Raw genomic sequence first — 44453 nt, 5'->3', positions numbered from 1 at the left:
CGTTGCGATCCCGTCCGTCTCCGTCCGTACCGCCCGTCTGGCGCCCCGTCAGCGCCTCAGCGCCGCCGGTGAAGGGGTATTTACGGATGACCCCGGATATCCGCAAGGGCTTTTTTGAGAAAGACATCATCTTTTTTTCAAAAAAGCATAATATTGCATGTTATCAAATACTTGACTCCGGAAATTTTTGAGAAAAGCTGTAAGGTGTCACTCGCCGGGTTCGTTCGAAATCCGAATCCGGGTTCGATTTCGACTTATCCACCCGCTTATCCCCAAGGGATGCGGGAATCCGCGTGAATCTGACCCAGCGTCACCCGATTCACCCAACGAGTCATCCGATTCACCTGCCCAAAACGAATGCCGCTCGCACCAGAGATGCGAGCGGCAGGTAAACAGGAAGGGGTGCCGTCTCACGCAGCGGATCTGCGACTTCCAGCCCGAACAGTCCATGCACACCGAGCATGAACGACAGGCCCGCGGGCAAAGGCAAAACTTCACCATCGGTCCCCGTGAACTCGAAACCAAAGATAAAGCTCGAGGCCGTAGCGCCGCGTTTGGCGGCGAAGAAGGTTTAGCTCTGGCCGGCGCACAAGTTGAGCGGCCCACCGACAAAAGACCCCGACACCGGCGTATTGTTCGACAGGCTTTCCACGGTAGAGATGCCACTGCCGAATGAATTCACGCCGGACGCCGTGACATCGAATGAGCATTTACTAGGTAACGTGCGTCAAAGCCTGTACAGGCGTCCAGCCTCTCATAGTGATCGACTGACATGGAACAGGACGGCGTGACTAGCGCCCATCGATTGCCTGCACAGGGTTGGCCGGATGAATATAACCGTGCTTCAGGTTCCGATGCGGGGGAACTGCCCAGAGGTAGCAAATGCGAAAGCTACGCCTTCTGGCAGTTCGGCAAAACCGTTGAAGGGAATGACAATGCTATAGGCTACAAATCCGGCAACGACATTTCCATCAGTCAAGTCGAGGGTTGAAGCCGGCGCAGAAGAGGTGGCGATAATGGCAACGGCGGCCACGCTGATCGACTTCGATGTGTCTTACACCGCCCGACTCTTTCTCTGCCGCAGGACACCGGCCCCCGAACGCATGGATATCTTCAGCTATATGAAAGAAGATGCCCGTAGAAATGATCCGATTGGTTCAAGTCTCAGGAAAGCTTTCGCTGTACATACTGTGCCGCCGCGCGCGGCATCAATCGAAGAGCCAGCAGAACCATGATAATAGCTAGATAGATCAGCGGTTCGATCTGGAATCCCTTGGCCAGCATCACGAAATGCACGGCCCCGAGGATGGCCGCAGGATAAACGAGCTTATGCAACTTCCGCCATTTGGCACCCAGTTTCCGGACGGACAGATTGTTCGACGTTACCGCCAGAGGAAGGAGCAAGACGAACGCGGCCATTCCCACAGTAATATATGGACGCTTTACGATATCCGCCCAAATCCGCGCCGGATCCTGCACATCGAGCATCAGCCAGACCAGCAGGTGACAGGCAACGTAATAGAAAGTCATCACGCCGATGGCGCGGCGAAACTTCATCAGGTTCAGGCCGAGGAAACGTCGAAGCGGCGTGACCGACAACCCTATGATCAGGAAGATCAAGGCCAGTTCACCCAGTTCATGCTCGAGCGCCTTGATCGGCTCGACCCCAAGCCCCCCGGTCAGGCCGAGATAAAGATACCAGAACGGGGGCAGTGCAAGCACGAGGTAAACGACCCAGACGGGCAGTTTGCGCAACAGGGTGTTGAGGTGGTTCATCTTCGGATCAGAAATTCTTGGCCAAATCCATACCTTCGTAAAGGCTGGCAACTTCGTCATAGCCATTGAACATCAAGGTGTCCTGCCGGCTGGCGAATAAACCTCCACCGATCCGCCGCTCGGTCGCCTGGCTCCAGCGCGGGTGATCGACGTTCGGGTTCACATTACTATAGAACCCGTATTCCCCGGCGTTCGCCTTGTTCCAGCTTGTCGGGGGTTCCTGATCGGTCGCGGTGATCCGGACGATCGACTTGATCGACTTGAAACCATATTTCCATGGCACGACCAGACGCAGGGGCGCGCCGTTCTGGTTCGGGATCCGCTGGTCATAGATTCCAGTGGCCATGATCGTCAGCGGATGCCGCGCCTCGTCAAGCCGCAAGCCTTCAACGTAAGGCCAGTCCAAAACCGCATACCTGACGCCCGGCATCTCTTCAGGACGGAAGGCCGTCTGGAAAGCCAAGTATTTTGCGCCTTGCTGGACGCCGACCATATCCAAGAGGTCGGCGAGTTCGAAACCCTGCCAAGGGATGACCATCGACCAAGCCTCGACACAGCGAAAACGATATATCCGCTCTTCGATTGTCATGTTCGACATGATTTCTTGAAAATCGTACGATCCGGGCTTATCGACAAGCCCGTCGATTTCAACGCTCCAAGGCGAGGTCGTCAGCATATGCGCGTTTTCTGCCGGATCGCCCTTGCCGGTGCCGAATTCGTAGAAATTGTTATAGCTGGTGATCTCTTCGTAGCTGTTCGGCTCAAGCTCCTCGGCCGCCGCCTTGCCACCGATCGACGCAAGACCAAGCCCGGACAATCCGGCCATGATCTGGCGACGGTTCATATACAGGCTCTTTGGCGTGACATCTTTTGCAGTCAGGTCGTTCTTCCAGCGAAAAGCCATACGGCTTCCTCCTCAGCAGCTTTCAAACATATGTAGGACAGAGCCTTTCACAGGCCAAACCAATTCATCTCACGATGGAGAGACCAGATTGTAACCTTATGGCTTTTGTAAACGCTGCCAATTTCCCCGCTTGTCTGTTAATAAGACGACAAGTTGAACTATGGGGTTTCTGTCGTGCTACGCCTTATGCTTGCTGCCCTGATCGGAACGATCCCGATCGCAATAACCGCTCAGGAAATCGTGTCGTATGAAACAGACCAGAGTTTCGACGATGTCGTGTTCGGACTTGAAAGCGCCATTCTTGATCGTGGGCTTGTTATCGACGGTCAGAATCATGTCGGCGAGATGTTGGCGCGGACACGCGAAGATGTCGGTTCCGAGAAGATCATCTTTGAACACGCCGAAGTCTACAGCTTCTGCTCTGCGGTGCTTTCCCGCAAGATGATGGAGGCGGACCCGCTCAACATCGGCTTCTGCCCCTACGATATTTTTGTCGCGCAACCTGTAGGGGAAAACGTTACCATAGGTTTTCGAAACTTTCCCGAGGGTCCGATGAAGGAAGTTCAATCTCTGCTTGATTCGATTGCACGGTCTGCCATCGGCGATGGCAACTGAAAAAGACCGGTGTCGCGAACGCGAAAACTGCGTTTCGGTAAACAATTCTGTATCTGGTTGCGCAATCACGTCATAAAAATGCCTCATTTTCGACCGCACGGGACGCGTTTCGTAAACAATCACTTGGATTAACTTTGATTAGATCCTTGCTTTGTGTAGATTGAGCTTGGGGACCGACAGTCCAATAACAAGTGAGTCGGATTTCCTAGTTCAGGAGAAAAGTCATGTTCCGAAAGCCTATAGTACTCGCCCTAGCGGCGATCTTCTCTCTCTACGCCACGATATCGTCGGCGGCGGTCACCACCAGCGGAATCTTCAATACACCCGTATCGCTCTCTGCCGGTGACACTGCCAAGGGGTTTGCTGATGCCGAAGCATTCGACCTCTATGCCGGTACGTCGGCTACCATCACGGCAATGGACGATCTGGAACTGCTACTGACAGCGACGGTCAACCCGTTTCTGATCGGCGGCAACTCCATTGAGCTCACCTACTCGTTCAATGGGCTTCCTTCCGTTGTACTTCCTATCACCCCGACGAACGGCACAGGTGCGGCAAGCCTCAACCTGTCCATGAGCGCACTCGATACGCTTGAACTCTTCGTCGATGGTGAAGCAGGAAGAGCAGGTAATCTCGTCACTGTCGTCCTGTTGACCGAGGCTCCGGCAGCGGTACCGCTTCCGGCGGCAGGCGGAATGCTTTTGACTGCGCTTGGCGGCATCTACATTGCACGTCGGCGCGCCCAAAAAGCATCGTAGAGTTAAGATACGGATCCACGCCAAGAAAATTGGCGTGGGTCACCCAAATTTTGCGAAGCCGAAACCGTTCAGTAGAGGATGTGTTCCTCGGTAAGGTCCGCCGCAGTAATCCCCGAAAATAGAACGGTCGTCGCGCCATCGACATGACAGCGCCATCCTCGGTGTCATCGAGCGTGAACGCTACCTCTTTCCGGCTCAGATAGACCAGATCGACCTCGAGCTCGAAATCGCGGACCTTGTCCGAACCGTGTTTCGGACCAAAGATGAATCGATCTGCGCCTTTGCCGCCGACGAGCCGGTCTTTTCCGCCGCCGCCCTCAAGCCCATCATCATCTGCACCACCCTTGAGTAAATCTCGGTGCGCACCCCCTTTTAATGTGTCGTTTCTTTTCTGACCGACAAGCTTGTCGTTACCCTTCTGACCAAAGAGCAGATCGGCCCCATTCCCGCCATACAAGACATCACGCGCAACGCCGCCAAAGAACTCGTCCCGGCCGGCGCCGAGGAAGACCTTCGTACCCACGTGGAAATAGTCGCCCGCACGGGAGAAAAAGCCGCCCCCAATGTCCTTTATCTTGCCCGCGTAAACTTCCCAGTGCATCGAGCTGAAGTAATCCAACAGGTTTCCCGGACCATCCACGACCGCAACAATGTCAGCCCAGTCCAGATCGAGCTCTTCCATCGAAAAGACTTCGCTGTACTGGCTGTGTCGCTCAACGTCGATCTCGAGGATGGTGCCGCCGCAGACGTCGAACCCGTTATCCGTTTCTTCGAAAACGAAACCCTCGCCGGACAGGGTCATCTCGCCAGTGTCAGTTTAAACAGTGACCGCCGTTCGGTCGCCGAAATAATCGATCCAAACCGCGTATCTAGCGTTTCGATGAAATCCTGTATCACGCTGGGTGCGCCTAGGATATCCAGCCTGTCATCCGGCCCGTCACGCAAAATTGGCAAACTTTCTTCCCGCCGACTTCCAAAATAGGCTCTATGAATACCATAGCACTCTAAATACTTGATTTTAAATGACCAATAAAAAAAAGGGGGCCGAAGCCCCCCTTTCCGTCAGTGGACGACCGCGTCATCCGGTTTGGGTCGGTTCGACGCACCGACCCGGTCGCCAATAAGCAACCCGTCCGCGCCTGCGCTGACCGGCACGACCGATCCGTCAAGCACATCCCCGGCCAACAGCATTTCCGCCAGCGGGTTCTGCAGCGCATTCTGGATCACCCGCTTGAGCGGGCGCGCCCCGAACACTGGGTCATAGCCTTCATCCGCAAGCCATGTCTTCGCCGCATCGTCGAGTTCGAGCGTGATCTTGCGGCTTGCCAGACGCTTACTGAGGCGCCGCAGCTGAATATCGACAATCGCATCCATATCCTTGCGCGCCAGACGGTCAAAGATGATCGTCTCATCCAGACGGTTCAGGAATTCCGGCCGGAAGTGGGCCCGTACGGCGTCCATCACATCGCGCCGCGCCTGGGAGGCATCCGCGCCGTCGGGAAGCTGGCTCAATGCCTGCGCGCCGAGGTTCGAAGTCAGCACGATCAGCGTCTGCTTGAAGTCGACGTGGTGACCCTGACCGTCGGTCAGCATCCCGTCGTCCAGAACCTGCAGCAGGACGTTGAACACGTCCGGATGCGCCTTTTCGACCTCGTCGAACAGCACGACCTGATAGGGACGCCGGCGTACGGCTTCGGTCAGAACACCACCCTCATCATATCCGACATAACCCGGAGGTGCACCGATCAGGCGAGCAACGGAATGCTTCTCCATGAATTCACTCATGTCGATACGCACCATCGCCTGATCGTCGTCGAACAGGAATTCGGCAACGGCCTTGGTCAACTCGGTCTTACCGACACCGGTCGGCCCGAGGAACAGGAACGAACCCAGCGGACGGTTTTCGTCGTTCAGCCCGGCACGGGCACGACGTACCGCGTTAGCCACCGCACGAACGGCCGCGTTTTGCCCGACGACACGACGGTGCAGGTCGTCTTCCATGCGCAACAACTTCTCACGCTCGCCTTCGAGCATTTTGGACATCGGTATCCCGGTCCAGCGCTCGACCACGCTCGCGATCTGTTCGGGGCGCACGGCCTCTTCGACCATCAGCCCGCTGTCTTCGCGCTGCTCCGCGTCGGCAAGCTGCTTTTCGAGTTGCGGGATCACGCCATAGGAAAGCTCACCGGCCTTGGCCAGATTGCCTTCACGCTTGGCGATCTCCAACTCAGCTCGTGCCTTGTCGAGCTGCTCTTTAAGATCACGCGCACCGGCCAGCTTGTCGCGTTCGGCCTGCCATGCGGCGGTCAGCTCGGCACTCTTCTCCTGCAATTCAGACAAGTCCTTTTGCAGGGTTTCGAGGCGATCCCGGGACGCCGCATCCTCTTCCAGTTTGAGAGCCTCTTCCTCGATCTGCAACTGCAGGATCTGGCGATCAAGCTGGTCGAGTTCCTCAGGCTTGGAGTCAACCTCCATCCGCAACCGGCTTGCGGCCTCGTCCACAAGGTCAATAGCCTTGTCGGGCAGGAAGCGGTCAGTAATGTAGCGGTTCGACAGAGTTGCCGCCGCCACCAGCGCCGCGTCCGCAATGCGGACCCCGTGGTGCAGCTCGTACTTTTCCTTGATACCCCGCAGGATCGAGATCGTATCCTCAACCGTGGGCTCGCTGACCATCACCGGCTGGAAACGCCGCGCCAGAGCCGCGTCCTTTTCCACGTACTTGCGGTATTCGTCGAGAGTCGTCGCACCGATGCAATGCAGCTCACCCCGCGCCAGCGCAGGTTTGATCAGGTTCGCAGCGTCCATGGCGCCGTCAGCCTTGCCCGCACCAACCAGCGTATGCATTTCGTCGATGAATAGGATGATCTCGCCAGCGGCATCGGTAACCTCGGTCAGAATGGACTTGAGGCGTTCCTCAAATTCACCGCGATATTTCGCACCGGCAATCAGCGCACCCATGTCCAGAGCGAGCAGCTTTTTGTTGCGCAAGGACTCAGGCACATCGCCATTGATGATGCGCAGCGCGAGCCCTTCGGCAATTGCCGTCTTACCCACACCGGGTTCACCGATCAGCACCGGGTTATTCTTGGTCCGGCGGCTCAGAACCTGCATCGCACGACGAATTTCCTCGTCCCGTCCGATGATCGGGTCGATCTTGCCTTGCTCGGCGGCTTCGGTCAGATCGCGCGCATACTTTTTCAGCGCATCATAGCCTTCTTCGGCTGTTGCCGAATCCGCCGTACGCCCTTTGCGAATATCGTTGATCGCTTCGTTCAGCGCCTGTGCGGAAACCTTGCCTGCGTCCAGCGCATCCTTGGCTTTCGATTTGACCATGCACAGCGCCATGAGCACGCGCTCGACAGTTACAAAACTGTCCCCGGCCTTTGACGCAAGCTTTTCAGCCTCGGCCAGAACCCGGCCCGTCGCACTGTCCATATAGACCTGACCAGCGGCGCCGCTAACCTTGGGCAGCTTTGCCATCGAAAGATCAAGCGCTTCGACAACGCGAGCAGGCTGTCCGCCCGCGCGGGAAATCAGGTTGCTCGCCAGCCCCTGATCATCATCCATCAAAGCTTTCAGAAGATGTTCTGGCACCAGACCCTGGTGACCTTCGCGCATCGCGATTGTTTGAGCGGCCTGCACGAAACCACGTGCCCGCTCCGTGAACTTGTTCAAGTCCATCGTTCTCTCCTTTATAAAGCGCCCGCCTTGTCGGCGCCCGCTATGCGGCACGCCTTTTTATGGGCCTCGATAGAAAGATGGGCAATTCATTCGCCCGTTCAAGATATCCTAGGCAACTTTTCGCGAGGATTCGGAGGGGCTTGGGCAATTTCGAAAGAAAAAAGGCGGAACGGGTTAAAACCATTCCGCCTTTTCCTGAAAACCATTCCGGCAGTATCGTTATTCGCCGGATTGCATCGCTTCATTCGCCTTTTGCAAAGCTTCAACAGCCGCTGCAGCCGCATTCGCCGCCTCTTGCGCCGCGCTGGCCGCCGCCTTGGACGCTTCGAGCGCCGAGGTCGCTGCCTGTTCAAGCGCTTCCATCTGGGCGGCCGTCATGGACGACGATTGATCCTGAGACTCCGTATTGGGTTGAGATTGCTCCGCATCACCGCTCGCGGCCTCTTCCTCCATCGCCATATCTTCTTCGTTCCCGGATGTTTCCTGAGCAGCACTCTGATCCGATGCCGAAGTCTCTTCCTCGGTGGCTGTCGTCACATTCGCCGCTTCATCGTTATCCGTACCGTCCGTATTGGCCGTTTCTTCGGAAGATGTGCCCTCGCTGGCTTCTACAGGTTGGACGTCGGTGCTGCTCTCTTCATCAGCAGCGGTTTCGGTAGCTTCGCCGGTCTCGGTGGTCATGGCGTCGTCAGAATTGCTAGTTGCCGCCATCGTCCCGTTAGCCGCTTCGTCGTTATCAGTACTGTCGCTACCGGGCGTTTCCGCAGACACAGTAGACTCGCTTGCATCAGGCGATTCCTCTTCGGAACCGGTGTCATCATTTGCAGCCGTTTCGGTGGCTTCACCCGTCTCATCTGCCGAATTGGCGTCGGACGCATCGGCTGCGGCCGGTTCCGTGTTACCTTCATTATCTGGGCTTTCTACCGATGCGGATGCTGTCTCCGCTTCCTCAGCTACGGCAGTATCATCAGACGACGAAGCAGCTTCCTGCTCGGTCGTATCTCCCGAAGCAGCCGCTTCACTGGTTTCACCATTTACAGTCGCATTCTCGGTGGTCTCGTCGGAATCACTTTCAGCAGAGGCAGTCTCCGACTCGGTTTCTTCCGCCGCAACTGGAGTCGGCTCTTCGGTGGTGGAGCGTGTGTCCTCATCGCCCGCAGACTCCTCTGCCGCTAATGCAGCGCTTGCATCGCCAGCTTCGGAATCGTCGGCAGAGCTCGCGTCGGCTTGTTCCGTTTCTACTTCGGCTGCACCCTCTGCGTCAGACGGTGCTTGTTCTCCGGAAGTTTCCGCAGGTTCATCCAATGCTTCTGAAGAAGCTGTTTCGGCCTCACCCTCGGTCGCTTCGGTTTCCGCCGCAGCCTCTTGCGTAGCCTCAGGATCATTCACAGAAGCTGCATCCTCAGACACGGGTTCTGCGGCGCTGGTCTCCTCTGGATCTGCCGCCTGCGCATTTTCGGTCGAGCTGCCCGAGAAATTCATCACGAGGCCGATGACGACAGCGACCGCGACGCCAAGGCCGATAATCATAGGAAACACGCCAATCGATTTCGATTTCGTTCGACCAACAGAATGGGCCGTTTTGGCCCCCACATTCCCCGACGTCCCAGCCGCGTTCTGCGATTTCGACGCCGAGCTGTCTCCCGATGATTTTCCGGTATCTTCCGCTTCTGCCATAAAAATGCTCCGTCCCAAATGTTTCGACCAGACAAGGGGCGAACGTCGAAGCACTGGCATCGGTTCCAGAACTCGATTATGTGGCCGTCATCAACGCCAAAGCCCGGATGGAGATCCCGCATGACCGATGAACGGCTGATAGTCGCGCTCGATGTACCAGACGCCGTTCAAGGGCTGGCCCTGACCGAACAGCTTGGCGACAGCGTCGGCTTTTACAAGATCGGCCTTGGTATGCTGACCACCGGCGGTCTCGCTCTCGCGAACGAGTTGATCCAGGAACACGGCAAACGCATTTTCCTGGATATGAAGCTGTTCGATATCTCCAATACCATCGAGAATGCCGTACGCGGCCTATCGCGCTTTGATCTCGACTTCCTGACGGTCCACGGTGACCCGCATGTGATACGCGCAGCGAAGCAAGGCGCCTCAGGCAGCAAGCTCAAGATCCTGGGCGTGACCATCCTGACATCGCTCGACCGCGCTGATCTGGACGCAGGGCTCATGAAAGAAGGTGACGTCGCAGATCTGGTCCTGAACCGAGCCGGAAACGCTTTTGACGCCGGGGCGGACGGTGTTATCGCCTCCCCGCAGGAAGCCGCCGCGATCCGCGCCCTTCCCGAAGCGCATGACCGGCTCATCGTCACGCCCGGCGTTCGCCCCGCTGGCAGCGCAAAAGGTGACCAGAAACGCACCGCCACTCCCGGAGAAGCCATCGCGAACGGTGCAGATCACGTGGTGGTCGGTCGACCGGTCTACGGTGCGCCCGCGCCCCGCGCTGCTGTCGAAGCCATTCTCGACGAGATGAAAACGGTCAGCAATTAAGCAACCTTTTGCATTTGGACCGCGAATTTCCGCCGTTTTGTTCCCGCCAGGGCACAATCTCGATTCACTTACCCTAGGTAAGGCAATCCCTACTTTCGGGAAATGCACCTATGAGCGACACTGACAGCGAGACACTCCCCCGACGAACCTTATCTTCCTGTGGTTCGTCACCTCCCCCCGCGAAAGCGCGGGGGGTCTTTCGTCAAGGGTCGGCAAACTCATAGATCAACCAGCAACGGCCCGATCCAATCCCAGATAAATTGACAGATGCTTGGCAAAATGCGGGATCGCCATTGCATTGCTGCAATAATCTTCGGGGCGCATGACATCCCATCCCTGACCTTCATCTCCAAAACGAATGTCGCGTGTCCGACCGACCGGCAGATGCGCCACAAAGAACCAGCTCTGCCCCTCCGGACGTTGCGAAATCGCCGACCAGACAAGTTCTTCTGCTTTCAATTTAAGACCGACTTCCTCGTAAGTCTCCCGCAGGGCGCATTCCTCCGGCGTTTCCCCGTTTTCCCGGCCGCCACCCGGCAAATCCCAATACCCCGGAAAAGGAATCTCAGGCTTCATGTCCCTGCGGATGACAAGCAATTGCGAGCCGAGAAAGACAGCGACTTTCGCACCTGAAAACTCCATGCCCATACTCCCGGCTGAAAGATCGGCACCTTCACGCACTGGCGATGGTGTTGAAGAAGACATATCATGTAGACCAGTCTCTGCGAAACGAAACGATCCCATGGCTTCTCTCTGCCGCGAATGCGCCCGGGCACTGGAATTGCCCTCCCAGACGAAAGCAGCGCGCTGCCCGTACTGCGGCAGCATGCGCATTACCACGCATGAAGAACTGTTCGATCTGAAGATCGCCCATATGGACTGTGACGCATTCTACGCGAGCGTCGAAAAGCGCGAAAATCCGGAGCTCGCGGACAAACCCGTAATCATTGGCGGCGGTCGGCGGGGAGTCGTTTCGACCGCCTGCTACATCGCTCGTATACGAGGCGTCAGATCGGCCATGCCGATGTTTCAGGCGCTGAAACTCTGCCCGGACGCGGTAATTGTGAAACCGAGAATGTCGCTTTATGTCGAAGTCTCCCGAGAAATCCGGAAAATGATGGAAAGCCTGACACCCGCGGTACAACCATTGTCCCTCGACGAAGCCTTTCTCGATCTCACGGGCACCCAACGTCTGCACGGAGCGCCCCCGGCGATCATGCTGGCCCGGCTCGTCAAACGCATGAAGGACGAGTTGGGTGTAACCGGTTCGATTGGTCTCTCCCACAACAAGTTTCTTGCGAAAGTCGCCTCTGACCTAGACAAGCCCCGCGGCTTCTCTCTCATCGGCAAGAAAGAGACGGCGGATTTTCTGAGAGACAAACCCGTGCGGCTCATCTGGGGTATCGGTCCATCGGCACAGCAATCTCTCGAAAAGGTCGGGATCCGAAGTTTCTCGGATCTGCTGCGCTGGGATCGTGAGGAGTTGGTCACGCGTTTCGGCAGCACAGGCGAAAGGTTGTGGCATCTCGCTCGGGGCGAAGATCATCGACGGGTCTCCGCCAATGAGCCCGTGAAATCCATCTCGAAAGAAACGACTTTCAATGAAGACACGGCTGATCTGGAGGTGCTGGATGGGCACCTGTGGCGCCTCTCGGTGCAGGTCGCGGACCGGGCAAAGGCGCGGAACCTCTCAGGGCGCGTGGTTACCTTGAAGCTGAAACGTACCGACCACAGTTCAATTACACGCAGGCATAAGCTGCGCAGTCCGACGCACATGGCCGACACAATCTATGGCGAAGCTCGGTCGCTCCTCGATCATGCCTCTGAGTTGGGGCCATTCCGACTGATCGGCTGCGGCCTTTCCGGTTTGTGCGAAGTGTCAGGCGCAGAGGCACAGTCAGATCTGCTCGCCCCCAACCATGCCCAGCGCATCAACTCGGAGCATGCGACAGATGCAATACGCGCAAGGTTTGGACCTGATGCCATCCTGAAAGGCCGCGCGCTTCGGTGAGGCGCAAAAGCTGGGCGACCGCTCCGATTGGGGCTCTGCCCCAAACCCCGGGATATTTGAGACCCAAAGAAGTTGAAGACGCCCCTGCTTCTTTGGGTACCCAAATATCCCCGCCGGAGGCATCGTGCCGCCGCAGGCGGCGCGAATTGCTTAACAAAAAGAGGTTCGCCGACTATTCTGCCGCCAGTGGAACGCATTCGCGACCGATTTCAACGATCTGCCCGACGACGCCGCGTAACAGTCCGACAACCTCTTCGAAATGCGGAGCCGGCTCAATAGTCCGTTCATTCATATAGAGCGAACGGTCAATTTCAATCTGGATGGCATGTTGGCGGCGCGACGGTCGGCCATAGGCCTGTGTTACATAGGCACCGGCGAAGGGCGCATTTCGCGTCACTTTAAGACCGGCGACGGAAAAACACGCCTCTATCCGGTCGACCACGTCCCTGCCGGCGGCAGCACCGAATCGATCGCCGAGAACGACTTCCGGCATGCCCCCCCGATTCCGGGAACTGCCCTCCATCGCCTCATGCGGCATAGAATGGCAGTCAATCAGGATTGCTTCGCCGAACTTTGCATGCGCTTGATTCAGAATATCCTGAAGAACTGCATGATACGGTTTCCAATAATCTTGGATCCGTGTCGCTGCTTCTGCGCGGGGAATCTTGCCCCGGTAAATGGCCTTGCCATTTGCCACGACGCGAGGGATCACGCCCAACCCACTGGCGATTCTCGGATTATGCCCCTGACGCCTGACACCTTCGATCAAGGCCGGATCAAGTTCATCGGCGCTTCGATTCATGTCGAGATAGGCCCGCGGGACACCAGCCAGCAGCAAGGGCGCACCGAACTCCGGAGCGCATGAAAACAACCGATGCACGAAGGCATCTTCCGAAGAACGAATCGTGTGTTCGTCCAGTTGGCTCTGCTTCAGGAATTCTTCGGGATAGTCACTGCATGAATGTGGCGACGCGAAAACGACGCTGGAAAGTTTCCGCAGCGGTTCTACCAAGTGAAATGCAGGCTGGGGCATCTCTTCTCCCTATCGACGCTCCGGATCATAGCCCGGAAACATTCCGTATCAAAAGCCCTTGATCACCCCTACGACTCCTTTTATAGACCCGCTACCGGCGCGGGCATTACCGCGCTCCACTTATGTGGAGCAAAGGCTTAAACCGGGATTCATGGGCGATTAGCTCAGTGGTAGAGCACTTCGTTGACATCGAAGGGGTCACAAGTTCGAACCTTGTATCGCCCACCATGAATCCCATTCCGGTTCCACGCGCAATTCGCCATTAACTGGCCTCTGCCACCATCAATATCATCTGCGCCTCAAGTGCCCGCACAAGTTTGCGTGAAACGCTGCTATTGAGAAGTGGTGACCCCGGCAGGATTCGAACCTGCAACCTGCCCCTTAGGAGGGGGCTGCTCTATCCAGTTGAGCCACGGGGCCGCGTATCTCTCTTAACGCGACGGTTCTTCTTTGTCATGACCTTTGCGCCCAGTATCAACAGGTTGTTGAATAATCGTTTCGCTTTAAGTTAACGTCTGACTATTATTCACTGTATGGCCTTTAGGGGTCGCATTTCTGGAAGGTCACGCCATTGTCCCTGGAAGCCAAACGACCGCTGACCCTTCGCGATGTATCCGAAGCCTCGGGCGTATCCGAAATGACGGTCAGCCGCGTATTGCGGAATCGTGGCGATGTAAGCCAGGCAACCCGGGAAAAGGTGCTCGCCGCCGCCAAGCAGCTTGGCTACGTACCCAACAAGATCGCCGGGGCGCTGGCCTCCAATCGGGTGAACCTTGTCGCAGTCATCATTCCGTCGCTATCAAACATGGTTTTTCCCGAGGTACTGACCGGCATCAACCAGGTGCTTGAGGATACAGTTCTGCAACCGGTGGTGGGCGTCACCGACTACCTGCCGGAAAAGGAAGAGCGCGTTCTTTACGAAATGCTGTCCTGGCGACCTTCGGGTGTTATCATTGCCGGCTTGGAACATTCTGAGGCATCGCAGACGATGCTCGAGGCCGCAGGCATCCCCGTCGTCGAAATCATGGACACGGACGGCAAGCCGGTCGACGCAATGGTCGGTATCTCGCACCGGCGCGCGGGACGCGAAATGGCGCAGGCCATTCTCAAAGCCGGGTTTTCCCGCATTGGCTTTATGGGCACCAAAATGCCGCTGGATCATCGCGCTCGCAAACGCTTCGAGGGCTTTACCGAGGTGCTCGCCAAGAACGGCGTGGAGATCGAAGACCGCGCGTTTTATCAGGGCGGTTCGGCGCTCGCCAAAGGCCGCGAGATGACACAGGCGATGCTGGAACGCTCGCCTGACCTTGATTTTCTGTATTATTCCAACGACATGATCGGCGCGGGCGGGCTTCTCTATCTGTTGGAGCAGGGCGTCGATGTGCCCGGTCAGATCGGGCTTGCCGGCTTCAACGGAGTTGAGCTGCTACAGGGTCTGCCTCGTAAACTTGCAACGATGGATGCCTGCCGATTGGAGATCGGGCGTAAGGCCGCCGAGATTATTTCGGCCCGGATGAGCGATCCGCCGCAACCGGTAGAGAACATCGTTACGCTCACGCCAAAAATCACCTACGGCGATACGCTGAAACGGTGGTAACCCCGCTCGAACTGGACAACCGGACAGCGCGGCGGATCTTCATGCAACGCCACGAGCTGTCGGATGCGCCGAGCGGCCCGGGCAAAGGCGCGGATTTGGACGCGCTGATCCAGCGACTTGGCTTCGTACAGCTTGACAGCATCAACACCGTAGCGCGGGCGCATGACCTGATCCTGTTCGCTCGACGCCCAGCTTATCGGCCTAGGCACCTCAAACGCTTGCATGATGTCGACAGGGCATTGTTCGAACATTGGACCCATGATGCCGCAGTCATACCGATGCCATTCTACCGTCATTGGCACCTTCGCTTTAGACGCGATGCCGAAGCCTTGCGCGCGCGATGGAAACGCTGGCAAGGGCACGACTTCGACCAGCAATTCGAACCGGTACTGCGCCATATCCGCGACCACGGCCCGGTCGGAACTTCGGATGTGGGCAAGGATGAAAAGAAATCGAGCGGGGGCTGGTGGGAATGGCACCCGTCCAAGACCGCGCTTGAGTATCTTTGGCGCAGCGGTGCACTGACCGTCACACGACGCGATGGGTTCCGCAAACAATACGACTTGACGGAGCGGGTGATCGAAGAACACCTCTGCGTTGCCAAAGGCTCTCCCGATCCCGTCGAGAGCATCGACTGGTTGTGCAATGCGGCGCTCAACCGGCTTGGCTTTGCAACGTCGGGCGAGATCGCCGCATTCTGGGCTACAGTAACCCCACAGGAAGCCAAGACCTGGGTCGAAGGTCAGGTTCAGACCGGGGCGCTAATACCAGTTCGCATCACTTGTAATGGCGGCGCTCAGAGGGCGGTTTTTGCCCGCCCGGACATTGCGGATGCACCCATCGAACCCCCGACCGGTCGGTTGCGTGTTCTAAGCCCGTTCGACCCCGCCTTGCGCGACAGGAACAGAGCCAAGCGCCTGTTCGGCTTCGACTACCGTATCGAAATCTTCGTGCCCGAAGCGCAGCGCAAGTATGGCTACTATGTCTTTCCACTTCTTGAAGGCGATCGCATCGTCGGTCGGATCGACATGAAAGCGCACCGGGATCAGGACACTCTGAAAGTCACCGCTCTCTGGCCGGAACGCGGTGTAAACTTGTCAGGCGGCAGGCTTGCAAAGCTCGAAGCGGAACTGACCCGCATCATGAGGCTGGCGGGCGTGTCTCAGATCGAATTTTTGCCTGGCTGGTTGCGCGATCCGCTCTGATCCGACCAGTTTATCCAGCCGGGCGGCAGGCCGAGACCGTGAATCGCGACGGTTTCGATCAGTTCCGAAGATGCACCTGTTTTCCGTCCCGCCTCAAATAGCGCTTGCCGAAGGAATCCCACTATTTCTGCATCACTGAAACTACGCTGTTCCACAAGCGCGAAATGCGCCTCTTCCCGGATCAGATCTTCGACAAGCGGATCGATCACCGCACCGCCGCCACCGGGATAACGGTACCAGCCGACGCCAACCTTCTTGCCCAGACGGCCCTCTTCGACCATCCGGTCGGCGATCAGTTGTGAATCATCGCCCCGACGACGCCGGTCCGCATAGGCAATCTCCGTCCCGATAAGGTCCTGCGCCTCATGTGGCCCCATGGCGAACCCTTCGGAAACAAGTGCCTCATCGATTTCATGCGGAACGGCCCCACGCATCTGCAGATATTCCAGCGACGCGTACCACGCCTGCTCCAGCGATGCGCTGAGAAGGAAGCTGTCGCGAGGGCATATGATAGCTTTTCGTCCGAGTTCTTTGGCCAGAACGACAGCTTCCTCGCAGTTGCCCTGCCGGTCCGGCGTGATCTCGGCAAGGCGGCGCAGATGAGCCGGTGCCGCCAGATTAAGGCCGACGCAGTTACCCAAAGGCGACTCCAGAGTGGCCTCGCGATCTACACAACAGATCAAGGCATTGCCCGAAACCTGCGCCTCGAGGTTACGATGAAAATCCATCCGCGCGGCCTGCGGCAGATCCGTAGCTTCAACAACGATCTCCGTCGATTTCAGGACTCCGATCTCTGCTGTAACCTGAACAGCCTCGCCGCCAACCTGTTTGAGAAATACCGCAAACCTCTCCGCGCTCGCACTATCCTCTTCAACGACGACGACATCGAAACCACCTTTGGCGCCGAGGGAGGCAACAGCGATGGCTTCGGCGCCGCTGCCCACAATCACCATGCGGCGCATTGCTTTAGCCAAGGAACCCGCGCGCCCGGATAAGTTCGACCAATTGGGACAATGCTGTCTCAACCGCGACTCCCGACGTATTGAGCTGCGCCTCTGCGCGGGCGTAAAGCGGCTCGCGGCTGGTCAGGATTGATTTCAGCTGTTCCATCGCTTCGGGGTTTCCAGCCATCGGGCGTTCGTCCCCTTGCGCGCGGACCCGCATCATGTGTTCGTCCGGCGAAGTACGCAGCCACACGGTGTGGAACCGGCTGAGCAGCGTATTGTAGGTTTCAGGCTCAACGACGATACCGCCCGCCACCGCCAGCACAACGGTGTCATAGGTCGCGATAACCCGGTCGATAGCCTGCGCTTCGAGGCTGCGATAGCCTTCCTGACCATAAAGCGCGAGAACCTCTTCCACGGGCATCCCGCTGTGCTCTTCGATCTCACGGTTCAACTCGACAAAAGGTACGCCCATCTCCTTGCCAACCATCGCGCCAAGAGTCGATTTCCCCGCCCCGCGCAGACCGATCAGGCAAAGCCGACTGGCGCGACGGGTATCTTGATTTTCCGCGTTGAGCACGTCCAGCACTTCCTGCTGGATCGACTTGCTCGCCAGACGGTAGAGGTCGGCAACCCGCGTCACTTCAGACGTCCACGGATCCTCCTCGCTGATCAGCCATTCGATGCGATGGTCAAGCGCGATGGCAACGCGCAGCAGCAACCCGATCGAGATATTGCCTTCACCCGCTTCAAGCTGGGCAAGATAACGCGGAGACACGCCGGAAATCTCCGACAACACACGGCGCGGAATACCCTTGCGTTCGCGCGCCTTGCGCACGCGTTCACCGACACGGCGAATGAGCGACGCAACCGCGTCATCGACCGGAGTTTGCGTCCCGCCGGGCTTGGTTTCGCCCCGAAAGTTGGTGATTTCGCTCATGTCTCGCCGCTGTGTGTACTATATTGCAACACCTACGACGTGCGCAGATTTCTGGCAATCTGTTTCGGAATTACCCGACTCTAAGCGTCGGACAATACTGAAATATTTTAGCCTCGGATCAATGGCTCAACGATAGCCCGGATATCATCGGGTGCCGGAATGGTGCTGACTGTCGCCGCTTTTGTGAATACACAGGTAAAGCTGCCCTCAAAGCAAAGAACGCCGTTCTGACGGCCTATCACCTTGAAAGATATGGACTTTGTCCCAAGCTTTGTCGGGAAAACCTCGCAAAGCAATCGATGGCGCGGCGTGACAGGAGAACGGAAGTCGCATTCGAGGTGTACAAAGGGTGTACCGAAACCGCGGTCCATCTCGAGCTGATACCACCCGTCGCCGCCCAGCGTGTCTTCCCACCATGCGTCGATCGCTTCGAGTGCAAATACCGGCAGACGACCGGTATAGGCGATCTTGGCCGGGTCGCAATCGCCCCAACCAACGCGGATTTCATGCACAAAGCTCTTCTGCTCGGCATCCTTCATCAGTAGGTCTCGACGTGATAGCGGCCATCTTCGCGCATCGCATCGCGGACTTCTGTCCAGACCAGACCCTGCTTGCGCGCGATGTCGGAAAGCGCCTCTTCCACGCCTTGCTCCATCGCCCTGAGCCCGCAGATATAAATGTGGCCCTTGGGATCGCTGAGCAGCTTGGCGACCTGTTCCGATTCCTCGCGCAGCTTGTCTTGCACGTAATGCTTGCCACCCTCGGCCTCACGCGAAAAGGCAAAGACCTTTTTCATGAACGTGTCCGGCACTTTCTTGAGCGGCCCGAAATAGGGCAATTCGCCCTGACGGCGCGCCCCGAAGATCAGGGTCAGGGAGTCCTTGACCGAAGGCGTCTCCCGCTGGCGGCGCATGGTAAACCCGCGGAAAGGCGCCGAACCGGTGCCGGTGCAGATCATCATCAGATGCGCCTCTGGGTCCGACGGCAGCAGGAAGGTCGCTCCAAAAGGACCAGTGACTTTGACCGTATCCCCCTTGCTCAGATCGCAGACGTAATTCGAACAAAGACCCAGATCTTCACGCTTCACCGTCAATGAAACGTTGTTATAGCCGGGCCGCTCACCGTCGCGAGGCGAGGACACCGAATAAAGGCGCGGCAGATGCGGCTTGCCCTCGTCATCGTTCCCGGGCGGGATGATCCCAATGGACTGCCCTTCAAGCACGGGAAAGGGCTGCCCCCCAAAATCGAGGATGATATGGCGCACATCGCTGTCGCTGTTTGCATCGGTCAGGCGATAGTTGCCCTGAACCTTGGCCTCGGCAGGCTTGCCAAGGTTGTACATGTTGACGGTCGGCTTCGACGCCGTTGCCGGGGCTTTCGCCTTACCGCCCGCGCCCTTGTGCGCTTCGGCAAGCAATGCTGCCATAGCACCATCAAGCGCTTCGGTGTCCGCGTCGCCCTCGGGACCGACTTCGATCTCTTCCTGTTCCGGAAGCTCCATCCATTCGTACTGTTCTTCCAGCGAATAGGGCTCGTTCACCACGCGCCATTCATCAATGGAACCCGTCGGACAGACGGGGATGCAATCCATGCAGAAATTGCACTTCGACGCGTCGACAACCACGTTGTTATCGTCATGTTCAATCGCCTGCACCGGGCAGGTCATCTCACATGTATAGCAACGGATGCAGATTTCCGGGTCGATCAGATGCTGCTTGAGTGGCTTGTTCATTGTGTCTCGCGTTTCTTGGAAAGAACGATATCCGGAACGGTCAGGACATCAATCAATTCCGCGCAACGGCCAGAACAGTTTTCGCAGCCAACGCAGTTTCCCTGAACGTCGGGAAAGGCCTGTACCACCGTGGTGATGCGGGAAGAACCGGGCTTGGAACGCGAAATGATCATGGCTGTAACTCCGATATGCACAAGGGTGTTGCAGGCAGTTTAGCGAAGAATGCAGGCTCCAATCCATCGGGACGGGCGACTCACGCTAAGGCTGGCTCATGACCGGAGGAAATTTCAGGCACTTCCTCTGGCCTCTGCTTGCAGAGGGGCCATCACGGCCCCTCTCCCGTTGTTATCAGGCGCGGGGTGAAGGCCGAGCCGTCAGGCTCACGCCATGTGAAGTTTGACGTATTCGAAATCGCCCGGCTTGTTGTCGATGCCAACTTTCGGCGGCGCGATCCAGCTCGCGAATTTACCCGGCTCATGCACCGGCTTCATCAGCGATTGGATGAAATCGCCATCCGCCTTGGTCGGCAGCCATTCGTCCTTGCGCTTGTTCCACTCGTCGGAGGAGATGATGTTGCCATCCGGGTCCACGGCGACTGCGCTGAAGACACCGATCTGACGGTGGAAACCTTCATGCGGCAGCTTGAGCTGGAAATCGACACCGGCCTTTTCGATGATCTTGTTCCAGCGGTTCACACCGCCCGCCGCGTCGCGGACGTAGTCGTCGCGCAGGCGCATGTTGATCGCCGTCAGCGCCGGTGCATCCTCAGTGATGATCTTGCCATCCTTGATGGTGCTCACCTTGTAGGTCGCGTCCTTGAGCTGGTGATCGTCGTCGATCCGGCTCTCCATATAGCGGCCCTTGATGCCCGAGTTGAAAGCATTCGCCGCGTTGGTCGACACTTCCTGACCAAAGAGGTCAAGGCTGAGCGTATAATGCAGGTTCAGCTTTTTCTGGATCGTCGGCAGGTCTATGACACCCAGGTCACGGATCTTGTTGATGTCATAGGGGTCGGTGATGCCGGCCTTGTTCATCGCCTCGATGGTGGCCTGAATGGTGCGGCCAACGCCGGTTTCGCCCACGAACATGTGGTGCGCTTCTTCTGTCAGCATGAAGCGGCAGGTACGCGAAAGCGGATCGAAACCGGACTGCGCCAGCGACTCCAGCTGCATTTTGCCGTCACGGTCGGTGAAGTAAGTGAACATGAAGAAGGACAGCCAGTCCGGAGTTTCCTCGTTGAAGGCCCCCAGCATACGCGGCGCCTCCTCGGACCCCGAAGACCGGACCAGCAGGTCATCGGCTTCTTCGCGACCGTCGCGGCCGAAATATTTCTGCAGCAGATACACCATCGCCCAGAGGTGACGGCCCTCTTCCACGTTGACCTGGAACAGGTTGCGCATGTCGTAGAGCGACGGCGCCGTCAGGCCAAGGAAACGCTGCTGTTCGACCGATCCCGGCTCGGTGTCGCCCTGGATCACGATCAGGCGCTTGAGCATGTTGCGATATTCACCCGGCACTTCCTGCCATGCAGGTTCGCCAAGGTGTTCGCCCATCGGGATCTTGCGATCCTCGACCTGCGGTGCCAGCAGAACGCCCCAGCGATATTCGGGCATCTTCACATAGTCGAACTTGGCCCAGCCCTTAGGGTCAACCGAAACGGCTGTCCGCAGGTAAACCATCGATTCCTGAAAATTCTGCGGGATCAGGTCGTTCCACCAGTTGATATAGCCGGGGTGCCATTTTTCCAGCGCCTTCAGCACTTTCTTATCGTTCGACAGCCCCACGTTGTTGGGGATCTGGGTGTCATAGCTGACGTTGATCAAATCAAGCATTTGTCTCTCCCTAGGCGTGGCGGGATCCTACCCACCCAAACAATTAGAGGCGGGACGGGCATCACGCCCGTCCCGCTGTCGTCACACACGTTCCATATTATATTCGCCGCGCTGGCCGGTGCCATAACGCTGCAAGGCACCTTCGGCCCCCACCGCGTTGGGACGCTGGAAAATCCAGTTCTGCCACGCGGTCAGGCGACCAAAGATCCGGGTCTCCATCGTTTCCGGCCCGGCAAAGCGCAGGTTGGCTTCCATGCCGGTCATTGCATCCGGGCTGAAGCTCGCGCGCTCTTCCATAAAGATCCGCACTTCGTCTTCCCAGTCGATATCGTCGAGGATGTAGGTCACCAGACCCAGCTCATCCGCATCGTCCGCTTCCAGCGGCTCACCGATCTTGGCTTTCAGCGCGTCGACCTGTTCAGGCTCACCCAAGAAACGGGTCTCGAGGCGGGTCAGGTCGTTACCCATCGGGTAAGTGCCGAAATTGCTTTCGGAAAGCGTGATCGCGGCGGTTGGACGGTTGTCGCCTTCGAACTCGTCGAGCATCATGTAGGAACGGTCAACGGCCCAAAGCAGCTCGGCCAGCACGCCGGTATAGCAGGAACCATGTTCCACCAGCGCCACGAGGCTGCGCGAGGTCATATCAACACGCTTAAGCACACGCTTCCAGTATTTCAGCGTCTCGTTTGCCAGCCAGTGATCAGCATTGTCGTGCAGCAACTTTTCATGGGCTGCGAGCAGCTCCGGGTCACCCTGGGTGGTGAAGACGACCAAGCCAAGCTCACGCTCATTCAAACGCAGGTGCAGGATTGCGTCATCCAACTCACGGGCCAGGCGCAGGATATAGGCGTCAGACCCCTGTGACTGCATCGCATCCATGTCCGCAGGCGCATCGGCGTCGGGGCCTTTCAGCAGAATGGTCGCCTTGCCGTTATCACGATCCAAATCGACTTCGACCAGCGAATAGGTCACGGAACCATCCCCGCCAAACTTGCGATCCAGCGGCTTCAGCTCGATCCCCTTCAGGCCCGAAGGCTTCTTCGAGGCCGATGCAAACTCGGCTGCGCGCTCCTTCACCGTGTCGTCGAACTTCGAATTCGCGACGACCTCATCGACCAGACGCCATTCCTTGGCGCGCTCACCCCGGATGCCCTCCTCGATCGAGCAGAACACATCGGCGCGGTCACGGCGGACCTTACGCTTGTCGGTGACGCGGGTCAGGCCACCGGTGCCCGGCAGAACGGCCAGCAGCGGCACCTCGGGCAGAGCAACCGACGACGTCGAGTCATTGGTCAGCATGATATAGTTGCAGGCCAGCGCAAGCTCATAGCCACCACCGGCACAGGCACCCTTCACAGCGGCAATATACTTCTGGCCGGAATCTTCTTCGGCTGCCTCGAAGGTGTTGCGCGTCTCGTTCGTGAACTTACAGAAGTTCACCTTATGCGCATGGCTCGCGCCACCCAGCATACGGATGTTCGCGCCAGCGCAGAACACTTTCTCTTTGCCCGACTGCATTACGACAACCTTGACCTCAGGATGTTCGAACCGCATCCGCTGAACGACATCCGCCAGTTCGATATCGACACCAAGGTCGTAGGAATTCAGCTTGAGTTCATAGCCGTCAAAAAGCCCACCGGTTTCATCGACATCCATGAACAGGTTCGCGACCTCGCCGTCATATTCCACCCGCCAGTGGCGGTACTTGGACGGATCGGTTTGAAAGTCGATGACCTTGGACATTTCACGCTCCCTTTAAGGATCTGGTTGATATGCAACTTAATGCGTCCATGGGCTCAGGTAAACCCTATATATGCAAAATAGTGCAGATTAGTTTTCGTTGTTTTACAGGTACTTGCAGTTTAGTTCACAAATTTCTCAGATCAGATTTATGCGCTATAATGCATATTTACCGCCTGAGAGATTCGCTTTCCCGCGCGTCTCTTCGATAAACTGCTGCACCTCGGAAAGCGACAGACCCATGATGGCACCTGCTTCACCGCAGGCATCCAGATGTCCGTCGGCGATATCACAAAGCCGCCTGACAGCATTCAGGCGGTTCATCTTCAGCTTTAGCGCCGCATTCGCCACCTGAATCACGCCCTGAACGAACTGTCGCTCCGGCCCGTCCTCCAGTGCCATCCAGACCGGCTCGAGAACTTCGTGCGCTTCCCAGAAATAGCCGTGCCGTACAAAAAGCCATCCCGCGCGCCAGGCCAGAGTTTGCTCCAGTTCCTCAGGGCTCATCCCGGGCTGAACCGACGCATGAAACGCCTCGAACAGCGATTCATCGTGGCGCGCGTTCCGCCCCGGCACATAGGCATGGGGCGGTATCGGAATATTCTCAGGCCGTTTCAACCTCTGCCGCCTCGATCCGCTCAAGCCGCGTCGCGAATTCGCTCACTGCGGCCAGAACCGCTTCGGTTTGCTCCAGGTGCGGCGCATGCTGGCAATCGTCCAGAACAACCGTATCAACAGGCGAATAGGCCCGGTTTTCGATCTCTTCGATCTGGGCAAGCGTTCCGTACTGATCGTCACGCCCCTGAATCGCCAGCGTCGGAATGCGAAGGTAGTCGATCACCTCAGCAACGTTCCAGCTCTCGAACTTCGGATCGAGCCAGACATCGTTCCACCCCCTGAAGGCGATCTCGGGGTTCTTGTGATACTTGGCCATCTTCTGGGCCATATCGGTCGTCTCGAACGCCCTCTTCGTCTCGCGGATCGACTCGAGCCCGGCTGGTTCGGTAAAGAAATGCGGCGCCATCAAGACCAGACCACGCACTCGCAGGTCCGCCACGCTTCCGGCATAGATCGCGGCAATGGTCGCCCCGTCGCTATGTCCCATCAGGATGCCACGCTCGAACCCCATCTGGTCAAGCACCTGCGGCAGCACTTCAACCGCTTCGCGCGTCATGAAATCCAACGGCTTGGGCAGCTCCGCAGCATCCGACTGGCCATAGCCAAGACGCGAATAGACGAAAACGCCCATGCCCGTTGCCTGGGCCAGTTTGGCCGGAAAATCGCGCCACAAGGCGGCACAGCCCAGACCTTCGTGCAGCATGACAATCGTGGGCGCCTTGTCCGGCGAGGGACCCATCGCGAAATACTCAAGCTGCTTGCCCTCAACGGTCAGCGGCGTCTTGGGGTTTTCGGACCATTCGAGTGTCATCACACGGGCTCCCTCAGTTTGAATCGCTGGATCTTGCCGGTGGCCGTCTTGGGAAGCTCGTCAACGATATCGACCCAGCGCGGATACTTCCACATGCCGATCTTTTCCTTCACGAACTCTTTCAGATCACCCAGTTCCGCACTGCTATCTTTCAACACCACATAGGCTTTCGGTTTTTCCAGTCCCTTTTCGTCTGACCACGGGACGACGGCGGCCTCCAGCACGGCGGGATGTTCCACCAACGCCTGCTCGACCTCGAAAGGGGACACCCAGATGCCGGACACCTTGAACATGTCATCCGTCCGACCGCAGTAGACATAGCGCCCGCCTTCGGTCAGCTCGTACTTGTCACCTGTCCGGGTCCAGTGCCCTTCAAAGGTGGAACGCGACTTGTGACGGCGGTTCCAGTACCCGTCCGCCGAGGACGGCCCACGCACCAGCAATTCACCGACTTCGCCCACGCCGACATCTTCGTCATGCTCATCGACAAGACGAACTTCATAGCCCGGCACGGCCCGACCCGAGGTGCCATAAACGATGTCACCGGGCGAATTTGACAGGAAGATGTGCAGCATCTCAGTAGACCCGACACCATCGACAATCGGCGCCGCCCAAAGCTTTTCCCAGCGCTCGCCAATCTCACGCGGTAGCGCCTCACCGGCCGAGGTGCACAGCCGCACGCAATGATCCGGCTGCCCACCCGCCTTTTCCTGTGCCGCGACGAGGGCAGCGTAAAGTGTTGGGACGCCGCAAAAAATGGTGGGCCGTTCCTTTGCCATCACCTCGAAAACTGCGTCGGGCGTCGGACGCCCGCCGAAGATCACCGTGGTCGCGCCAACGGACATCGGGAAGGAAATCGCGTTGCCCAGACCATAGGCAAAGAACATCTTGGCGACAGAGAACACCGTGTCCTGCTCGGTAATGCCCAGAACCTGCGCGCCGAATGTGTCGACCGTGGCTTTCAGGGAGGAGTGAACGTGGCGCACCCCTTTGGGCGACCCGGTCGACCCCGAAGAATACAGCCAGAAAGCCAATTCGTCCTCGTTGGCCTCGACCGCTTCGACAGGTTCGGCGTCCGTCGTGAAATCGTCAAAGCTGATCGTTCCTTCGGGCGCGTCGCCTATCACGACCACCGCGCGCAGATACTTGTTGTCTGCGACAGCTGGTGCAACTACCTCCCAAAGCTGTTCCGACACCACAAGCACCGTAGCGCGGCTGTCGTTCAGAATCTCTTCGTAGATGCCGCTCGACAAGAGCGTGTTCAACGGTACCGGGATGGCCCCGGCCTTGATCGAACCCCAGAAAACAATGGGGAATTCGATCTGGTCCCGCACGATCATGGCGACACGCTCTTCGCGTCGCACGCCATGCTTGCCCAGAGCCCCGGCAAAAAGCGAAGTTTCCCGCGCGAGGTCGCCGTAGGTCAGGCTGCGCTGTGCGCCGTCCGCCTCGCGAAAGGCGACCTTTTCGGCGCGGCCTTCGTCCAGATGACGATCCACGAAATAGACCGCCGCATTGCCCGATGGTGACATAGGAACCTCCCCGCTCTGCGCACCGCCTCCTCGCAACGCGTCCTGCGCGACTCGGATATGCGGAACAATATCTCCTCTCAGCGCTTATGCAACATAATGCCTATATTTGGCAATATACTGCATAAACTTTCTTGGAGCTATTCGACGGCTCACCGGGACAAATGACGCCTATACCCGGATGACTGCCTGATCCTCGTCATCATAAAGCCGGTCCAGCAAAGCCTTGCGGCGCATCATGATCTTGCGGAAGTTGAGGTTGCCCTTTGCCGTGATCTCTCCATCGGCAATCGAGGGTGGCTCGGACAGGACCACGGCCCGGCTTATGCGGTTCGACTGACCCGCTGCGGTTTTGGCCAATTCGGCAAGCCTCTCTCCGATCTGAGTGTGCAATATATCTCCGGTAAAAACGCCATTGTCGTCACGTAGCGCACCAGACGCCGCCAGTTCCGCCCCCGGCACGATCATGACGCCCACCTGCCCACGGCCCTCGCCGGTTACCACTAGATCAGCGGCCAGCGGTGTCAGCGCCGCCAACGCATCCATCCGCAATTGCGCCGCCCGCACCCATGTGCCGGTCAACAGCTTGAAATCCTCGGATATCCGCCCGTCAAAGCGCATTCCCTTGCTCATATCCTCGGGGTCGACAAAACCCATCGCATCGCCGGTCCGGAAAAAACCCTCTTCATCAAAGGCTTCCTGCGTCTTGTCCACGGCGTTGTGATAGCCCGCCATCACGTTCGGCCCTTTGACGCGCACCTCGTAACGGTTTTCCTCGTTGGGCAGCAGCTTGACTGTCACGCCGGTCAGCGGAACGCCCACAATGCCGGAACGATCCGTCGGTTCGTGCTGGATAAGCGAGGCAGGCCCGGTTTCGGTAAGCCCCCACGAGGTATTCATAAGTGGCACCTGGCCCCGCACCTCGCGCGCCATATCCTCAAGATCGCGCCAGACATCCTGCGGTAGCGAGGCGCCCGCGTAAAAGATCATGTCCAGCTCGCGGAAATAGGTCTCGCGCAGCGCCCTGTCCTGCTTCATCGCGTCGCGCAGCATTGCGAACCCGACCGGCACGTTGAATGCCAGTGTGCTGCTCATCAGGCCAAGGTTCTCGATTGTCCGGTCGATCAGACCCTTCGCCGGTTTGCCTTCGTCGATATAGAGGCTGCCGCCATTTGCCAGCATCATGTTGAAATTATGAGACCCACCAAAAACATGGTTCCACGGCAGCCAGTCCACGATCCGGGGCGGACGTTCCCGCAGGAAAGGCAGCGCATCGGCAAGCTGGGTCTGGTTCGCACACATCATCCGATGAGTCGTCATCACCCCCTTGGGACTCGAAGTCGAACCAGAGGTCATCAGGATCTTGACAACGCTGTCCGGACCAACCCCGGCATGGGCTGCATCCACGTCCGAGCTGTCGGCCCGCAGTAGATCATCCAACAGTGTCTGACCCGCCCCCGCATTGCGGCTGACAACGACGGACCGGCCTGCCATTTCATCCATGCCAAGCGAACCGGCGAATTTCTGACCATCCACGGCATAAATCATCGCCGGGTCGATCACCTCGAGAATGTGCAACAGCTGTGCCTGCGCCCCAGGAATGAGCGAATACTGCTCGGCCACCGGAACCGCGGGAATACCCACGTATTGCGCGGCAAGGGCCAGCAACCCGTGATCGACACCGTTGCCTGAAAGGATCAGGATAGGCGTATCGTTGTTCAGCCCCCGCGCGATCAGTGCCGCGCCAAGCGCCCGCACCTGCTCAAGCGCCGACTGATAGGAAACCTCGCGCCAGCCGGGGCCGCTTCTCTCCGCGAGAAACACGTGGTCCGGGCTTTTCTCTGCCCAATGGTGCAGCCAGTCGCCGGTCGTCTCGACCACGGGCGACATTTCATAGCCAGAGGTCAGCAGGATGCTCCCGTCAGGCCGATCCGCGCGATTTACCTTATGGTGCCGGTATTCAGGACCGTTCTCCATTGTCGTCTTCCTCCCACTGAACAGCTTCGATCAGGCCAAGGGCCGAGACCAGAAGCTGCCGTTTCTCCTCATCCAAATTCTTTGTCATGCGCTCATCATGCGCGCGCACCGCCGCCGTCGCCCGCTGGTAAAGCGCACGGCCTTCCTCTGTCGGGCGCAACGCATAGGCACGTCTGTCTCCCTCGGCGGGGGCCCGGCTTATCAGGCCGGCTTCAACCAACTGATCCACGATTAGCACCATGTTGGGACGTTCGATCACCAGCGCATCGGCAAGCTCCGCCTGCCGCAGACCCGGATTGTCCACGACCACTACAAGCGCCGAGAACGTTAGCATCCTCAGGCCGAAAGGTTCAAGCACGTCCTTGAGGTCCGCCTGAATCGCGTGAAAGGCGCGTTTCATCGTATAACCGGTGAAGCTGCGCAGAGTTGCGTCACGGGTCGGCTCCGGACCAGAGCCCGCCTTGACCGCAGGTTCCGCCCTGTCCGCCATGATCCTAGCGGAAACTCGGCTGGCGTTTTTCCAAAAAGGCGGCTAGCCCCTCGACCGCGTCAGGGCTGGTCTGCGCGATCGCCGCGCAGAGGCTTTCGGCAAAGAATCCATCCGCTTTCGCCATATCCTCGATCCGGGAAATGCCCTGAACCATGATGTAGTTCGACAGCGAGGCATTCTCGGCGATCTTGCTGGCAAGCTCATAGGCCAGCGGCAGGGATTCACCCTCGCCCACCGAATAATGCGCCAGACCCAGCGCCTTGCCTTCGTCGGCGCCGTATTTGCGCCCTGTCAGCATCATCTCGATCATCCGGTCGGCGCCAAGAATGCGGCCGACGCGAACCGTCGCCCCGCCACCGACGAAAATGCCGCGTCGCCCTTCGGGAAGCTGAAAGATACAGGACGGCTCGGCAATGCGCACGTGGGTCGCCGTAGCCAGCTCAAGCCCGCCGCCAATCACCGCACCCGTCATCGCCGACACGATAGGCAGGCCGCCGTATTGGATACGATCCATCACCTGATGCCAGTTGCGCGAATGGCGCATGGTCTGCTCGGCGTCGCGCGCCACATGCTCGCTAAGATCGAGGCCCGAGCAATAGTGCCCGCCGCTGCCGGTCAGCACCACGCAACGCACACCTTCGGGCGGATTGCTGAAGAATGCGTCGAGCTCGGCCAGCAGCCCGTCGGACATGGCGTTGCGCTTGGCCGGGCGGTCCATTGTCAGGGTCGCGATGCCCCCGTCCACTTCGACCTTCAGGAATGGTTGTGTCATTGCGGCCTCCCCAACTGCAAATCCGCTATAAGGCATAACTGTTATATCTAGTAACAGTTATGCCGGAAAGATTTATTTCTACGGGATCAAGAACAATGTGATCGCCGGAAATGCGACCAGCAGGACCACCCGAACTAGATCCGACCCGACAAAGAAGATCACGGCCTTGTAGGTCTCGAGAATCGGCGTCTTGGGATCCATCGAATTGATGATGAACAGGTTCATCCCCACCGGTGGCGTAATCAGCCCCACCTCGACAACGATCAGCACCAGAATACCGAACCAGATCGCCACATGCTCGGCCGACATGCCGAAATCCAGCACCGAGATCACAGGAAAAAAGATCGGGACCGTCAGCAGGATCATCGACAGGCTGTCCATCAGGCACCCGAAGACAAGGTAAAAGACAAGGATCAGCGAGAGGACAGTCAGCGGGCTGAACCCCTGGCTGACCACGTAGTTCGACAGTTCCTGCGGCACCTGCGTCAAAGCGAGGAAGCCGTTATAGAACCCGGCGCCCAGCACGATGAAAAAGATCATCGCGGTGGATTTCCCGGTGACAAAGAAGCTCTCGATCAGGGTCTTCCACGTCAACCCGCCGTTCAGCAGGGCGATCGCCCCGGTCCCCGCAGCCCCCACGGCAGCACCTTCGGTCGGGGTGAACCAGCCAAGGTAGATGCCGCCGACGACGAGGCCAAAGACAAGCAGAACCGGCCAGACATCGACCAGCCCGCGGAACCGGTCGCCCATTGGCACCGGCGGACGCGTGCCCGCGGATTCCGGGTTTAGTCGAACGTAAATTGAAATTGCGATGACATAGCCAATCGCTGCAAGAATACCCGGGATAAAGGCCGCAAGGAAAAGCTTGGCGATGTTCTGCTCGGTCAGGATCGCATAGATGACGAGTACAACCGAGGGCGGGATCAGGATACCCAGCGTCCCGCCAGCGGCCAGTGTAGCGGTCGAAAACCCGCCCTCGTAGCCGTATTTTTTCAGCTCGGGGAGAGCGACGCGGCCCATTGTCGCCGCCGTGGCAAGCGAAGACCCGCAGATCGCGCCAAAGCCCGCGCAGGCACCGATCGCCGCCATCGCGACGCCGCCGCGGCGGTGGCCAAGAAACCCTTCGGCCGCTTTGAACAGGGCCGTGCTCATCCCGCCCAAAGTCGCGAAATGCCCCATCAGTAGAAACATGGGCACGATGGTCAGCGAATAGCTGGAGAATGTGGTGTAGGTTTCGTTCTTGAGGCGCGAGAACGCCATATTGGTGCCGTCGGTCACGATGGTCAGGCCGACAAGCCCGACAAGGAACATTGCAAGCCCGATCGGCACGCGCAGAAAGATCAGGACCATCAGCGCCGGAAAGGAATAGATTCCGATTTCAAGTGTGCTCATCAGCAACCTCCACACCTTCCCGGATGACGATGTTGCCGGTCAGAAATTCATAGATACGCACGAAGGCGACATAGATGCCGACGATGGCCGAGACGACCGCGCCGAACAGGCTCGCCGCATAGGCCCACCAGACCTTGAACTGCAAAAGAAAGCTGGTTTCCCCATAGCTCATCTTCGACAGCATGCCTTCGTAAAGCCGCCAGGCGATCAGTACGAGCGTCGCGGCAAAGACCACCTCGATGACCGCCCGCAAGAACCGGTTGACCCGGGGGCCCATCATGTTGGCAAAGATATCGACCGATGCATGGCTCGCGGTAATTTGGCACAGCGGGATAAAGGCAAAGATCGCAAACGCCACCCCAGCCTCGACCAGCTCGAAATCTCCGGTGATCGGGCCGACCCCGGCGCCAATGGCCCAGTCGGAAAAACCCGGCGCCACCGATTGCATGAAATCACCGTGGAAGAACCCGTTCAGCAGGCGCCCGGCAATTGATACGCATGTAAGAATGATCAGCAAACTCAGGACGATGCCGCCCAGAATCGCCATGAAGCGGGAAAGTCCCGTCATCAAGGTCTTCATGTCCCATCCCCGTCCCAATGACAGAAAGGGCGCGGCTGATCTCGCCGCGCCCTCTCAGATGTATTTAGTCAGTGTATTTGTCGATCAGCATCCGGGCTTTCTCGAGCAGCGCCTGCCCGTCCTTACCCTTGCTTTCCATGTCGGACAGCCATGCATCGTACACCGGCTGGGCCGCTTCTTCCCAGGCCGCCGCATCTTCTTCGGATACGGTGATGATGTTATTGCCAAGATCGACAGCGATCTGGCGTGCGGGGCCATCTGCATCCGCCTGCGTACCACCGGCGAAGATCGAGAACTCAACGCCGGAATTGTCGTCGATGACCTTTTTCAGATCGTCGGGCAGGCTTTCGTACTTCTGCTTGTTCATCGCCAGAACAAAGGTCAGAACATAGAGCGCCTTGCCTTCGAATTCGGTGTGGTTATGCACCAGCTCCGACACCTTCAGCGCCGGCGTCACTTCCCACGGAATGGTGGTGCCGTCGATCACACCCTTGGACAGCCCCTCGGAAACGGCCGGAACCGGCATCCCCACGGGCGTTGCGCCCAGTTCGGTGAGCAACATGTTGACCGAGCGCGAACCGCCGCGGATTTTCATGCCCTGCAGATCCTCGGGCGAATTCACCGGATCCTTGGAGTGGATCATGCCCGGCCCGTGCACCCATGTGCCAAGGATATGAACATCCTGAAATTCGGTGTCCTTCAGATCTTCCTCGAAGATTTCCCAATAGGCCTGGCTCATCGCCCGCGCGTTGGTCATCATAAAGGGCAACTCGAACACCTCGGTGCTGGGGAAGCGGCCCGGCGTGTAGCCGACCACGGTCCACACCACGTCAGCAACGCCGTCGATCACCTGATCCATCAGCTCTGGCGGCTTGCCGCCCAGCTGCATGGACGGGTAGATGTCAACCTTGATCCGGCCGTCCGAACCTTCTTCGACATTCTTCGCCCAGACTTCCAGAACGTCCTTAGGGACGTTTGCCTGCTGCGGCAGGAAGTGGTGCATTTTCAAGGTAACTTCCTGAGCCAGCGCCGCCGTGCCCATGAAACCGGTCGCCAGAGCTGCAAGTGCTACGCCGCCCATTGAGCCCAAAAGCGTTCTACGTTTTGTCATAAATTTCCTCCCTTTAGACCTCTACTTATGCAATATACTGCCGTAACGGAGATATATTGCAAGCAGGTCTTACCAACGGCTTGGCATAAAAACCGCTGATTCGGCAAGTTTGTTATGTCGTATATCTATCTTTGGGTCCGGGTTTCTGCGGAAATGGCACCTTCAAGCCCCGTACTGCCATACAGCCAGTCGATCTGATCGTACCATTCATCGGGCGAACGCGCGTTCATGACAGCATTTCGCAGCTCCGCATGAGCACCCGCCGGATGGTAGACATGCTGCCCTATCTCGCGCGACTGTAGCTGCACCCGCGCCGTGCGCAAGCGACGTTTGTGCTGATAAGCTGCCAGAGTGGCTTCGATATTTCCGTCATCCTCGCCCATCAGGTGCGAAAGGCAGACCGCATCCTCCATCGCCATGCAGGCCCCTTGCGCAAAATACTGCAACATCGGATGAGCCGCATCCCCCAGCAACGCCACGCGCCCGTCGACCCAGTTCATCACCGGATCGCGGTCGCAAAGCACCCACAGTTTCCAGTCGTTTCCATTGTCGATGATCTGCTTGGCAATCGGCGCCACATGCTCGAATCCGCGCCGCACCTCGTCATGACTGACCGGCTTGCCAGCGACCGGTTCGGGCGCGTCATTGTGATAGGTCACGACAAGGTTGAACATCTTCCAGCCCTTGAGCGGGTAATGCACGATATGGCATTTCGGCCCGGCCCAGAGCGTCGCCGCGTTCCAGCGCAGATCCTCCGGCATTTGTTCAGTCGGAATGACCGAGCGATAGGTGGTGTGACCGGAGACGCGCGGCTCGCCGTCATTCAGCATCTGCTTGCGGATGTTCGACCAAAGACCATCCGCCCCGATCAACATGCGTCCGGTCACACGGCTCCCGTCCGACAGGATCGCCGTCACCTGATTGCCGTCCTGATCATAGGACTCGACACCGCTGTTCGTCCGCAACTCGACTTTGGGATGGTTTTCGCAGGCACGCAAGAACACCCCATGCAGGTCGCCCCGATGCACAACCGCATAAGGATTGCCCATCCTTTTGCGAAACGCCTCGTCCAGAGGGATGCGGGTGATCTCCTCACCACTCAGCGCGTCCATCAGGCGGAGGTTGTCGATGTACACCGCCATCTCGCGGGCAGTTTCGCCGACGCCAAGATAGTCGAAAGCGTGAAAGGCATTCGGCCCAAGCTGGATGCCCGCACCGATCTCGCCCAGCTGCGCGGCCTTTTCCAGCACCAGCACAGAAAAACCTTTCTGAGCGAGACCAATCGCCGTCGCCAAACCGCCGATGCCACCACCGGCCACAAGGATCTGATCGTTAGACATGACTTCCTCCCTCGCCGTCTTTCACGGACGGTCGTTTTCCCGATGCTTGGGCCTCGGCATCATTAACTCAGGTTGAAATGACCCGCCCAGCGGCGGGCCGCCGTTATTCCGCGTCGCTCAGCGTCAGGCTGATCGGGTCCAGACCGTCGATGCCACCGGTGATCTTGTCGCCTGCCACGACTGGACCAACACCAGCAGGCGTGCCCGTCATGATCACGTCGCCGGGACGCAGGTGATAGAACTTGGAGAGGTCCATGATGATCTCGTCCAGCTTCCAGATCAGCTCGCCCAACGTCGCGTCCTGCTTGACCTCTCCGTTCACCTCAAGGTGAATGCGCTTGCTGTCCATATCGGACAGCTCACCTGCCTTGGTCAGCGGTGAGAACACGGCACTGTCCTCGACATCCTTGCCCAGATCCCAAGGCCGCTGCTTTTCGCGCGATGCAATCTGGAGATCCCGCCGCGTCATGTCGAGCCCGCAGCCAAAGGCATAGATCGCCGCCTCGGCCTCTTCCTTGCTTGCCCGGAACACCGGCGCGCCGACGGCCATCACCAGTTCCATTTCATAATGAAAGTTCTTCGTGCCCGGAGGATAAGGCATGGTCGCCCCGGTCAGCACCGCGTTGGCCGGCGACTTGGTGAAATAGAACGGCGCCTCGCGGTCGACCTCGAACCCCATTTCCGCAGCATGGGCAGCATAGTTGCGCCCCACACAAAAAATCCGGCCAATCGGGTATTCTGCGGTTTCGCCTTTGACCGGAATGGTCACGGGTTTCGGCAGGTCGAACAAAAGCTCACTCATTTGGCGCGCTCCTCATAGTATCCAAGTTTCTCCTGCAGCGGACGGTCGTGGATGCGAACCAGAAACGCCTCGCTGTCGGCATGATGGGTGATGTCCGCAAAGACTGGCGCCGTAAAGATGTCCTTGGGACCCCAGCTGATTTCTTCGCCGTTTACCACCGATTTGCCAGACCCCTTGATCACGTGAAAGGCAGCCGAGGTGGACCGCAGCGGCGGCGCATCGCTTTGCCCCGCCTCCAGCATCATCGCGGTGAACCCCATCGTCGGCAGGACGTCCTGCCCGGTTTCGGGATTGATGTAATCTACCTCGGCGATGCCATCTTCACCCCATCTCGCCATTTCGCGAAGCGCCGCTTCGGTCCGCGCCCAGGGGTAACGCATCATCGGATAGCGCCGCACCGTGTTGTTCAGCCGCCGCGACGGGGCCAGTCCCGCCGCGCGATATTCAACCTCGCTGGCATCGGGCCGGTTGCGCTGCGCCTGCAAGGGGGCTTCCTCGGCGTAAGACCCTTCGAGATATACAAAAAGCGGCAGGTCCAGCGCATCCAGCCAGACCACAGGTTCGCTCCCCTCGTGGCCATGGTCGTGCCAGTCTCCGCCGGGAGTCAGAACCAGGTCACCGTTTTCCATCGGAAGCTTCTCGCCATCGACAACGGTAAACCCGCCTTCGCCTTCGACAATGATCCGCGCGGCCGACGGAGTGTGGCGGTGCGCGGGGGCGGTCTCTCCGGGCAACAAGAGTTGCATGCCAAGGTAAATAGAAGACGTCGCCTGCATCGCGCCTGTCCCGCGTCCGGGGTCCGACAGGACCAGCACGCGGCGCTCGGCTTTTTCGACCGGGGTCAATTCACCGGCGCGCAGCAGAAGGGGACGTAACGACTCATACGTCCAGTGACCCGGGCGCGTTACTGGTTTCGGTGCGCCATGCGGCAGCACGTTCCGCATCATCGGCCAAAGCGGTGCAACGCCCGCGCTGGCCATTTCGTTGCGGTAATCCTCCGGCAGCTCTTCGAGCGTTCCCAATTGTTCGGACATGATCCCCTCCTCGAATCTCAATTAAGTTGTATACTTACTATATGCATGCAGGTCAATCCACCCCCTACGAATCAGCCATTTTCCGCCAGGCCAAATACTAAAAATTTATCGTTAACGCCTCGGTAACGAACTTGGGGCTCACTTGTCCAACGCGAAACGGGCCGTGTTGAAATCGGCTTCGCGTCGGGAGACATTCGAGTGGTCTTAGGTGTGATCATAGCCGCCATGGCGGCCGCATTTCTGTCAGCAGGCTGGGCCCTGCTCAGCGGATATGGACTGGTTACGGCACTCCTGTTCTATATGGGGGCAGGCTCGGGCACATTGCTGGTCCTCGCTTTGGCCATCAACGTCCGGACACATCTTTCGCGGATCTACCACTCATGGCGGGGTCCTGCCGCAAAACCGGTCAGCGCAGGCCGCCACTCCTGAAAATTCGCGTCGCGCAATTTCCGCACCTTGCATTTCCGATACAGGCCGCGTTGTTATCGCAACTAATTCAAGACCAAAGGACAACGCCTGCTTTGCCGCCCAGAACTATTGCCAGAACGGGTGTTTCCAGCCTTATCGAACCTGCGGCGATGGCCTTAACGTTGATCCTGGCGCTGGGGATCGCCTATGGCACCCTCAGCCCGGCACCCGAAATCCCAAGCCTACCCGGCAACGACAAGGCCAACCACTTTCAGGCCTTCCTGCTTCTGACCCTGCCAACAGCGATTCTTGCACCACGACGGATGGTTTGGACTGTCCCGATGATCGTCGCCTTTGGCGCGGCGATTGAATTGATCCAGCCCTTTGTCGGACGCGATCGCGAATTCGGCGACTTCGCAATTGATTGCCTTGGCTGTATTATGGGCATTGTGATCGGATGGATTATCCGGCGCCTCGCCTCTTTTTTGTAACTAGCTGAAAAAATTGGATTTTGAGGCGCGCCAGTTTCTCCATTCAATTTACTTTGAATCTCTGGTTCATCGAAGCTGATGAGAATCAAAGCAGGTGAAGTGATTCGTCACTTTTAGCTGAATTGCTTCTTTAAAAGCCCAATCGCCTGCCACATTCGCGCCTCAATGTTTTGTAGAAATAAAGCAACGGCCTGTATTCAGAAAAGAGAATCGCGGGTGACAAATGGGCAGAAGCTACTGTCCGGAAATCAGAATTTGCTTTCGAGGCAAGGGAACGAGGCTAAAATGCGTGTACTGGCAGTAGATGACGATCCGATCATCCTCGAACTGCTCGCTGAGCTTCTCGCTACTTTTGGCGATCACGACATAACGACCGCAGACTCCGCTCTGGCGGCACTGGAAATCGTCGAAGATCCCGCTTGCGAACCTTTCGACTGTTTCCTGCTCGACATCCAGATGCCCGAAATGGACGGTATCCAGCTCTGTTCGCGGCTTCGTCTTATGGATCGCTACGTCGCCACGCCGATTCTCATGATCACCGCCATGTCGGACAAGGCCTATATTGACAACGCCTTCACAGCCGGCGCGACGGACTATGTCACCAAGCCCTTCGACATCACGGAACTGAAATTCCGCATCAAAAGCGCCGAAGACAGGCTGATCACCACCGACGGCGCGGCAAAGAAGATCTTTGCCGTCAGCCGCAACGACATCCCGCAGGAACCGGTCAAGGTCTCCCTGAACGAACCTGTCACGATCATGGATGTGGACGGGGTCATCGACTATTTCGCGTTCGAAAACTACATCACACAGCTCTCGCGTGGCTCGCTCTTTGGCTCGACCGTCTTCGCCTTCTCTATCCGCCGGATTGAGCAACTCTATCGCGAAAGCACACCTTTCGGGTTTGAATGCCTGATCACTGATACGTCCGAGGCGATCTCGGATTGCCTCAAGCCGCAGCAATTCCTGATCGCTTATGCCGGGAACGGCACTTTTGTCTGCGTTGTCGAAAACGGTTACCGTCCGGATCTGAACAACCTGACCGATGCGATCAACCTCCAGATCCACCAGATGGATTTGCATTTCTGCGATGGCCGAAAGCTTGATTTCCGGGTCTGCCCGGGTGAGGCGCACCGTCTGATCTGGCGTGCCGGTCGCAATGCGATCGACGCGGTTATCGATGCCCATGCCAGCGCCGAGGAAGAAGCGCTGCGCCGCGAGAAAGCACAAGAAAGCTACTGGCTGGCTGAACGGGCAGGCTGAAATGATGGATGAACAGATGATCCCGGGAATCGGCCGCATCCGCGCACGTTTCCTCGACATGCTTCCCGACCGCCTCAACGAGCTTGAGGAATTCTTTGCCGAGATGCAGGAAGACTCGCTCGATATGGAAGCGCTCGACCAGAGCCAGGGCATCCTGCACAAGATCGCGGGTACGGCCGGAACGCTCGGCCTTCAGGAATTGGGCGACATGGCCCGTACTTGTGAAAACAATATTGTCGGACTGATGAAAAACGGGACACCCGATCTTGAGCAGGTGTTCATCGACCTGGGCCGCTTCTTCGCTATAGCCGAAGAAGCGCTCGAAGATTGGCCGGTGGCGCAGGCGAAATACGCTTGATCCCGCCCCCGAAAGAAAAAGGCGCGCCAGTTAAACGGCGCGCCTTTTTCGTTGGACAGAAATCCTGTCAGCCGCGAAGCGCCGCCATGATCTGATCGCCAAGGGTGATCGGATCAAAGGGTTTCACCACGACCGTCAAAGCCGATTGCGCCTTCAATTCCTCGATTTCCGATGGTTGCGCTCGCGCGGTCATGAAGATGGCCGGCGTATCCTCCAAGCCTTCGATCTTGCGCAGATGCTGCAAGGTCGTCGGACCACTCATGCCCGGCATCATCACGTCCAGAAGCAGCACTTCGGGCTTGAACTCGGGTGCCCGTTCGATGGCCTCCTCGCCCGAGGGGCATTGAATGATCTCGAACTGTCCCGAAAACTCCAGCGCCATCTTGGCAACTTCCCGGATATCCTCGTCGTCTTCGACATGCATTAATCTAAGCATCGTTAAGCGCCTTCCACCTGCTTATCCCCGTCCCGTTCATCGGCGTCGTAAATCGACCCGACTTCGACCAGCGGGAACTCAACAAAAAACGTCGAGCCTTCGCCCAGTCGGCTGACGAAATCGATCAACCCGTTTTGCTCGTCCATGATCGCACGGGCAATGTTTAGCCCAAGCCCCGTGCTCGCAACTCCGCGGCGTGACCCCGAGGCCGCCTGCGTGAACCGCTCGAAAATACTGGCCTGCGCGGCCTCGTCGATCCCTTCGCCAAAATCGCGTACGCTGATCCGCATCCGGTCATTGACCCGCTTCATCGCCACTTCGACACGGCCGCCCGGAGGCGAGAACTTGGCCGCGTTGGACAAGAGGTTCGTCAGAACCTGCAGCGTCCGCCCGAAATCAAAACTGGCCGTCGCCTCGCGGTCCGCTTCCATCAGGGAAACCGATACATCGAAACGGTTGGCAAATTGTTCATTCGCGGCGATCGCTTCCTCTACCACCACGACCAGCGGCATGACCTGCATGTCGAAATCCATCTGGCCAGCGGCGATCTTCTCTATATCGAGGATGTCGTTGATGATCATCACCAGCCGGTCCGCGTTGCGATAGGCGATGCTCAGCATCCCGCGCGCTTTCTCCGGCAACTCACCAGCCGCGTTCGAAAGCAACAGCCCCATGGCGCCCTTGATCGACGTCATCGGCGTGCGCAGCTCATGGCTGATCGTGGCGAGCAATTCCGCACGCACGCGCTCAATCTCGGCCTGTTCGGTCTTGTCCCGAAGAATGGCTACGATGATGCGTTTCCCGGCGGGCGCCTTGTATAACTGTAGCCTCAGCTCATAGGGAACATTGAACAGGACGGCATCGTAATGGACCTGGTCCGTCTTGCCGTCGAGCAGCGGCGCAATACGCTGCACAAAACCATCGAAATCCTGCTCGCTGAACACCTTGCGCAGGTTCCAGTTTTCATAGCCCGCCTCGTTCGTCTTGGCGCGCCGCATCGCTGCTTCGTTCATATAGGTGAACGAAAACGTATCTGAATCGATCATGTAGACTTCATCAGACAGCTTGTGCAGCGTTGTCGTCAGATCGTTGTGGTGATCCGCAAGCTTGCTTTCCGAGATGTCGCTCCGGATCGAAATCGCGCCAACCAGCTCACCCTCGGGGTCGCGGCGCGGCACGATAGTCGCCTGCGTCCACATAACCGACCCGTCCTTGCGCATCAGACGCATCTCACCCGTCCAGGCCTGACCGTCAATGATCTTGTCGCGAATTTCAAAGGCCATCGGCCTGTCACGCTCGTGATAAAGCGAGCTTGCAGATTGACCGATCAGTTCGGAACTCGAAAACCCGGTAGCCGATAGGAGGCAGTCATTTACTTCGATGATCCTGGCTTGCAAATCGGTGATCTGGATCATCGCATGCTGGTCCAAAGCCGCAATATCCATCAACATTTTTGATGTGTACGATGAGTTTTCGTGATTCGCATGCATGCGCTTCATATGCTCACTAAAAGGGTAGCCGTAAACACGCTACCCGTTTCTTTGCTCCAAAATTTAGCCTCCGGTGCAAACGCGCCGCTGCCTGCAAGGATAGACAGGGCAGCAGCCAGAATGGCGGCGCCTTGTCCGGGGACGAACTTGGAAAAGTTCATGTTATTCCTGCCCCTGTCCTCTGCGGCGGCCGGTGATTTCTTCACCGTCACTTTCTTATGCTCGGAGACCAACAAACCAAATATAACCGATCAATTGTCTTTGAGCCGAACTACCCGACCAAGAGCGCAATTTGGGGTCCAGATAATGTCAAAAATTGGAAATGTTCAAAAACAATCCAATAAAACCTGACGGCCGGAGATTACAAAAGTTGCGCTCCCTTACTCAAATATTTCCTAACCATTCGCTGCCGTAGAGGCAAGCGCACCGTTATCATTTTGAGAATCTCTCAGATAGCGTGGCATTGTGAACCAGAAAACCGTCTCTTCGCCAAGCTCGCTGTCATAGCCGATCTCGCCGCCCATGTGGTTGATCATTCGCTTGCAGATACTCAACCCAAGACCCGTCCCCCCCTTTTCGCGGGTGTCTGTGCTATCGACCTGCGAAAACGGTTGGAAGATCTTGGTACGGAAGGAATCCGGCACGCCGCGGCCCCGGTTGCGTACTGAGAACAGCACGTCTTCGCCACGGACCTCGCCCTTGACGTAAACCGTGCCCTTGCTCTCCGAAAACTTGCACGCGTTTGAAACGAGGTTGTCGAAAACCTGCGCGATCCGCGCGGTATCGGTCCAGATGGTGCACTCCTCTTCCGGCGGGTCGAATTGCAGGGTAACGCCCAGATTGTCCGCATAGCAAAGCATCTGGCTCTCGGCATCCTTCATGACCTCCGAAACCATCTCTTCGGAAAAATTGAAATTCATCCGACCGGATTCAATCTGCTCCATGTCAAGAATATCGCTGACAAGCCCGATCAGCCGTTCCGCGTTGGACTGCGCCATGTCCAAAAGTCGTTTGGCAGGCGGGGCGATGTATTCTGCGGTCGATGCCTCGAGCAATCCCAAGGCCCCGCGTATTGCCGTCAGCGGTGTGCGCAACTCGTGGCTCACCGTCGCGACGAACTCGCTCTTGATCTTTTCCACATGCTTCTTCTCGGTGATGTCACCGATCTGCATGATATAGATGTCCTCGTCGATCTGGTCGTCATGGGTCCAGCCAACATCGACCATCCCCCAGAACCTCGACCCGTCCTTACGGACGATCTGGCATTCCGTTTCAAAGGAATGCGCGCCGCTGGCCTTCAGACGCGCGACCTCCGGAATGATCCGCTCGGAATCCTCGCGCGAAATCAGGTGGACGAAATTGCGCCCGCCTTCCATCTCGTCTTTCTTGTAGCCGACCATCTGACAGAGCGCTTCGTTCACCATCGTGAAATGACCATTCACATCGATCACCGCGTTGCCGATAGGCGCGCTGGAAAAGATCAGCCGGAACCGTTCCTCGCTGCTGCGTAGCGATGCCTGCGCAAGAAGCTCCTCGGTCACGTCGGTCTGCGCCCCGACAAGCCGCATCGCCCGTCCGTTGACATCGCGATCAACCACGGCCGCGTCCGACCGCATCCAACGCCAGCTCCCTTCAGGGGTCTTCAGCCGGTAGAGTGACAGCGACCGGTCAGTCTCACCCTTGATACAGGCCTGATCAGAGGCCAGCAGCGCGGGCAGATCGTCGGGATGAACCCGGGACATGAAATGCTCCTGCAGGGATTCATTTGAGATCCCGTCATCGATCTGCATCAGCCGTCGCCAGCTTGCCGAGACCGCAGATTTCCCGGTTTCGAGATTAATGTCGAATACACCAATCTCTGCCCCGCGCAGCGCCAGATCCCAGCGCCGTTCGGTTTCCGCGACCTGTTCATGCGCGCGTTCAAGCGCGGTGATGTCGCGCAGGATGAATGTCGTACGATCAGCGCCTTCAGCGGTTTTCCAGTGCCTCTTGCCAACGCCCAGTATCCGCGCGCCATTTTCGACCGGAACATTCTGGATCTCCTCCGCTTCCGGCACGGTTTCGAGTTCGGGGACGACATCCACCATCTTGGCACCGGACACGTCGGTCCGGGATTTCCCCATGATCTTGTAAGCGATCTCGTTGCAGCGGATCACGCGATGGTCGCCATCGATGGTAACAAAACCGACAACGGCATTCTCGATGATCGCCCGGTTTTCCTCTTCGCGGGTCTTCAGTGCATGGGTCTTCTCGATGACCTGCTGCGTAATCACCTGTTCCCGCCGCGAGATCGTCCACAGGAGGAAGCCGATAAGCGAAGTAAGCACCAGACCCGCCAACAGGATGATCAGATCGAAATGGTCGGTCTGGGTCGCCTCGTAGTTCTGGCTGCTCGACCATTCGATCGTCCACGTCCGGCCAAAGGCTTCGATCCGTTTGACCTCCCGGAACCTTGCCGCCTCCCGGTCGAACCCCTCGGGCGCTGAGTCATAGATCAGATGCTCCGGCGCCACGACAGAACTCTCGAACACGCGGAACTCAAACTCGTGATGTTCTAGGCTCGTCAGACCGGAAAGAAAACGCTCCCCAATGAACGGCATATAGACCCAGCCGCGAAACGCGGCACGCCGCTGGTCCTGCGTGTTCGTCTCCAGATCCGGCCAGTATAGTGGCATCAGCAACAGGAACCCCGGCTTGCCGATCCCATCCTGCACCAGTTGCAGGCTCGGCGTCAGCAGAGGCGCCCCTGTATCGCGGGCGGTCACCGCCGTTCTGCTGCGGGTTTCGTCGAAATTGAGATCAAGTCCGATGGCATCCGAATTCTCGTCCTGCGGTTCGATATACTTGACGATGAAAAGCGGATCGGCGCCCGTATCCGGATGGACCTGCAGGTTGGGCTGCCCATGCGCCGCCGCCTCGGCGATGAACGCATCGAGATCTTCGCGAGCCACCTGCTCGATGTAACCAAGGCCCAGAATACCCGGCAGGTAGTTCCGGATCGCCATCTCGGACATAAAGCGTCGCAGGTCGTCCCTTTCGACCGTTTGTGAGCCGGAAAACAACCCTGCAAGTCCGGCAAGCGCCGAACGGCATGAATTCATCCGGTTCTGCAATGCATCCCGATGATAGGCCGTGATCGCGGCGAAATCTTCCCTCGCCCCAAAGCTCCGCTGATCCGACACAAAGCGATAAACCCCAAGCGCCGTCAGAACACAGACGATCAGGATGCCGACATTCGCCGTTCGTGTATCCAATCTCAATCTGAACAACCTCGAAATCCGCGAAAATAGCGCCGGGAAAAGGACTTAATCTTCGTTATATAAACCCCACCTCTAGGGTGAAGACGCAAAATCCTTTCCCCCATCAGTGTGACATTCCCATCGCACGCTAAAGGCTTTTTAAAGGCGCTCCAGCCCGCACCAGTTCGCGATGAACAGCGCGGTGGCCTGGGTCACACGCCGCAGACTTTCCAGATCGACCCGCTCGTTGAAACCGTGGATCGCCTCGGAAGCCGGACCGTAGACCAACGCAGGCGTATCCGCGTAAAGGCCAAAAAACCGGGCATCGGTCGTTGCGGTCAGCGGCACCTGTTTCAATGCCGTCCCATTCACCCCGTCATGCGCGGCCTCAAGCGCGCTGATCGCGCGTTTCGCCTTGTCGCTGCCATCGTCGCCCAGCGCATATCCCTCGGCATGGAAGCCGTGATAGATCACATCCGGCAAGCTGTTGCGAAGAAATGCGTTTTTCTGCGCGGCCTCACGAATGACCGTCTCAATCTCGGTCTTACAACTTTCAATATCCTGACCGGGAAAAATTCCCATCCGCAGGTCCAGCACGCACCAAGCGGGCACCGAACTCGCCCAGTCGCCGCCTTGGATCTTGCCGATATTCAGGTTCAGTGGATGGTGGACATGCTCGTAGGCGCCATGCCGGTGCTCGGCCCCGTTCCAGCGTTCCTCCATCTCGCGCAGGGCGGCGATGATCGGAATCGCCGCTTCGATGGCATTGGCACCCTCGCCCGCATAAGCCGCATGGGTCGGCATGCCCCGCAGATGCACCTGAAACCAGATCACCCCAAGCTGCGCGCAGGCCAGCATTTCGTCGAATGGTTCGGGGATAAGCGCCGCATCCGCCCGATAGCCCCTTTCCAGGCAGGCCAGCGCGCCGTTTCCGGTACATTCCTCTTCGACCACCGATTGAAAAAAAACGTCCCCGGCCGGTCCCATTCCGCAATCACGCAGCGCATCGAGCGCGAAAAGGTTCGACGCGATCCCCGCCTTCATG

41 protein-coding genes, 2 tRNA genes and 1 pseudogene (1 of these 44 only partly in view) are annotated in these 44453 nt (G+C 58.0%); 12 read left to right on the top strand and 32 right to left on the bottom strand.

The genetic code is table 11. The features are described 5' to 3' along the window. Both MF268_RS21720 and MF268_RS21715 read left to right on the top strand, forming a co-directional pair. A partial coding sequence (locus MF268_RS21720; RefSeq protein WP_238372950.1) for a hypothetical protein occupies positions 1-191 on the top strand: 191 nt, incomplete at its 5' end. A 581-nt stretch (positions 192-772) separates the two neighbouring features. Beyond that, a complete protein-coding gene (locus tag MF268_RS21715) occupies positions 773-991 on the top strand; it encodes a hypothetical protein (protein ID WP_238372949.1) in 219 nt (72 codons plus the stop codon). Between the two features lie 173 nt (positions 992-1164). Here the strand turns inward: MF268_RS21715 and msrQ are convergent, their stop codons facing one another. Then, positions 1165-1776 carry a protein-methionine-sulfoxide reductase heme-binding subunit MsrQ gene (gene msrQ / locus MF268_RS21710; RefSeq protein WP_238372948.1) on the bottom strand — a complete coding sequence of 204 codons (612 nt, stop codon included), beginning with the start codon at positions 1774-1776 and terminating at the stop codon, positions 1165-1167. Between the two features lie 7 nt (positions 1777-1783). Continuing rightward, positions 1784-2680 (bottom strand): protein-methionine-sulfoxide reductase catalytic subunit MsrP, encoded by an 897-nt coding sequence (msrP, locus tag MF268_RS21705; protein WP_238372947.1) that lies wholly within the window; start codon positions 2678-2680, stop codon positions 1784-1786. Between the two features lie 174 nt (positions 2681-2854). On the opposite strand from msrP, the gene MF268_RS21700 reads away from it, so the two are divergent. Together MF268_RS21700 and MF268_RS21695 are read left to right on the top strand one after the other, a co-directional pair. Then, entirely contained in the window at positions 2855-3295 is a 441-nt protein-coding gene (locus MF268_RS21700; RefSeq protein ID WP_420485455.1) for a DUF302 domain-containing protein, read from the top strand. Positions 3296-3519: 224 nt separating this feature from the next. After that, on the top strand, positions 3520-4053 hold the full coding sequence (locus MF268_RS21695) for a VPLPA-CTERM sorting domain-containing protein (RefSeq protein ID WP_238372946.1): 534 nt from the start codon (positions 3520-3522) through the stop codon (positions 4051-4053). A gap of 334 nt (positions 4054-4387) precedes the next feature. Here the strand turns inward: MF268_RS21695 and MF268_RS21690 are convergent. The 3 genes and pseudogenes from MF268_RS21690 to MF268_RS21680 form a co-directional block, all read right to left on the bottom strand. Beyond that, a pseudogene (locus MF268_RS21690) lies at positions 4388-4654 on the bottom strand (calcium-binding protein); the annotation flags it as partial. 461 nt (positions 4655-5115) lie between these two features. After that, positions 5116-7734: an ATP-dependent chaperone ClpB gene (gene clpB, locus MF268_RS21685; protein ID WP_238372945.1), complete on the bottom strand. Its 2619-nt coding sequence runs from the start codon at positions 7732-7734 to the stop codon at positions 5116-5118. A 219-nt stretch (positions 7735-7953) separates the two neighbouring features. Then, on the bottom strand, positions 7954-9411 hold the full coding sequence (locus tag MF268_RS21680) for a midas domain-containing protein (protein WP_238372944.1): 1458 nt from the start codon (positions 9409-9411) through the stop codon (positions 7954-7956). 120 nt (positions 9412-9531) lie between these two features. Here MF268_RS21680 and pyrF point away from each other — a divergent pair, with 120 nt between their 5' ends. Further along, positions 9532-10233, top strand: a complete 702-nt coding sequence (gene pyrF / locus MF268_RS21675; RefSeq protein ID WP_238372943.1) for an orotidine-5'-phosphate decarboxylase — start codon at positions 9532-9534, stop codon at positions 10231-10233. A 225-nt stretch (positions 10234-10458) separates the two neighbouring features. Here pyrF and MF268_RS21670 read toward each other — a convergent pair whose 3' ends face one another. Continuing rightward, positions 10459-11067, bottom strand: coding sequence for an NUDIX hydrolase (locus tag MF268_RS21670; RefSeq protein WP_337926829.1), 609 nt, complete (start codon positions 11065-11067; stop codon positions 10459-10461). On the opposite strand from MF268_RS21670, the gene MF268_RS21665 reads away from it, so the two are divergent. After that, the gene (locus tag MF268_RS21665) at positions 10976-12244 is read left to right on the top strand and encodes a DNA polymerase IV (RefSeq protein WP_238372942.1); all 1269 of its coding nucleotides are present in this window, start codon (positions 10976-10978) and stop codon (positions 12242-12244) included. The two genes, MF268_RS21670 and MF268_RS21665, sit on opposite strands and share 92 nt — an antisense overlap. A 172-nt stretch (positions 12245-12416) precedes the next feature. On the opposite strand, the gene MF268_RS21660 is transcribed toward MF268_RS21665, so the two are convergent. Further along, on the bottom strand, positions 12417-13277 hold the full coding sequence (locus MF268_RS21660) for an N-formylglutamate amidohydrolase (protein ID WP_238372941.1): 861 nt from the start codon (positions 13275-13277) through the stop codon (positions 12417-12419). Positions 13278-13430: 153 nt separating this feature from the next. Between MF268_RS21660 and MF268_RS21655 the strand changes: the two genes are divergently transcribed. Further along, positions 13431-13505 (top strand) — tRNA-Val (locus MF268_RS21655). Positions 13506-13620: 115 nt separating this feature from the next. Here MF268_RS21655 and MF268_RS21650 read toward each other — a convergent pair. Then, positions 13621-13697: transfer RNA gene (locus tag MF268_RS21650), tRNA-Arg, on the bottom strand. A 151-nt stretch (positions 13698-13848) separates the two neighbouring features. Between MF268_RS21650 and MF268_RS21645 the strand changes: the two genes are divergently transcribed. Both MF268_RS21645 and MF268_RS21640 read left to right on the top strand, forming a co-directional pair. Further along, complete coding sequence (locus tag MF268_RS21645; RefSeq protein WP_088631930.1) at positions 13849-14874, top strand: LacI family DNA-binding transcriptional regulator; 1026 nt, start codon at positions 13849-13851, stop codon at positions 14872-14874. 41 nt (positions 14875-14915) lie between these two features. Next, entirely contained in the window at positions 14916-16079 is a 1164-nt protein-coding gene (locus MF268_RS21640) for a winged helix-turn-helix domain-containing protein (RefSeq protein ID WP_238372940.1), read from the top strand. On the opposite strand, the gene MF268_RS21635 is transcribed toward MF268_RS21640, so the two are convergent. The 19 genes from MF268_RS21635 to MF268_RS21545 all read right to left on the bottom strand — a co-directional run bounded on the left by MF268_RS21635 (position 16037) and on the right by MF268_RS21545 (position 35723). Then, positions 16037-17053 carry a 3-hydroxyacyl-CoA dehydrogenase family protein gene (locus tag MF268_RS21635; RefSeq protein ID WP_238372939.1) on the bottom strand — a complete coding sequence of 339 codons (1017 nt, stop codon included), beginning with the start codon at positions 17051-17053 and terminating at the stop codon, positions 16037-16039. The genes MF268_RS21640 and MF268_RS21635 overlap by 43 nt on opposite strands. After that, positions 17046-17963: a helix-turn-helix transcriptional regulator gene (locus tag MF268_RS21630; RefSeq protein ID WP_238372938.1), complete on the bottom strand. Its 918-nt coding sequence runs from the start codon at positions 17961-17963 to the stop codon at positions 17046-17048. The genes MF268_RS21635 and MF268_RS21630 overlap by 8 nt, the downstream gene beginning before the upstream one ends. A 107-nt stretch (positions 17964-18070) precedes the next feature. After that, entirely contained in the window at positions 18071-18502 is a 432-nt protein-coding gene (locus MF268_RS21625) for an acyl-CoA thioesterase (RefSeq protein WP_238372937.1), read from the bottom strand. Next, on the bottom strand, positions 18502-19695 hold the full coding sequence (gene boxA, locus MF268_RS21620) for a benzoyl-CoA 2,3-epoxidase subunit BoxA (RefSeq protein WP_238372936.1): 1194 nt from the start codon (positions 19693-19695) through the stop codon (positions 18502-18504). The genes MF268_RS21625 and boxA overlap by 1 nt, the downstream gene beginning before the upstream one ends. Further along, positions 19692-19868 (bottom strand): hypothetical protein, encoded by a 177-nt coding sequence (locus MF268_RS21615; RefSeq protein ID WP_238372935.1) that lies wholly within the window; start codon positions 19866-19868, stop codon positions 19692-19694. The genes boxA and MF268_RS21615 overlap by 4 nt, the downstream gene beginning before the upstream one ends. 207 nt (positions 19869-20075) lie before the next feature. After that, positions 20076-21527 carry a benzoyl-CoA 2,3-epoxidase subunit BoxB gene (boxB, locus tag MF268_RS21610; RefSeq protein WP_238372934.1) on the bottom strand — a complete coding sequence of 484 codons (1452 nt, stop codon included), beginning with the start codon at positions 21525-21527 and terminating at the stop codon, positions 20076-20078. An 81-nt stretch (positions 21528-21608) separates the two neighbouring features. Further along, positions 21609-23270 (bottom strand): 2,3-epoxybenzoyl-CoA dihydrolase, encoded by a 1662-nt coding sequence (boxC, locus tag MF268_RS21605; protein WP_238372933.1) that lies wholly within the window; start codon positions 23268-23270, stop codon positions 21609-21611. 153 nt (positions 23271-23423) lie between these two features. Continuing rightward, complete coding sequence (locus tag MF268_RS21600) at positions 23424-23885, bottom strand: DUF309 domain-containing protein (protein ID WP_238372932.1); 462 nt, start codon at positions 23883-23885, stop codon at positions 23424-23426. Beyond that, entirely contained in the window at positions 23872-24696 is an 825-nt protein-coding gene (locus tag MF268_RS21595; RefSeq protein WP_238372931.1) for an alpha/beta fold hydrolase, read from the bottom strand. The genes MF268_RS21600 and MF268_RS21595 overlap by 14 nt, the downstream gene beginning before the upstream one ends. Then, the gene (locus MF268_RS21590; RefSeq protein WP_238372930.1) at positions 24696-26228 is read right to left on the bottom strand and encodes a benzoate-CoA ligase family protein; all 1533 of its coding nucleotides are present in this window, start codon (positions 26226-26228) and stop codon (positions 24696-24698) included. Before MF268_RS21590 ends, MF268_RS21595 begins: the two co-directional genes overlap by 1 nt. A 168-nt stretch (positions 26229-26396) precedes the next feature. Further along, positions 26397-28202: a feruloyl-CoA synthase gene (locus MF268_RS21585; RefSeq protein WP_238372929.1), complete on the bottom strand. Its 1806-nt coding sequence runs from the start codon at positions 28200-28202 to the stop codon at positions 26397-26399. Continuing rightward, positions 28186-28692 (bottom strand): MarR family winged helix-turn-helix transcriptional regulator, encoded by a 507-nt coding sequence (locus MF268_RS21580; RefSeq protein ID WP_238372928.1) that lies wholly within the window; start codon positions 28690-28692, stop codon positions 28186-28188. Before MF268_RS21580 ends, MF268_RS21585 begins: the two co-directional genes overlap by 17 nt. Positions 28693-28696: 4 nt before the next feature. Continuing rightward, complete coding sequence (locus MF268_RS21575; protein ID WP_238372927.1) at positions 28697-29464, bottom strand: crotonase/enoyl-CoA hydratase family protein; 768 nt, start codon at positions 29462-29464, stop codon at positions 28697-28699. Between the two features lie 78 nt (positions 29465-29542). Beyond that, a complete protein-coding gene (locus MF268_RS21570; RefSeq protein WP_238372926.1) occupies positions 29543-30856 on the bottom strand; it encodes a TRAP transporter large permease in 1314 nt (437 codons plus the stop codon). Further along, positions 30843-31436, bottom strand: coding sequence for a TRAP transporter small permease (locus tag MF268_RS21565; RefSeq protein ID WP_238372925.1), 594 nt, complete (start codon positions 31434-31436; stop codon positions 30843-30845). The genes MF268_RS21570 and MF268_RS21565 overlap by 14 nt, the downstream gene beginning before the upstream one ends. Positions 31437-31500: 64 nt before the next feature. Then, positions 31501-32547 carry a TRAP transporter substrate-binding protein gene (locus MF268_RS21560; RefSeq protein WP_238372924.1) on the bottom strand — a complete coding sequence of 349 codons (1047 nt, stop codon included), beginning with the start codon at positions 32545-32547 and terminating at the stop codon, positions 31501-31503. Between the two features lie 125 nt (positions 32548-32672). Further along, a complete protein-coding gene (locus MF268_RS21555; protein WP_238372923.1) occupies positions 32673-33887 on the bottom strand; it encodes a 3-hydroxybenzoate 6-monooxygenase in 1215 nt (404 codons plus the stop codon). 103 nt (positions 33888-33990) lie between these two features. Continuing rightward, positions 33991-34689 (bottom strand): fumarylacetoacetate hydrolase family protein, encoded by a 699-nt coding sequence (locus tag MF268_RS21550; protein ID WP_238372922.1) that lies wholly within the window; start codon positions 34687-34689, stop codon positions 33991-33993. Beyond that, positions 34686-35723, bottom strand: a complete 1038-nt coding sequence (locus tag MF268_RS21545) for a cupin domain-containing protein (protein WP_238372921.1) — start codon at positions 35721-35723, stop codon at positions 34686-34688. Before MF268_RS21545 ends, MF268_RS21550 begins: the two co-directional genes overlap by 4 nt. Positions 35724-36103: 380 nt before the next feature. Here MF268_RS21545 and MF268_RS21540 point away from each other — a divergent pair, with 380 nt between their 5' ends. The 3 genes from MF268_RS21540 (at position 36104) to MF268_RS21530 (ending at position 38243) form a co-directional block, all read left to right on the top strand. After that, a complete protein-coding gene (locus tag MF268_RS21540) occupies positions 36104-36622 on the top strand; it encodes a VanZ family protein (RefSeq protein ID WP_238372920.1) in 519 nt (172 codons plus the stop codon). Positions 36623-36907: 285 nt separating this feature from the next. After that, positions 36908-37885 carry a response regulator gene (locus MF268_RS21535; protein ID WP_238372919.1) on the top strand — a complete coding sequence of 326 codons (978 nt, stop codon included), beginning with the start codon at positions 36908-36910 and terminating at the stop codon, positions 37883-37885. Position 37886: 1 nt separating this feature from the next. Then, on the top strand, positions 37887-38243 hold the full coding sequence (locus MF268_RS21530) for an Hpt domain-containing protein (RefSeq protein ID WP_238372918.1): 357 nt from the start codon (positions 37887-37889) through the stop codon (positions 38241-38243). Positions 38244-38310: 67 nt separating this feature from the next. Here the strand turns inward: MF268_RS21530 and MF268_RS21525 are convergent, their stop codons facing one another. The 5 genes from MF268_RS21525 to MF268_RS21505 form a co-directional block, all read right to left on the bottom strand. Continuing rightward, positions 38311-38679, bottom strand: coding sequence for a response regulator (locus MF268_RS21525; protein WP_238372917.1), 369 nt, complete (start codon positions 38677-38679; stop codon positions 38311-38313). Between the two features lie 2 nt (positions 38680-38681). Then, complete coding sequence (locus MF268_RS21520; RefSeq protein WP_238372916.1) at positions 38682-40124, bottom strand: PAS domain-containing sensor histidine kinase; 1443 nt, start codon at positions 40122-40124, stop codon at positions 38682-38684. 50 nt (positions 40125-40174) lie between these two features. Further along, positions 40175-40330 (bottom strand): hypothetical protein, encoded by a 156-nt coding sequence (locus MF268_RS21515; RefSeq protein WP_238372915.1) that lies wholly within the window; start codon positions 40328-40330, stop codon positions 40175-40177. 234 nt (positions 40331-40564) lie between these two features. Beyond that, positions 40565-43429 carry a CHASE domain-containing protein gene (locus MF268_RS21510; protein ID WP_238372914.1) on the bottom strand — a complete coding sequence of 955 codons (2865 nt, stop codon included), beginning with the start codon at positions 43427-43429 and terminating at the stop codon, positions 40565-40567. A 138-nt stretch (positions 43430-43567) separates the two neighbouring features. Next, positions 43568-44453: the 3' portion of an ArgE/DapE family deacylase gene (locus tag MF268_RS21505; protein ID WP_238372913.1), read on the bottom strand. 404 nt of this gene lie beyond the right edge of the window; only the last 886 of its 1290 coding nucleotides appear in the window; the start codon falls outside the window, past its right edge; the stop codon is at positions 43568-43570.

Origin of the sequence: Heliomarina baculiformis (assembly GCF_019966545.1) — a bacterium.
Taxonomy (GTDB): domain Bacteria; phylum Pseudomonadota; class Alphaproteobacteria; order Rhodobacterales; family Rhodobacteraceae; genus Heliomarina; species Heliomarina baculiformis.
Note: the sequence above shows the minus strand (reverse complement) of the source record. Positions and strands in the feature narration are given on the sequence as shown.

Bases quoted from the DNA above. Each gene is read 5' to 3' on its own strand.
- MF268_RS21715 (WP_238372949.1), top strand. From the start codon at position 773: ATGGAACAGGACGGCGTGACTAGCGCCCATCGATTGCCTGCACAGGGT.
- msrQ (WP_238372948.1), bottom strand. From the start codon at position 1,776: ATGAACCACCTCAACACCCTGTTGCGCAAACTGCCCGTCTGGGTCGTT.
- msrP (WP_238372947.1), bottom strand. From the start codon at position 2,680: ATGGCTTTTCGCTGGAAGAACGACCTGACTGCAAAAGATGTCACGCCA.
- MF268_RS21695 (WP_238372946.1), top strand. From the start codon at position 3,520: ATGTTCCGAAAGCCTATAGTACTCGCCCTAGCGGCGATCTTCTCTCTC.
- clpB (WP_238372945.1), bottom strand. From the start codon at position 7,734: ATGGACTTGAACAAGTTCACGGAGCGGGCACGTGGTTTCGTGCAGGCC.
- MF268_RS21680 (WP_238372944.1), bottom strand. From the start codon at position 9,411: ATGGCAGAAGCGGAAGATACCGGAAAATCATCGGGAGACAGCTCGGCG.
- pyrF (WP_238372943.1), top strand. From the start codon at position 9,532: ATGACCGATGAACGGCTGATAGTCGCGCTCGATGTACCAGACGCCGTT.
- MF268_RS21665 (WP_238372942.1), top strand. From the start codon at position 10,976: ATGGCTTCTCTCTGCCGCGAATGCGCCCGGGCACTGGAATTGCCCTCC.
- MF268_RS21670 (WP_337926829.1), bottom strand. From the start codon at position 11,067: ATGCGCATGCTGCCGCAGTACGGGCAGCGCGCTGCTTTCGTCTGGGAG.
- MF268_RS21660 (WP_238372941.1), bottom strand. From the start codon at position 13,277: ATGCCCCAGCCTGCATTTCACTTGGTAGAACCGCTGCGGAAACTTTCC.
- MF268_RS21640 (WP_238372940.1), top strand. From the start codon at position 14,916: ATGCAACGCCACGAGCTGTCGGATGCGCCGAGCGGCCCGGGCAAAGGC.
- MF268_RS21630 (WP_238372938.1), bottom strand. From the start codon at position 17,963: ATGAGCGAAATCACCAACTTTCGGGGCGAAACCAAGCCCGGCGGGACG.
- MF268_RS21625 (WP_238372937.1), bottom strand. From the start codon at position 18,502: ATGAAGGATGCCGAGCAGAAGAGCTTTGTGCATGAAATCCGCGTTGGT.
- boxA (WP_238372936.1), bottom strand. From the start codon at position 19,695: ATGAACAAGCCACTCAAGCAGCATCTGATCGACCCGGAAATCTGCATC.
- MF268_RS21615 (WP_238372935.1), bottom strand. From the start codon at position 19,868: ATGATCATTTCGCGTTCCAAGCCCGGTTCTTCCCGCATCACCACGGTG.
- boxB (WP_238372934.1), bottom strand. From the start codon at position 21,527: ATGCTTGATTTGATCAACGTCAGCTATGACACCCAGATCCCCAACAAC.
- boxC (WP_238372933.1), bottom strand. From the start codon at position 23,270: ATGTCCAAGGTCATCGACTTTCAAACCGATCCGTCCAAGTACCGCCAC.
- MF268_RS21595 (WP_238372931.1), bottom strand. From the start codon at position 24,696: ATGACACTCGAATGGTCCGAAAACCCCAAGACGCCGCTGACCGTTGAG.
- MF268_RS21590 (WP_238372930.1), bottom strand. From the start codon at position 26,228: ATGTCACCATCGGGCAATGCGGCGGTCTATTTCGTGGATCGTCATCTG.
- MF268_RS21585 (WP_238372929.1), bottom strand. From the start codon at position 28,202: ATGGAGAACGGTCCTGAATACCGGCACCATAAGGTAAATCGCGCGGAT.
- MF268_RS21580 (WP_238372928.1), bottom strand. From the start codon at position 28,692: ATGGCGGACAGGGCGGAACCTGCGGTCAAGGCGGGCTCTGGTCCGGAG.
- MF268_RS21575 (WP_238372927.1), bottom strand. From the start codon at position 29,464: ATGACACAACCATTCCTGAAGGTCGAAGTGGACGGGGGCATCGCGACC.
- MF268_RS21570 (WP_238372926.1), bottom strand. From the start codon at position 30,856: ATGAGCACACTTGAAATCGGAATCTATTCCTTTCCGGCGCTGATGGTC.
- MF268_RS21565 (WP_238372925.1), bottom strand. From the start codon at position 31,436: ATGAAGACCTTGATGACGGGACTTTCCCGCTTCATGGCGATTCTGGGC.
- MF268_RS21560 (WP_238372924.1), bottom strand. From the start codon at position 32,547: ATGACAAAACGTAGAACGCTTTTGGGCTCAATGGGCGGCGTAGCACTT.
- MF268_RS21555 (WP_238372923.1), bottom strand. From the start codon at position 33,887: ATGTCTAACGATCAGATCCTTGTGGCCGGTGGTGGCATCGGCGGTTTG.
- MF268_RS21550 (WP_238372922.1), bottom strand. From the start codon at position 34,689: ATGAGTGAGCTTTTGTTCGACCTGCCGAAACCCGTGACCATTCCGGTC.
- MF268_RS21545 (WP_238372921.1), bottom strand. From the start codon at position 35,723: ATGTCCGAACAATTGGGAACGCTCGAAGAGCTGCCGGAGGATTACCGC.
- MF268_RS21540 (WP_238372920.1), top strand. From the start codon at position 36,104: ATGGCGGGGTCCTGCCGCAAAACCGGTCAGCGCAGGCCGCCACTCCTG.
- MF268_RS21535 (WP_238372919.1), top strand. From the start codon at position 36,908: ATGCGTGTACTGGCAGTAGATGACGATCCGATCATCCTCGAACTGCTC.
- MF268_RS21530 (WP_238372918.1), top strand. From the start codon at position 37,887: ATGATGGATGAACAGATGATCCCGGGAATCGGCCGCATCCGCGCACGT.
- MF268_RS21525 (WP_238372917.1), bottom strand. From the start codon at position 38,679: ATGCTTAGATTAATGCATGTCGAAGACGACGAGGATATCCGGGAAGTT.
- MF268_RS21520 (WP_238372916.1), bottom strand. From the start codon at position 40,124: ATGGATATTGCGGCTTTGGACCAGCATGCGATGATCCAGATCACCGAT.
- MF268_RS21515 (WP_238372915.1), bottom strand. From the start codon at position 40,330: ATGAACTTTTCCAAGTTCGTCCCCGGACAAGGCGCCGCCATTCTGGCT.